Origin of the sequence: Pseudomonas fragi (assembly GCF_002269505.1) — a bacterium.
Taxonomy (GTDB): Bacteria; Pseudomonadota; Gammaproteobacteria; order Pseudomonadales; family Pseudomonadaceae; genus Aquipseudomonas; species Aquipseudomonas fragi_D.
Window position 1 is genome coordinate 1 of sequence record NZ_NQKQ01000034.1, and the last position, 50,109, is coordinate 50,109.

Sequence of the window (50,109 nt, forward strand, 5' to 3'; positions counted from 1 at the left end):
ATCAGCTGTCACCGGTAGAGTTTGAAAAGCGTTACGCAGCGAGCCTGGAGAGTGTCTAGGAAACCCGGGGCGATTCAATGACCTGAGTCGTCTCGGTAAGTATCTAGGTCAAGCAGCGCGCCTGATGGTTGGTATGCCAGACTACGGTACCTACGTTGAGCATATGCAGACCAAACACCCTGATAAGCCGATGATGTCATATGAGGAATTTTTTCGAGAACGACAAGAGGCTCGATACGGGGGTGGCAACGGTCAACCTCGGTGCTGTTAGTTATGTTATGAGTTTTGCTAAGGAATCTCCGAACAAGCCTTCAGTTATGCGAGAATCCCCGTAACACCTGATCCGAGCCGCCCATGAGCCAGATGAGCTTTTCCGACTTTGAGTACGCCGGCAAGCGCAAGCAAACCCGCCGAGAGCGCTTCCTCGCCGAAATGGATCAGGTGGTGCCCTGGGCAGGCCTGCTGGAGCTGATCGAACCGTTCTACCCCAAGGCCGGCGGCGGTAGAAAACCCTATCCTCTGGAAACCATGCTGCGCATCCATCTGTTGCAGAACTGGTTCTCCCTGAGCGACCCGGCCATGGAAGAAGCGCTCTACGAAATCACGCCCATGCGCCAGTTCGCACGCCTGACGCTGAGCGCGCCAATCCCCGAAGACGCCACGATCATGAACTTCCGGCACTTGCTGGAGAAGCATCAGCTCGCACCGGCAATCCTTGCGGTCATCAATGGTTATCTGCAGGAAAAAGGCCTGTCGCTGCGCCAAGGCACCATCGTCGATGCCACCATTATTCATGCCCCCAGCTCGACCAAGAATAAAGAAGGCAAGCGTGATCCCGAGATGCACCAGACCAAGAAAGGCGGTCAGTATTTCTTCGGGATGAAGGCGCACATCGGTGCCGATGTCGAGTCCGGCCTGGTGCATCACGTCCATGGCACCGCTGCCAATGTGGCCGATGTCACGCAGGTGGCTGAACTGCTGCATGGCGAAGAAAACGCCGTGTATGCAGATGCCGGTTACACCGGTGTCGAAAGGCGCGAAGAGCATGAAAATCGGGGGGTGATCTGGCAGATTGCAGCGCGTCGCAGCACCTATTCCAAGCTGAACCAGCGCAGCGTACTGTACAAAGCCAAGCGCAAGATCGAGTTCTGCAAGGCTCAGACACGGGCCAAGGTCGAGCATCCGTTTCGCGTGATCAAGCGGCAGTTTGGTTACGTGAAAGTACGTTTTCGTGGGCTGATGAAAAACACGGCTCAGTTGACCACGCTGTTCGCCCTGGCAAACCTGTGGAGGGTTCGAAAACAGCTCATGGGTATGGGTGAGGTTCGCGTTTAACACGGAGAACCGGTCGAAAAAGCTCTCCGTACATGATTTTTCGGTCACTTTTCGTCCAATGACGCTGTAGGTGCCTGGAAAATTGCAACTTGCCGCGGCTGCACGACAAGTTGATCGGAGCATCCTTAGCAGTTTTGTCATTGTGATCGAACAGCCGGCGCTCCTACAGATCCTAATACCGTGAGTTAGCACCAAAGGCTTTCTAGATTTTTGAATCCCCACTTTGCTGGGTCTTCCCGGCTGACAATACGATCTGTTGTCGAAGGTTGTGATAGATCTATCACTTGCGGAAAAATACTAGTGTTTGACTGAAGTGAAAAGAAAACGTGCACAATAGGCTTGCTGAGGCGATCCGGGTTTTTCCCGATCACCACACCCAAATTACCGGAATTTAATCTGACCAAACTACCAAGCGGATAAATTCCGACAGTTTTGACGAAGGCATTAAAAATTTCTTTGTCGAAATGTCCCGTCCACTTCGCCATGCGCGCAAGAGAGCTAGCGGCATCCCACGCTTCCTTGTACGGACGATTTGAGGTAATAGCATCGTAAACATCACAGATTGCCGCCATGCGCGCGAATACACTAATTTGCTGGCCTTGGAGGCGGTGCGGGTAGCCGGTACCATCGACTTTCTCATGGTGGTGGAGGCAGACATCTAGCGCGCACTGGGGAATCATTTCGCTCTTTAGAAGCATGGCATGGCCAAGTTCTGGATGGGCGCGCATTGTCGAAAATTCATCATCAGTTAGCTTACCGGGTTTGTTCAGCACTACTCGCGGAATTACTATCTTACCAATATCGTGCAACAATCCAGCAATACCCGCTTCGCGAGTCTGCTCCTCATCCAAACCTAATTGCTTGGACAAGGCGACCATCAGCGCGCATACTGAAACGGAATGCATATAGGTGTATTCATCCTTGGTTTTCAGTCTCGCCAAGCCAATTAGAGCGGATGAGTTTCTCGCCACCGATGTGGTGATTGCTTCTACGGTAGGTAGACATTGTCCTATATCGATCGCTTTTCCGAGCCTGGCATCATTGAATAATTGCATCACAGCATGTTTGGAATGGTTGAGAATCTGCGATGCACGATGTAGTTCTTCAGCAACTGTTGTAGAAGCGTGCGTTGGCTTTTGCAATAGTTTTTCCGTATAAGAAAGCGCTTGTTTTCGTTCCTGACCCAGATTTTCAACTATTTCCGTGACATCAATTCCTTTTGAGCAATCGATCCACACGGCCGAAACTTTGCTGCTTTGCAAAGCCTCAAGGTCAGCCTGATCGTACAAGACAAATTTTGCTTTCCAAAACGGATGCGAGAACCAATTACCTTCAAGGGATTGGATATACATCCCAAGTCTTACTTGCGATGTGGATATTTTTTTCAGCATCAGATCTGCTCGAAATAATTGGTTAACGATCAGACTTTTTCGGGTCAGCATCAACCGGATTGAAAGGCAGTGGTAGACGCCTAAGTGAGCGTAGCTGTCCTGCTTCAGCAGGATTTTGGTTAATTACGTCGCGCGCCCACGTATCAGCAAAGTTTTCTAAGAAACTAGCTAGGGTTGACGGTTCAGGCAGGTTCGCGCCCCCAAGCAAGAGCCATCCCTCCAGAGTGTAGAACGTTGCTGGGCGAAGCTTGACAGCTACCGTGACTTTTTTCTTTTGGGTTTCTGGCTTGGCATTTAACATATGATTCCTAGGACGCCGATATCAGCTCGTTAGCTGCGCATCAGTTTGATCGATAATGCCTCAATTTTGACCAAAGTATGGAGGCCCGTGATGCAGAGTATGACGAAGTCAGGAGCGAAAATATTGATGTTGAGCAGTAAATTGGCAGAAAAGCACTGTCGCCAAGTTTATTTCAGTGATGACCAAGTTAGTGATGATAAGTTTTATCATCAAAACAAGAGCGAAGAGGCTCGTACTTACTGCACTTCAACACTCCGGATGTCAACTTATCTATAAACGCTCTGTATCTTAATTGGCTTATTGACTTCAGCCTTTTAAATCTATTCGGAACTCATGGATAGATGAATTGGTACAAACTGTTCAGCCCAGCCGATAACATCTTCCACCGGCATAGGTTTCGCAAAACTATAGCCCTGTGCGGAGTCGCAACCTAGCCGCATCAAAAGTTTAGCTTGCTCCACCGACTCCACGCCTTCGGCAATAACTTCTCTATTAAATGACTTAGCTAAGCCAATAATAGCTATCGTCAATAATAGACTGTTTTTGTCGACAAGTATTCCACGAATAAATGATTGATCAATCTTGATTGATTGCGTCTCGAGCTTTTTGAGATAACTCAGCGAGGAGTACCCAGTCCCAAAATCATCCAGTGAAAATGTAACGCCAAGTTTTTTGCAGTCGTTAATATTTTTAACAACAAGCGGAATATTTTCCAACATTACTGATTCGACAATCTCTATATCTAACAACTGCGGTGCGGAATTTGGAAAACGGGATAATAAATCTTTCAAGTTCTCGACAAAATCTTCTCGTTGAAAATGTAAGGCTGCAATATTCACGGCCACACCCCAAGTCTGACCAACCTCCGCCCAGCGACTGATTTGAGTTAATGCCTGCTCAATAACCCAGTTGCCAATATCTACAATCAGATTAGTTTGTTCAACAAACGGGATGAAGTTTTGCGGATAGATTATACCCTCTTGCGGATGCTGCCAGCGCAGCAAGGCTTCATAACCAGTAACTGTCCCGCTGCTCAGATTTATTTTTGGCTGGTAATGCAAGCATAACTCTTCATTACGTAAAGCTTTGCTAACAAGTACCACGGTCTCGAAAGCTGTTCTGGCTTCATTATCCAGCAGCATATTGAACAAATGAAAGCAGTTACGACCTCTCAGTTTAGCTCTATACATAGCCTGATCTGCATGACGTAGGAGCGAGTCTATATCGGCGTCATCTTTTGGGTAGAGGGTGACGCCGATACTTGCAGAAATATTAAGCTCTATACCGTCGATTGTATATGCAAGGGAAATAGACGTTAAAATCCTCTCCATCGCCATTTCTAATTCATTCGTATTCAATAAGCCCAAAAGAATTACGAACTCATCTCCACCTAACCGTGCGACAGTATCTTCACCCCGAATGTTTTTTTTCAGACGTTCGCTCACCTCTACCAACAAACGATCACCTATCGCGTGGCCGTATCGATCATTGATCAATTTAAAGCCATCGAGGTCGAGGATACACACAGCAAGCGAACTGTGATTCCTATGTGTTGCGGCGACAGACTGTTTAAACCGGTCGTTTAGCAAAGAACGATTAGGCAAACCGGTTAATACATCATGATCTGCGCGCCACTGCAATACTTCCATCAGCTTTCGCTTTTCTGTTACGTCGAAGCGGATAGAAACGTATTTACGTACGTTGGCTTTGCCATCGTAGGTGGCCACGATGGTGCTTTCTACCCAATACAGAGTACCGTCCTTACGAATATTACAAATTTCACCTTTCCAAACTTTTCCGCACGATATTGTTTTCCACAATTCCGCAAAGAACTCAGGTGGATGCAGAGATGAATTCAGGATACGATGATTTTGCCCGATCAACTCGTGCGCGCTATATCCAGAAATAGCACAGAATTGTTCGTTGACATAAGTAATGTTTCCCGCCATGTCTGTTTCTGAAAAAATAGCAGCCGCATCTACTGCCGCACGGTATCCTTGACTCATTTCTGAACCTCACTCACACCACAAGACACTATCTGTTGAAGCGCTCGACCAATGCGTGCAGCCCACGGGATGTGTTTTCAAGTTCACCGCCTCGAATCACTGCGGAGTGGGCATTGTTCGCTGTTTTCTCAACCGTCCCGGCGACATTGTTTATCTGGCGAGCAATATCCTCAGCGACATGGGCTTGTTCTTCTGCGGCCGCTGCCATTTGCTGGCTCATTCCAGTGATCCGTTCAACAGCCTCACGAATCCCTTGAAGAGCACTTTGGGCTTCAATAACTTGTCGTACGCCGTGGTCTGCCTCGCGAATACCCAATTTTGCAATATCAACAGCTTCATCTGCACCTTTTTTGAGGCTTTCGATGACGCTTTGGATTTGCTGAGTTGACACGCGGGTTTTACTGGCCAAGGCTCGAACTTCGTCGGCAACCACCGCGAAACCGCGCCCCTGCTCACCAGCTCTAGCAGCTTCAATGGCTGCGTTGAGTGCAAGTAAGTTCGTTTGATCTGCGATCGATTGAATCACCTCTGCGGCAGACATAATTTGCTGCGTTTCGCTGGCAAGGTTATCTACGGCAGTACTGATATTCGTTACTGTAGTCGCAAGAAGCTGTATCGCCTCACGGGAAGTCCCCGCGACTCTATCCCCTTGTTCAGCCAGTTCATTTGCGGTTTGCGCTTCATTGGCCGTTTGTTGCACATGTCCGGCTACTTCGTTGATTGATGCTGACATCTCTGTCATGGCAGCTGCCGTCATGTCCGTTTCAGCTCGCTGTTCCAGTAAGGCATGTTCAGTTTGGTTAGAGAGCAAGGACGAGTCAGCAGCGGCTTCGGCCACCTGGCTAGCTAGATCACCTAATCGAGTGAGGGCAGTTTTAAGGCGCGCATCCTCGCTTAGCAATATCATTTCTAATCTTGCTGAAGCGCCGTATCTGTCACTATATGTAAGAGCGCTTACCGGATCTGAAAATGCATTAGGGACACTTTGAATAATCTGGTTAATTAAGTTTCCCTCTCTCTTATACAACCACCATCCCATACCAAGAAAAAGCCCGGCTGTTACTGCTTGATCTAGCGCGCCTGGGAGTAGTGTTGATGCGCAAACCGAAAGTGTTGCCGCAATAATCGGTAAAGCCAGTTTTGCGAGGAACACTGCGCAGTGATGGTTCAGTGGGACGGCGTCTTTACCTGTTCGCAAGCGAGCATAAATCGTTTGTGCGCGCTCTATTTGTTCTCGACTTGGCTTGACTCGAACAGACTCATAACCCGTTAATGAGCCGTTTTCGATGATTGGCGTGACATAAGCGCTGACCCAATAATAGTCACCATTTTTGCAGCGATTTTTTACAATACCCATCCAGCTTTTGCCAGCCTTCAGATAACTCCACATAAGCCCAAAAACAGCGGGAGGCATATCGGGATGTCGAACCAAATTATGCGGGCTGCCCACCAACTCTTCACGGGTGTAGCCACTTATGCTTGCAAATTCATCATTGCAGTAAATGATTTTCCCACTCGGATCAGTCGCTGAAATCAAACGTTCTGAAGCGGGGAATACCTGTTCAACAGATGTGACCGACCGACTGACTGACCGACCGACTGACCGACTGACTGACCGACTGACTGACCGACTGACCGACTTCATTAATTAAATTCTCTAGGCGCGCATGATGGCATAATAACATCATGCAGCAGGTTGCAGTCTACGCCAAAATCCCTATTGACAATTATGTTTATATATGGTTAATGCTTTTCATTCGAGGCGCTCATACCCCCCCCCAGGACTAGCGTTGTTACCAAGCTGATCCATGACTTCCTGATCCATGGCTTCATAAATCTGTTCAATCACGAGCATAAGCTTGTCAAATTCCAACAAAATCGAATTGGCCAGATCGTTGTATCCGCAGTTTTCGAGTAGAGTGGCTTGCTCCCTCATTTGATTAGCTACGCCTAGAAGCCTAGAAGCCTCGCGATTGAGAACCGCCTGACTGAAGCTATAGATCAACGTCATCACCCTCTGCAATTCCCGCATTTTTAGCTCATCCTGGATGACGGCATCGCCGTACCAAGATGCGGACGGTTCATCACTGATGACTCGAAGCTACCAGTGATATTAAGTATATCGTCCTTCAATTGTTATTCTTGAGACAGGAAATGCTGGGGATACGGTATCCGCGCCATAGGATCACCCTTCATTCATCGGCAGCCGGGTGCGGGAGTTCGCGCCCGGCCACAGTGCTTCCCAGCAGCCTGAACCACTGTGACCGATGCACTATGGCAGTGGTCGAGAGTGATTGATCTAGCCACGCTCACTCCCTATAAAGTGGAGTCGGTACTGGCCGACGATACCTACGACGACTGCCCGGCTGGTGCGCTCGACTTTGGGTTGGGATGAAGGCGAACGCGTGCCCGTGCTTAACTCGGAGGGTCGTCGTGATTCCAAGAGGTTCGGCTAAACCACTGCGCAGTGCGATCTGGCCACAGGCTAGAGGACAGGCGTTTCGACTACTATGGTTGTCCACAATATCTTAGCGTACGATTTTTTCCGAATCCTGTGGGCTCCCCTAAGCAGTCATGCCCCCAACGCTTGTTGATCTTATCCATAACGTTCATCAGGGCATCAGTGCGAGCCGGTTGGCTGGTCGTGAACAGATCCTGCGTGTACTCCCCCCGTTTCCTCAAATCCATCAGCATTACCTCTGCCTTGCTGTAGGCAAAGCCCGGTCTGTAGATGCCTTCCAACGCACGCAGCGCGTGCCTTGTCAGCACCCGCACATCATCGGTTGGATAGTCTGGAATGATTGTGGCCGCATTGGCGTACTTTGGGCCGTCCCCATGAAACGATGTCTGAATGCCAATGCGCAGCCCACCGCATAGCGAGCGCTGCTTGCGAAGCTTCTCAGCGGCCTTGTGAATGTAGGTAGCCAGCGCTTAGCCAAGTCCCTCGATGGTGTGGACACGCTGACCAAACATCTTGCTTGAGCAAATGGTTTGCTTGTCCGGTGGACATTGTTCCAGCTCGATGCAGGCGTGCGCCACGCAACTCCCTGATCGTCCGTTCCAGGACGACTGAATATTTGCGGCCCATCGTCCGAGGCTCCGCATGGGAAAGCTGCCAAGCGGTTGTGATTCCCTCGCTGGCCAGGTTATCGCGCATACGTCTGCCAATACCCCAAACTTCCTCGACCGGCATACGGCGCAATAACCACTCGACAGCCTCTGGCCGTCGCAGATCGACTACGCCTCCGGTCTTGTCTCGCCATATCTTTGATGCGTGTTGCGCAGCTTTGGCCAGCGTTTTTGTGTGACCGATCCCCACACCAACCGGCAGCGCTACCCACTGCAGCACACGGGCCTGAATTGCTCGGCCCACGTCGACCAATGGCTCGCGTTGGTCTTCTAGTCGTATGAAGGATTCGTCAATCGAATACTGCTCCACTGAACTGACCAAAGACGCTGTAGCCATGGCCATTCTGTGCGACAACTCGCCATAAAGCGTGTAGTTGCTGCTGAACACGGCAACACCGTTCTGCTCCAAGAATTTGCGAATCTTGAAATAGGGTTCGCCCATTTTTATACCCAAAGCCTTGGCCTCGTTTGTGCGCGCAACAATCGCACCGTCGCTGTTCGAAAGGACGACGACAGGCCGCTGCCTCAGCTCAGGCCGAAAAATTCGTTCGCAACTGCAGTAGAACGAGTTTGCGTCGACCAGGCCGAAGTGTAGTGGTCAACTCATCCCGGACACGGTTTTGAGTTTTTCTTCCGTTTTCGCTGGGGCCAATCCATCGTTAAATTGATGAGGTCGGATCCAGTTGTAGTGATGCATCAGGTACTGGCTAATATCTCTCTGAGCCTGGTGGCCGGTCATGTAGCCAGTGGTTGGTATCCACTCTGTTTTCAAGCTGCGAAAAACCCGCTCCATCGGCGCATTATCCCAGCAGTTTCCTCGGCGGCTCATACTCTGACGCATGCGATAACGCCACAGCCGCTGGCGAAAGTTGCGGCTGCCATATTGGGATCCCTGGTCTGAGTGAAATAGCAGGCCTTGCGGCTTGCCACGCTGCTCGTAAGCCACATCCAACGCCTTGATCACCAAGTCTGCATCCGGCTTTTCTGATAACGCCCAGCCCACCACTCGGCGAGCGTAAAGATCCATGACAACCGCAAGGTAGTGCCATTTCCCCTGTGCCCAGATGTAGGTGATGTCGCCGCACCAGACCTGGTTGGGCGCTTCGACATCAAATTCTCGGTTCAATATATTTGGGATATCCGGCCGCTCGACTGTGGCCTTTTTATAGGCGTGTGATCCTGGCTGCTTGCTGACCAACTCCAGCTCACGCATCAGCCTGCGTACCTTAAACCGTCCAATTTGCTCACCTTCTTCTTGCATCATCAACGTGATGCTTCGACTGCCGGGAGCACTTCGGCCCTGGGTGAACAACTCGCTCACTCGGCTACGCAGCCTGAGCCGCTCAACATCTGGTGTTCGCCGCCTTAGACGATGCGCGTAGTACCCCGAACGAGCGACCTCAAACGCCTCGCACAAGCAGTCAACAGGCTCATGGACGCTTAGCTGATTGATCAGCGCGTACGCTCGAGATCTTCCGACATCAAGAGCGCGGTAGCCTTTTTTAATATTGATTTCTCGCGCTCGAGGCGAGCAATCCGAGCTTCCAACTCCTGGATTTTTTGCTGCTCTGGTGTCAGGGCCTTGCTCTGGGGCGTGACGCCGGTGCGCTCTTGCTGAAGCTGGTCGACCCAGCGGCGCAGCGCCGACTCACCAACACTCAGTGAACGACTGGCTTCGATGAAGCTGTAGTTTTGCTTGAGCACGAGGTCGGCAGCCTCGCGTTTGAATTCAGCGGAAAAGGTACGGCGTTGTTTGGTCATCTGACACCTCGATCTGGCGAGCATTCTCGCCTAAAAGGGTGTCCGGTTTCATTAGACCACTACATTTCTAAAAGATTGCACATCCTTCCCAAGGGGCAACGACTTAAGGCAGCCGAACGTTTGCTGGCATGGTGGGATCAGCAAGTCATCTATACCCTTTGCGGTAAGCGTGAGCGGGTCATCCAGCGCAGTGAGATGGAACATTGTATTTCCTCAATCATTGCGCAGTTGGAGGAGGAGAAACTTGTAGCCGAGTTCGATCTGGTCAGCCACTCCGAGGACTATGAAGCTGACGGAATGCTGTACCGCCAGATTGCCTTGGTCGATGGAAAGGGATCCGACGTGTCCAGGGCTGTTCGCGAGCAATGGCGAGCGAAGGAGCAGCGATCAAAATGGATCGTCGATAATCCGCAGATGCGCTCGAAGATCGCAGGCTACGACGCCAAGCTCGCCGAGCACTGGTCAGATCGGCATGTTCAGATGGCCGAGGACTGCGAGGATCTCAGCGCCTCCCAAGTGCGAGCCAAGGGTTTGGAACTTCTGCGCTGGACTCACGAATTTGCCCCAAATCAAGTTGAGCCCATCGCCCCCAGTTGGCAGGGACACTACTACGTTCGAGGAACCTTTCAGGTACTGGCCATCGACCTTCAGGTTGGATGGCACGCGGACTATCGCAAGCTTCTCAAGGACTAGAGCATGCTCATCGCCCATGACATTTTTGCTGAAACCAATCCGGCTTATTGCGCCGCGCTACTGACCACGTTTGTGGGCGCCTATCGTTCCCAATGCGACACCGATCCGGACATCGTTTTGTGTTACGCAGCCCTGCCTCTGGCGTTGTCTGGTGATCTCGCAGCCACGTTCGACCGTACCAACAGCCGTACAGGCCTGCTGGAGTGGCTTCATCGTAGCCCGGTCATTCAGATCCGGCTCGCTGGTCGGGTGAATGGCTCACTGGATATCGTGACGGAAGCAATCCGATTTGCCTGCTTCAGCAACCTCCTCGTGGTCAACGCCGAAGGCCGATTAGTCCCTGGTACCTCTAGCGTGCCGAAAGGCCTTACGAAACAGCTTGGCGAAAACACCCAGCAAACTTTCAAACACATTGAACGCCTGGGCTGCTGGCTGGCCTTGGCAGGCTCGACAAGGACGGTATTCGACATGATGGGGCTTGAGTTATGAGCCGTTGGAACATTTCAGACATCTTTTTTATTGGCGAAGGCGGGCGTGTTCGCATCCTCGACCTGAAGCCTGGAGAGGTCAATATTTTCACCGGGGCATCCGGCACAGGTAAGTCGACGTTGATCAAGGCGATCGACTATTGCCTTGGTTCCAGCAAGTGTGAGCTCGCAGCTCATGTGAAGCGTCACAGCCTTGCGGTGGGTGTGAAGTGGGTACTGGGTGAGGCTCAGATGATTACCGGTCGGCTCATTCCGCCCGTGGGAAAAGGAACCAGTACGCGGATGTTCGTCAGTAACGGGCGTAATCTCCCCATTCCGAACGCTGTAGACCAGTTCGAAGGCGCCACAACGTTAGACGCAGGTAAGTCTTATATCGAGCGCGCATTTGGCATTGGCGGTGTACCTGATGTCTCCGATGACAAGACTTCCCGAAAATGGCGTCCAACGGTGCGCCATGCGACGGCCTACATGTTCGTCCCGAAAGATGTGATCTATAACGAAACGGCACTCCTTCACGGGCTTGATCAGGCCGATGAGGCACTGGCCATCATCGAAACGATGCCTTATTTCTTGGGCGTTGTGACGGAAGACAATGTGCTCCAGGAGCGGCGACTGCGCGACCTGCGCAGGAAGCTTGAGCGCGAGGAGCGGCAATTGCGTACTCGCCTGGCTGCGGGCAGCGATTACAAGAAGCACGCGGTGCGATTGCTTCTGGACGCGCACCGCAGCGGTCTGTGCGACCTCCCTCCAGACGAGGCCTCCGAAAGTGAGTTGCAGGGCGCTCTGGTTCGAGTCAAGCGGCTCAAGCCGAGCGCTGCTACGAATCCTAATGAGAGTGAGCTTGCCAATCTCTATGCGCAGCGGCGTAGCCTGCTCAGCGACATCGAAAAAGCTCGACGTAAGTCCCGCGCAACTCGATCTGCCCTGCAGGAAATGATTGGTTTTGAAGGTGCAGTCCGGCGCCAGTACGACAAGCTTAAAATCGCTGAGCACCTTCAGGTAGTGGGCCAGGCATGCCCTATATGCGAGACCCCAAGTGAGCGCGGCATCGCGATATCTGAGGCTATCCGACACTCTATGGATATCGTTAGATCTGAGAGCGTAGCAGTCGAAAATGTCCGACCTCGCCTGGTGGAGCATGAGGACTCTTTACAGCTGGAGCTCGCTAGGCTCAATCTCACACTTAAAGACGTCGATGAGCGCCTCAAAACTTGGATTCGGCAGAGCGACGAAGTAAAACGGCTGGATAGCCTCGCCCAATACCAAGCCCATTTGCTTGGCAAGGTGTCTCAATTTTTGGAAATGAATCCGACAACGCCACCGCCTGGCCCTGACCTAAATGTGTTGCGAGAACAAATCCAAGGATTGGAGGGTCTTGTTGATAGCGGTGCCAAACAGGTACTGCTCTCCCGTGCTGAGCGCAAAGTATCCCGGTTCCTTTCAGAGGCATTCGCCCAGTTACCAACGGGCGGTGTTTGCGTTGGCGCAGAGTTAGAGTTCTCATCCAAGCCCCCGGATGTCGCGATTATCGAAGCACACTCCCAAGCTGTATTGCGGTTGCCAGATGCGGGGTCAGATGAGAACTACCTGGCCATCCATATCGCACTGTCCTTTGCGCTCCAGAAGTACCTCGGAGAGATCGATGCGCCGGTTCCTGCGTTCCTGGCATTTGACCAAATCAGTCGTCCCTACTATCCCCAGCGCGGCGAAGATGAGTCGACAATTGGTGAGAACGAGGAAGTCCTAGCCATGCGCCGGCACCTGGACTTCCTGTTCAATGAGACCGCTGCACAGAAGAGCTTACAGGTGCTGCTGATCGAGCACGCATTCTTCGGGGATGATCAGCGCTATGTCGCCGCCACGCGTAAGCGTTGGCACAAGCTTTCAGAGGATGCACTCATCCCGTTTGATTGGCCAAGGAGAAGTGACTCGCAGTAGATCGGAGTGTTGGGGCTTCTTTCAGGGTCGTGGAAACGGCAAGCCCTTTTTGTCGAAGGGACATGGCCTTGCAATTACAGTGATTTGTTGAGTTATCTTCCGCTGCAGCTACCCTTGATTGCATTAGGCCATTTCTTTCGGGTGATTGATGCGCGTTGAACAGTTGAAGGTCAAGAATTTCAGGGGCATTAAACATCTCGAATGGAACCTCATGGCGCAGTCGATCTGTTGCCTGATCGGCGTTGGAGATAGCGCTAAGACCACGGTTTTGGATGCCGTAGAGGCAGCATTGTCCCCACGTTGGATGACCTTCAACGAAGCCGACTTCCACCATGCCAACACAGCGGAGGACATCGAGGTTGAGGTCACGATCGGAGAGTTGTCGCGTGCACTGCTTTCCGACGGGCGCTTCGGCCTTTACCTTCGTGGCCTTTCTTCCGAAGGACAGCTCAACGATGAGCCTGAGGACACAGACGACCCTGTTCTGACGGTCAGGTTGTCGGTCGATGCGACCATGGAGCCAGTGTGGTCATTGGTCTGCGATCGCTATCCCGTTCCCAGGATTCTATCGAGCAGAGACAAAGCAATGTTCTGTCTCGTTCGTCTTGCTGGTGACGAAGCACGGCATTTGACCTGGGCGCAAGGATCAGTGCTGTCGAAGATGACAGAAGCGAACGATGAGACTGCTAAAATGCTGGCTAATGCCTATCGCTCAGCTCGTCAAAGCGCAGATCTTGGCTCTATCCCAGAGCTGGCTCGGGCAGCGATATCCGCCGAGACTGCGGCTCGATCACTCGGGGCCTATATTAATGAGAGTTATAACCCTGATCTTGAACTGGGTCGCGGCGGGTTCAGCTCGGGCTCGATTGCACTACACGACGGCTCCGTACCGCTGCGGTTAGCGGGGCTTGGCACCAGGCGCTTAGCCACTCTGGCAGTGCAGCGTTCAGCAATCAGCGAAGGGGCAATTGTGCTGGTTGATGAGATAGAGCAAGGGCTTGAGCCTCATCGTGTTCTTGGGGCGATGGCCCAGTTGAAAAAATGGCAGAAGGAAGCAGAAAGCGCACATCTCGCTAAAGGTCAGATCCTAATGACGACACACTCGGATGTCGTCTTGGCAGAGTTACCCGCCCCCTCACTTTTTATCGTTTCCCGCTCTTCAGGCTCGGTTTCCGAAATCAAGCATGCTTTATCCAGTGGCGATATCTCCCGAGTTTTGAAAGGCGCGCCAAGGGCATTGTTTGCTAGGCGAATCTTACTCTGTGAGGGTGCAACGGAGTTGGGGTTAATGCTCGGAGTTAGGGAGCACTACCCAGATCGGCATGGTGGCGTTCCTATAGAGCAGCTGGGCTCTGCCATCATCGATGGCGGTGGATCAGCGGGCCCACCATTGGCACTCGCTCTGCGGGCTCTCGGATACCACGTCGGTCTGTTCAGAGATTCGGATCGAAAGCTGGATGCTCATTTTGCTACCAAACTCCAAGCGCAAGGCGTGCGGGTCATCGAATACGGTGGGGAGCTCAATACCGAGCGAGCGGTCTTCCAATCAGCCAATAACACTCAAATCGAGAGCCTCCTTGAACTGGTGACTGGCTTCATAAGCGAGCCTACGCTGATGGATCATCTTGAAAAAGGATTTCCAGCCATAGATGTGACAGATAGCTTCGACGAGTGGGATCTGGTAGGCGATGACGCTAACCTTCGGTTTCGCATGAGCGATTTAGCTGCCGAGAAAAGCTGGTTCAAGACTGCTGAGCGCGGTCGGGCCATATCTCCTATTGTGTTGGAGATCATGAATGGCTCGCCTGCATCGGCGATAGGCGCATGTTTCAACACCGTCGAGAACTGGCTATATGGTAACGCCTGAGTCCATCCTCTCCCTTAGCCGCAGGGCCATAGTGGCCCCGGCTGGCCATGGGAAAACAGAGCTGATCGCCAAGGTCGCAGCGCTAGGCCGAAGAACTCTAGTACTTACCCACACCCACGCAGGTGTTCATGCCATCAGGGCGCGACTAAAGCGAATGTACGTGCCCGCAGATACCGTGGTGGTCGATACGATCGCATCCTGGGCCCGACGATATGCTCAAGCATTCCCAAGTCGCTCGGGAAGGCCGGCGCTGAGCCATAACAATCCTGACTGGGACGATGTGTACCTTGGCGCGGCATCCATCCTGATGAGCCCGGTCGTCCAAGAGGTTATCAAGGCTTCCTATGACCGAGTGCTGATAGACGAGTATCAGGATTGTGAACAGCATCAGCACTCCATTGCGGCTTGGCTATCAAGCATTGTCCCAACTGTGATTTTTGGCGATCCGATGCAGGGCATTTTTGAGTTCGTCGAAACTAAGATCGGCTGGAGCAAATCTGTCGCAAGCTATTTTACTCCGGCCTACGAGCTCGAAACCCCCCACCGTTGGGCTACGGCGAATGTGGAGTTAGGCAAATGGATTGCAGCTACCCGGCAGAAGCTTATGACCGGGCAACCGATAGATCTTAGGGATGGGCCGGTCACCTATATCCAGAGCAATGATGCGTTTGACATGTCGTTGTTCTTTGATGGATTTGATTCAAGAAAGGGCTCAACTGCGGCGATCAACTGCTGGAGGAACACCTGCAATCAACTCGCGAAAAGTACCAAAGGCGCTTTCCAGTCAATCGAGGAGATCGGCGCAAAGCGTCTGATGGATTTTGCCGAAGTGTGGGACATGCCGGAATCTACTCCCCAGGCTCGATCCGACGCTTTGAGGTCTCTAATGGATGATGCTGTGACTCGCGTTTCGGCTGATTCAGGGGTCGCCACTGATGTCGTCCTTGACCTGGAAATCTACGCCGCATGGGCAAAACTTTCGATTGGCGGATCCCCCGATAACGCTTTGGATGTGCTGAAGCTGGAAAGAAACCACCCTCACACAAGGACGTACCGAGGTGAGCTCATTGGCGACACCAGGCGCGCTTTGACGGAGCTTGCGGATGGCCGATATCAGAGTCTGGTCGCTGCGTCGGAAGCTGTTAGGCAGCGACTAAGTATGACCGGTCGAGCCACTGTAGCGAGGACGATTTCGACTCCGTTGCTCCTCAAAGGCTTGGAGTTCGATCATGTCTTGATCCCGGACGCAATGCATTACGTGAAGCAGAAGACTGCTGCTGCGAAGTCTTTCTACGTGGCTATTTCCAGGGCTAGACACACTCTGACAATCTCATGCAAAACGCCGATTTTGGAGTTTCCCCTGCCCAACCTCTAGACAGCTTTCGATGTCACTGAATGTCCCGAGCGGGTGTCGCTGAAGACTAAGAGTCAAGCCACGGTATTTTCAAACCTGCATCGTCGTAATAGCCCGACAGCAGGAGATCAATCAGCGGAAAAACAAGAGACAAAGGCTGCGATATTCAAGACATCGACCGCATCCACAGCCCAAAAACTATCGGCCCTCCGGGCCTCTAGCCCGTCTTGACTTCGCTTTTCGCTAAAGAGAAGTAAGCGTCGGGCCAAGACGCCCCCTCGAAATCACAATCAGTCGGGACTTTCGAAACCCGTCTACCAACACAGCTGTCGCAGAGAAATTTAAAAATTTTTGAACCGAGGTTAATCTTCTACCCCTTCGACTATGACGCAAGGACAGCTGATGGCCCTCACCAGCGAAATCTCTCCATACAACCCTCAGTGGCCGCTACTTTTTACCGCCGAAAACCGCCGAATAGCGGAGGGCTTCGGTGCTGAGCTTATCGGAACTCATCATATTGGTAGCACCGCCGTTCCGGGGCTTTCTGCCAAACCGGAAATCGACATCTTGGTTGTGGTGTCGGAGCATATAAATGAGGTGGCTCGTAGCGAGTTCATGCGTACATTGGGCTATGTGCGGGGAACAGATCTTTCCGCCGGACACCACTTTTATCGTCGCGATGTTGATGGGGTGAGAACTCATAAAATACACGTGTGCGTTGTTGGTCATGGACAGATTGCACGAATGTTACGTTTCCGCGACCTGTTGAGAGAAGACAGCACTATCCGCAAGCAATACCAGGATTTGAAGCTGCGGCTCGAAGCTAACAACCGGGGAGGCATTGCTGAATATCTCGCGCATAAGGCGCCCTACATTGACGCCTTGATGAAAATGCACCTAGGGGATTAAGTCCGTGTTCATATCAGTTCTCCAGAGCTAAACGGGTATCCACTGATGCGGCAGCAGCTCAGCAGCCTCACTCGCCCGCTGCGTTGGCAGACGCGTGAGAACATCCTTCAAGTAAGCATACGGATCATGCCCATTGAGCCGCGCAGACTGGATCAAACTCATGATTGCAGCCGCGCGTTTGCCACTGCGTAACGAGCCTGCAAACAACCAGTTCGAGCGTCCAATTGCCCGCGGCCGAATCTGGTTCTCACACCAATTATTATCGATGGGTACGGCACCGTCATTGATATAGCGCGTCAGCGCTATCCAGCGTTTGAGGCTGTAATCCAACGCTTTGGCGATGGCCGATCCCTCAGGCACAAGCTGCCTCTGAGCGATCAGGCACTCAATAGGTCGACGGGAGTAGCTCCGTCGCGCGGCCAGAGTTCGAATTGGAGAGTTTATGTTGACGACATAAACTCCCTAACTTCGTTACACATTGCACTGAACGCACGCATTCTCACCTTTGGTTTCAAGGCGCCAACGATATCTCTTAGGTCTACCTGAAGGATGGGCTGAGACGGCTACCGACGCAGCCAGCCGTAGCATTGGGTGACTGCCTGAGCCACGCAAAGTGACTTGGCGGACGCTCACAACGTTTTTATGGATGTCACAATCTGATCATAGATCGGGAGTAGGGCGTATTCAGGCTCAGCACGCGCTCCATGCAAAGTCGTGATTCGGGCCTAGAGGCCCGGCTCGCTTTACGTGCCGCCAGATATATCAGGACATGGATGCGCTGTTCAACTCTTTAGGTGCCCCATGGCTACCGCAACTATCACCGCGTCGTGATGGTCGCAATAGCCTAACGCCTTGTAAAATATCCCGCGTGCAACGGCAAGTTCGACTGGCTGTTGGCCTGGCTAATCTCACTGCATTTTCTTGGCTGACCTTTTGAAGCTCGCTGGATTCAGGTCGTCTGGGTAGATTGGAGTGGGCATAGCAATTCTCGAGTAGCATCAGGGAATCGACTGCCCACTGACTACGTCGAAATGCGTTCGAGGAGGTGTGACGCAACCTCAGACATTCGCCAGTGCGAAGCGGCCGCTCGAGCTGGGTAATCCGAAGAGAACAAAGGCATCATGCCGTCTGTCATCTTTTCAGAGATCCTCGAGCAGTCGACACTTTTAATAACGGACTGGAGCCAGCATAAAGATTCCGTCACCTATTAAGCTTCATCATCTACTCCATCAGGAGGCTGAATAGACATCTTACCGAACTCTTCGATCTGTCGATGGATATTGAATTCCTCAGTGATGATGTCGTTCAGTCGACCTTGCTGGGTTATCACCAGCACCCGAGCAAAATCTAGGTAGTGCTTGTAGGTCGTCCTAATATCACCATGCCCCATCTGATTGACCAGCACCTGCGCGAATGCCGCATCTAAAACATCGGAAATTGGATTGAGCAAATCCTTTCCTCGGTGTTGGATCATCATCATAGTCGGCCACCAATGACGCGCCTGATAAAAATTGTTCGTCGTACGGAACGACTGATCCTGCTTGTGTGCAAGCTCCACCGCATATGTTGTTGCATCCGAGATCATCTTCTCGGTCACAGGCACCCCTGCTTTTGTAAGAAACAGAACATCCGGAGAGCAAGGACGACCATATTTTTCCTTAAATTTTCTCTTGCGGGCTGGATATTCCTTCTCGGTGTAGTTCTTATAAATGTCGGACAGTGCATACGCCGGGATGTGGATAGTACGGGGCTTACTTCCCTTCCCCACCAGTGTGTATTCAAACTTTTTTTGCTCCTTGGCCATCGAGTCATACGGCATGATGTGCCGATTAGGGCCCTTACCCACATAGGGGAATTCGCAAAGCTCCATAGGCCTGAGAGCAGTGGCTAGCTCAAAGCAAAAAAGGGTCGCATAGACGGTATCCGGATAGGAGGTAATTAGCAGTTTAATCTCATCATCTGTGATCAAACTTTTGTGTCGTTTTTGCCTGGATTGTCTGTCTAAAACACGGATCGGATCGACGTCAAGAACGACTTTTGCACGTTTCTTTACATAGTTCAAAAGGGATTCGCTCTTGAAGTTTGCGATCCAGTTTTTGTACGAAACATTGACTAGCGTAGAAAAGTCATGTTTTATCAGCCACGCAAAATAAGTGTATACAATAGTGGCATCTTCAAGAATAGTGGCTGAATGAGGCTTCAAACTGTTAGTACTTACTCTCTTGATTTTCCTAGCAATCTGCCATTTCTTAATATCAATATTGGAAACAGTGGTGTGATAGTTGCCTGGGTCGGTGCTTCTAAATTTATTCTGAGTAGAAAGGAAACGATAAAACGCAGCGATTACGGTGGCGTATCGTTTGGAAGTTTGCTCTGAGGAGCGGGTCACCGAGTGCAGGTAGTAATTGACCATACTAACCAAAATAATCTTAGACTTTACGTGAGCGACGAGAACGTAATGCGTAACCTCTGTACTGAGTATTGAGCTTACGTACGTCATGCGTCGTATCTTAATGTTTAGCATATCACTCGGCCCTGAATACTTGAATACCGTCAAAACCCCAGTCAATTTGAGGGACGCGAGCTTTTGACGCTTCTTCAAATTCTTGAAGTGGAACCTCTCTAAAATTGAATTTCTGGAACGCAGCCGCAGATGCCAGGGATTTTGAGAACGGAATGTGCAACGTCACGGAGGCAAATCCTATTAATTTACGGAGCAGTTCTTTAAGTTCGGCTTGGGCAAAAACCGGTGCCTGAATCGCTACTATAAGAATGCCTTCTTTTTCTGGAAGCCCGCTGCAGAAGTTTTTGAAAGCGGAAATATAACGCTCCTGAAAAATATGGATCTCTATTTTTTCAGGGGATGGAAACTTTTTAAGGGTTTTTATATGAGCATCTAACTGCCTGTCCTTAGCATGTTCAAAGGCATCATAATCATTGCCTTTCAAGTTTATATCAGCAAAGCTTATAGTCAGCGCCAAGAAATTTTTGGCATTCTTGACTGGGCGCGTTGCAGTGCTGCTGCATAATATTTGATGGGCAGCGAGATCAATCGTTAGTCTAGTATTTTTTACCTGCGCTCCCAACAATTGACGCTTGAGCATTTCATTATGCTTACTCTGGTTCTCAAGAGTGGCAGTCATCTCTTTGGCTTCGAACATCATCAGGTCACTGTTCATTAGCGTAGTCAGATGCCTACTTATGGCAGACTCGATGTCTTTCGGATGCTGAATTTTCATCGCTTTAATTTCAGCTCGCAATTGGTCTAGATCATGTTCCCGCCTTGCAAGAAGGTCTTGAGTAGCTCCTGTGTCATCGACTAGCAGAGGAGCAATCGATTGACCTTGGCTGAAGGGTTTGAGATCGTTATAAAAGCGGTTGAAAGCTTGACGCGTGATGCCGGCGCGCTCCGAAAGAACTCCAATCTGGATTTTCGTCAGCCCATGTTCCAGTTGATGCTCCTTGATGAGGGAGATCAGCCGATTCCGGGTATCTTGACTACTCATACATGAACCTCTAAGGCTGGAATTAATTCAGCTTGCTGGCTGAGTTTGTTGAGATGGTTAGTGTTGGAGGAAATCTTCTCAAGTATCGCCTTTCTGGATTTGTCACTAAGGGAATTACCGCCTTTCTCAAGGATATTCGTATAAAATTTAATGTTGTCTTCCATCGCACGCTGGGCCTTTTGGACGATCACCGCGTGCTCGCAGCTTGGATCGCAGCTCGATGGATTTGGTGGAAGCCCTTGTACATTGCCTTTTCGATGTACAAGACAAGGGGGGAGGTTAGGCGAAGAATAGGTTTGTGTACTTACACAAAAGCTACCAACAGCCGTTCGATGGATAAACAACGGCTGTCCGGATGACAGCAGATGCGACACATAAGTAAGAATGGTGAGCCTTAGATGCCTTCCTTCAAATGCCCCTTTGTTAGCGTTGATGCGTTCAAGCAGGCGTTCAGCGCCAGGGCCGGAGGAGGTGCCTGTCTGAATCGCAGTAATCAAGTCGGCAAATTCGGCGGCATAATTCTGCTCGATTGCTGTTGCCACCGTACGGACAAGATACGGGTTTCTGCCAATGTACTTAAGGGTCATGGTGTAGCTTTTATGACCAAAAAGTAGGCGGATGATGTCGATGTTGCGTTCATTGCGATTGATAAGGATCTCTGCAATCGTCTTCCGGAAGCGATGGACATGAATCCGATCGACACCCGTATGCAGTTCGATCTGGCTGATGATTTTGCCTATCGACTTTGTAGTGGTTGACTGTTTCGGGTGGGAGCGGCCGAATGATTTTCCTGACCGGAAGACGTAAGGGTTATCTTGAGAAATCGTAATAACTCGAAGATTTTTAAGTTCTAGAATTCTCTGGGCAAGGAAATGGGGCAGGGGTAGTTCATCTACCTCACCGAAGTTTGGATCTTTGGCCGTCTTATAACGAGTCACTCGCAAAACATAATCTTTAGGGGCGTCGCGATCCGCATAAACATCGTCAAATTTGATCATGCGAATTTCACTGGCGCGTAGGCCTGTGAGAATACCTATCAGAATAAAAACGGCATTCCTTACGTGATCTAATCCGTCGGCATAGGACTTCGCCCACCAATATGAGACGCTCCGCTCTGGACGGCCATTCCGTAGTACGGTTTCATCTTTGCACGTCGTTTTCATGACGGTGCGGCCTTCGATCTCGATATTTAATTCTTGCTCGATTAATGGATCAGGCTTCCCTCTGGAAACGCATTTCTTACGATAAGTATCCAACCTGTTGTCGATAATGAATGCATTAGCTCGCAAAAGACACGGCAGCGCTTTCTCTGTCCAAAAGCACGCATAATCAAGGAGCTTGCCTAGCTCTGACTCGGTAAAGGGTATCCAGCTTGAAAGCCTACCGGTAAACGCATGCGCGACTTGCTTTCGACGCTCAGTTGTATTGATGCACTCTAAGCCTACGCCGAGGTGCAGATTCTTAGGGAGGAGGTTCTGAGAGCTCAGTGTGCTCCATGTCTTTAAAATTCTGAAAAGTTCGGAGAACTTTTGGTAGCCTTCATCCTTCAGCTTGTCAAGTGACACATCCAGCATTCTGCTATTTATAATTTGAAGCGATTCTGGATCCCCGCTAAGGAAGTTCGGCTCTAGCACATAGCGTGAAAGTAACGAAAAAGCTTTAATGTTGAATATGGAGGTGCTGTAACTTCTGGTGTTATGAAAAGGCGAGTTCTCGGGAAGAAAATGCCATGCTAGTGCCTTTTTAAGTGCTGCTCGGTGCTCGTTCGGCTGGTTGAACAAAATTTTAGTTGCAATACCCCATCCATCTTTGAAAAGCACCCAAGTGTTTTCGCAGTAGAGTGAGTAAGCGGAGACGGGAAAATTGCCGTCTGGGTCGAGTCGAAGGCGCTCAGCAAGAGTATCCTGGATAGGAGCATTGAATTCCTCGCTATCTCTCAGCAGCTCTTCAAGTGCAAGCTGGGCCTCAAGTTCATCATCTTCGATGAAATCAATTTCTTTGTCGTTTTCATGTATTTCATCATCGAAGTCCTCTTCATCGTCCCTCGCAGTCACGAACTGATCCTCTGATGCATTCAGTGAAAATTCAGATGCTGCTCTGTAACCTGATATGCTGTGCTCCGTCGAGCCAGCGGATTCATCTAATGTGTGGTGATCTGTACTGGGACTCATTGCAGGAATCGACTTTTCGCCATTTCCAGCTTTTATGGATGCTAAGTATTGGGCGTCGAAGTCCTTAGGAGGATAATTCATTGCATGTCCTCCTCTTCAAAAATAACTTGCAGGATTTCAAGGTCGCGGGGCAGCAGGGGGGAGTTACGCCGTTGGTACCTAGACGCCTCTCTGATTAGCTCTGGATCGTCCCAATTGTCCAAGATAGAGCTGATGATTTTGAGCTCCGTGCTGAAGGTGTTGCTATAGTCCGATTCACCTTCTTGCGGGTCGTCCAAAATTTCCTCCAAGTGGATCTGACGCTGAATGAGGAATGGAGCGGAGTCATCGAAGATGTTGCACTGCTTGCAATGCAGGCAGTTCCTGATGCTGTAACAGCGCTCGCCAGGTTTCACATAATTTCGTGCTCCAGGCCACGTTGGGTTACGTTGATTCATGCAAGCCCAAAGTGCCTTCTCCATGCCTGGAATATGAAAAACCTTCATAGGTAGGTCTACTGCCTTAACTTCAGCGTAACCGAGCAATCCCTGATATTGACCTTGACGGAAGAGATCCAACAGCGTTTCAAGCTCGGAGCGTAGTCGTTGATTAGCAGCTCTCAAGGCTTCTGGAGAGCTGGTGTAGTGCTCATCTGTTACTAGTAGATCCGCATGCCCCATTTGCAGCGCAAGCAGGCCCAGGCTCGTCCCGTGCTCCTGCTGTTGCTGATACGCCCAAGTAGCTCTCAATCGTTTAGTTAGTTGAGAGGTCTTGGTTAAACGTTCGCCCTTCTCATAAATAGGATACTCACGCAAAAATTCGGTCACGCCTTGGTTAAACGCTTTGCTGTAAGCAATTGATGTATGTCTTCCACCTCTCATTCCCCAGTTTTTCTTTTCCTTAATGCACAGAAACAACTGATTGAGGTCGTCCTCGGTCATAATGAAGGGTATGGCATCAAATGCCAATCCAGCTAATGGCTTTGATAACTCGTTCGCAAGCTTCACAAGATTGTAGCTGGAGTATGCATCGACTTTACTGCTGACTGCTATTATCTCCTTCGGGGCATAAAATGGCTTGCCGATCCCTTGCGAACGGTTTTTTTCTGACTGAATGACAGCTACCGCTTCTTTCACTGCACCTGTTAATGGGTGTTCAAGATTTGAAAAGTCAATGGCAAGAACGGTTTCCTTGTTCCAGTTAGATTGCAGCATGATAAACATTACTATACAGGCCATATCAACGATAGACGGATAGTACATTCTAAGAAATTCGTCGGTATTGCTGACTTGGATGGGGTACTTTTTGTGGCGAAAATGCGTAAGGCGCAGCAGTATAACGTCAACAATGTTTTTGCATGTTTTTAAGGACATATTGGCTTCAAAGGTATATCTCGAGGCTAACTCTTCCTTCGAAATATACATTGGGAAGCCATTTTCAAGGAATGTCTTTACCAATCTTGCTGGATCTGGGTTCCAATGGTGGAATAATCTAGCTTGGAAATGATCCTTTGGATTTTCAACAATATATTGCGAGCCTTCGGCTTCGTAGATCTTCATAATCTTCGAGCGGATCTGTTTTCCTTGAAGTAGGCCCTGGAGCTCTTCATCATTACTAGCTTTGATGCGCCATCTAATTGGCAAATTTAGAAGCGGCAGTTCGTTGTCGAGGCACATTTGTACCCATTCGAAAAATTCAGCTCGCGAGTATTTTCTGTTAACAGGAGCGAGAACCTCTTCCATTGTGTAGGGATGAGCAGATTCGACACGTTTTCGAAACTCAATTTTTTCGTAAAGTTTATTCACATGCGTTGTAAGCGCGTATTTAACCGCATCATACGTGCCGTCTATCAGGGGGCTGGTTACCTTCGGATTTCGCGCCTCGGTTCGACCCACACCCAAATTCAATTGAGGCAAATCAAGTCCCAAGTTTGCAGCAGCATGAAGCATTGATCCAAGATTGCTGGCTATCGAGTCTGGATGCCCATTTTCAATTGCCCAACTACGGAATCGAGAAAACAAGCTGTGCGTGATCTGCCCATAATGCCAAAGCTTAAAAGGTTCTGAACAAGTCTTGTTGTACTCTATAGCGAAATCAAAAAAAATACTGATGCCACCACGAGGTGATGACACTACCCCGCGCCTATGAGTCCTTGCGAAAACCGTCATGACAAGGTGCAGCGCTATGCAAATATGCTTGTTTACATCCCAAAAATGGTGTCCTTGATAACTGCACTCAATATTAAAGCCGTCAATGGTAGTAACCAATTCGTACGGGCTTTCAGTAATTGGCTTGAATAGACCATGCACGCTTCGTGGCGTTAATGGTTTTATTGTTTCACTCATTAGGCTTGGCCGCGTCAAAGAGTGGACTTGATGGTTGTCCATGCAGCGTTAACTGCCCGTTCGTATTCATCGAGCGTGCCTGTGTTGTAAATGGTCAGATCGCCCTCTTTGATGGCAATCCCGCTTTCTGAGGGGTGTGGGTTAACTGCTTTTGCGCTTGGGCGAATTATGTGCCAAATCTCACCGCCGAGTTTACGAATATAATCGGCTTCGTTCTCGAATCGAATGTCTTTGATGATAATTAAAGATTTGCCACTAAGGTTGATCTTGCTTTTGTAGATTTTTTTTTCTGCGGTGAGTTTAAGGTTCTCAGTCAGTTGTTTTTCGTTTTTAAATTTGTGTTTGGTATTTTGAATATTCATGTGAGCATTCACATGTGATTGGTATTGTGTGTCAAAATTAGGAAAGTCCCGATGAACCAGTGCCTTGATGTGTTCTACCAGCTCTGCAGGAGTAGCCTCCCACAGCTCGTCCTCAATGTGTTTGGCTTCGTTCAACTGTGAATCAGAAAGGCCAAAAATCGCTTGAGTAGCGAGAGTGAAGGGGCTGTTGGGATTATTCAAGGTAGCTGTTATGTTCGAGGAAGCCGGGGTCTCCCTGCAGGCTGGGGCTGTGGCGGATGAGATAACAGGTTGATGGTTGATCTCGCGGTCAGCACGCTTCAACCAGTGCAACGGATCACGCTCCCGCATCCACTCAGTACCTACATGTTGAAACAGTTGCCGAGGTGAACGGCCCCAAGAGCTAAGAACTACCTCTTTTGCGTTATCATCCCAAGTCTCTGTTTCCGTTAGGCCGAATAGCGCCTTGCAGCCTTCCTTCAAAGGATCTGCCAACGCATAGGTCGCTACCTCTGGATGGGCCATAAGAAGGGCAGCTGCAGTGTCCTTCCCTGAGCGGGCTTTGGCGGCAAGGCCGAGGATCTTTCTCATCGGTGAATCTCCTGAATGGCCCGGATCTATTGGGTTCTGGCGGTTAGCAAGTTGGTTTACATATAAAGGTATTACGAAGTATATCATGGTGTTTACATTGGGCTCTATTCCGAAACAAGATGCCACTTATGCCTATCAGGGCGGTGGCCGGGGCTTGCCCCATGAGCGCATCGCGACCCTGGAGACCTTTGTGCAAGGCACACTGCGCCCTGATCTGACCCTGGTGTTCGACCTGCCGATTGAAGTCGGCATGGCCCGTGCCAGCGCTCGCGGCCGACTGGACCGCTTTGAGCAGGAAGGTCGCAGGTTTTTCGATGCGGTGCGCAGTACCTATCTTGAGCGCGCCAGGCTTGAGCCTGGGCGCTACCGTCTGATCGACGCCGCGCAAACCCTGGAACAGGTACAGGGCCAGCTCGACGTTCTGGTGCCGGAGTTGCTGGTGCTGCACCGTGGCTGAGGCCTATCCGTGGCAAGACAGCCTGTGGCAGCAGATGGCCGGGCGCGCGCAGCATGCTCATGCCTATCTGTTGCACGGGCCGGCAGGCATCGGCAAGCGGGCGCTGGCCGAGCGGTTGATGGCCAGCCTGCTGTGCAAGCAGCCGGAGGGGCTTGAGGCTTGCGGGGTTTGCAAGTCCTGCTCGCTGCTGGCGGCGGGTAGCCACCCGGACAACTACATTCTTGAGCCTGAAGAGGCGGACAAGGCGATCAAGGTCGACCAGGTGCGTGATCTGGTCAGCTTTGTGGTGCAGACCGCCCAGTTGGGCGGGCGCAAGGTGGTGCTGGTCGAGCCGGTGGAGGCAATGAACATCAACGCCGCCAACGCTCTGCTCAAAAGCCTTGAAGAGCCTTCGGGCAACACCATCTTGCTGTTGGTCAGTCATCAGTCCAGCCGGTTGCTGCCGACCATTCGCAGCCGTTGTGTGCAGCAGGCCTGTCCGCTGCCCGGCGAAGCGTTGAGCCTGCAATGGCTGGCCACGGCACTGCCGCAAACCGCAGAGGCCGAGCGGGTCGAGCTGTTGACCCTGGCTGCCGGTTCGCCACTGACGGCTGTCAAGTTGCAGGCGCAGGGTGTTCGCGAGCAGCGCGCCGCGGTGGTGGAGGGCGTCAAGAAGTTGCTCAAGCGTGAGCTGTCGGCCAGTCAGCTGGCTGAAAGCTGGAAAGCCATTCCGCTGCTGTTGCTGTTTGACTGGTTCTGCGACTGGTCGAACCTGATCCTGCGCTATCAACTGACTCAGGACGAGGCCGGGCTGGGGCTGGAAGACATGCGCAAAGTGCTGCAATACCTGGCGCAGAAGACTGCGCAGGACAAGGTTTTGAACATTCAGGACTGGATTCTTGCCCAGCGCCAGAAGGTCTTGAGCAAGGCCAATCTTAACCGTGATCTGTTGATCGAAGCGTTACTGGTGCAGTGGGCTGGCCTGCCCGGCCAGCGCTGATTTGACTGAATTGATAAACAGGTAATTTTTGTATGTTGGTTGACTCCCATTGCCATCTCGATCGTCTTGATCTGAGCGCCCATGACGGCTCGCTGGATGCCGCCCTTGAGGCCGCACGCCAGCGCGGCGTCGGGCATTTTCTGTGTATCGGTGTCAGCGCCGACAATGCAGCTGATGTCAAAGCCCTGACCGATCGCTATGCCGATGTGGACTGTTCGGTGGGCGTTCACCCGCTGGACGTGCAGCCCGGTGCAGCGCCAGCGCTGGACTGGCTGTTGGGCGAGTTGAATCACCCGCGGGTGGTGGCCATTGGCGAAACTGGCCTGGACTACCACTACGAGCCTGAAGCAGCCGATTTGCAGCAACTTTCGTTCAGGGTTCACCTGGAGGCGGCACAGCAGACCGGCAAGCCGGTGGTGATCCACACCCGTGGTGCCCGCGCCGATACCCTGGCCATGCTGCGCGAGGCAGCATTGCCGCAGGCCGGTGTGCTGCATTGCTTTACCGAAGACTGGGACATGGCCAGGGCGGCGCTGGACATGGGCTATTACATCTCGCTGTCGGGGATTGTGACCTTTCGCAATGCTGATGCCCTGCGCGATGTGGCCCGCCAGGTGCCTGCCGACCGGTTGCTGGTCGAGACCGACTCGCCTTACCTTGCCCCTATTCCCCATCGCGGCAAGCCTAACCTGCCGCAATACGTACGCGAAGTGGCGGAGTTTCTGGCGATGTTGCGTGGTGAGTCCTACGAGCGTTTTGCCGAGCAAACCAGCGAAAACTTCAAGCGCCTGTTCCCGCTGGCACGGGTCAGATGATTGCGTGACTGTGTGGCAGCGAGCTTGCTCGCGATGGGGTCGCTGCGGTGTGACTGGTCAACCGGGTTGTCTGTATCGCGAGCAAGCCCGCTCCCACAGTTCCACGTTTAACTGAACAGCAGGCAAAAAAAACCCGGGCTCTGGGGAATCCGGGTTAAGACCATTAGGAGTAAAACAAAGGCGCACATTCCATTGCGGCCAATATCGGCGCAACACTTTGGGGGGGATGCCGTGCCGACATGTTAAGTATTGGTCAGCTTTGTCGAACGTCCAGTCGTGGCTGGTCGTTTTTTAAACAGATTTGGAATACCTCAGCTTCGCTTGAGTACTCATCAATTTGCGGGTAAATCGTTTGAACCCATCGATATGCAGGATGATCCGTGCAATTTAGCGTGACTAATGCATAATACTCCGCTTCGATTTTGACCCGAACAGACCTTTTCTTATGCACAAAGAACCCCGTAAGGTCCGTGAGTTTCGTCGCCGCGAGCAAGAAATTCTCGATACCGCGCTCAAGCTGTTCCTCGATCTTGGTGAAGACAGTGTCACCGTCGAGATGATTGCTGATGCCGTGGGTATCGGCAAAGGCACGATCTACAAACACTTCAAGTCCAAGGCCGAGATCTACCTGCGCCTGATGCTCGATTACGAACGCGACTTGAACGAGCTGCTGCACTCTGCCGACGTGGACAAGGACAAGGAGGCGCTGTCGCGTGCCTACTTTGAGTTCCGCATGCGCGACCCGCAGCGCTACCGATTGTTTGATCGCCTTGAAGAGAAGGTGGTCAAGGGCAATCAGGTGCCTGAACTGGTCGAAGAGCTGCACAAGATCCGCGCTTCCAACTTTGAGCGTCTGACCCTGCTGATCAAGGGTCGCATCAGTGAAGGCAAGCTTGAAGACGTGCCGCCATACTTCCATTACTGCGCGGCCTGGGCTCTGGTGCATGGCGCGGTTGCGCTGTATCACTCGCCGTTCTGGAGCAATGTGCTGGAAGATCAGGAAGGCTTCTTCCAGTTCCTGATGGACATCGGCGTGCGCATGGGCAACAAGCGCAAGCGTGACAGCGACACCCCGGCTGTAGAGTAATCACGGCCCGTATTTGCCTTCATGGCTTATGGCCTTGAGGCTTATACTCAGGCTTGGGTCTTGCCAAAACCTGATTTATGAGTCAGGTTTTGCAGCGGCCCATTTCCCCCGCGCCGGAGTCATCCATGATCGTTGATCGCCAAGGCAGACGTTTTCGCAATTTGCGTATCAGTCTGACCTCTGCCTGCAACTACGCCTGCACTTACTGTGTGCCCAACGGCAAACGGCTGGTGGCGGCGCAGGATGAGCTGTCGGCTGAAGCGATGGTGCGCGGAGTTGCTTACCTCATCGAAGCGGCAGGCATCGAGCGCCTGCGCATCACCGGCGGCGAGCCGCTGATCAGCCCCAAGCTCGAGACCTTCATGCGTGAGGTCGGTCAGCTTGGTCTGAGTGATATCAGCCTGACTACAAACGGCCAGTTGCTTGCGCGCAAGCTGCCGCTGCTGCTGGACGCGGGCATCGCTCGCATCAACGTCTCCCTCGATACCCTCGACCCTGAAGCATTCCGGCGCATTGCCCGTGGCGGCGACCTGGCGACCGTGCTCAACGGCATGCAGCAGGCACGCGAGGCTGGGATCAAGATCAAGGTCAATATGGTGCCGCTGCGCGGGCAGAACCTGGACCAGGTCATGCCGTTGCTGGAGTACTGCCTTGAGCGTGGCTATGAGCTGCGTTTTATCGAGCTTATGCGCATGGGGCATCTGGCCAGTGATGGCAATGCCTTCCTGCAGCAGTTTGTCAGCCTGCAGCAGTTGTTGGCGTTGATTGGTGAGCGTCATGAGTATCTGCAGGCCGATGCGCCCATCGACGCCACGGCGGTGCGTTACCAGATTCCCGGACATGGCTATTTCGGCGTAATTGCCAATGAGAGCGTGCCGTTTTGCCGGACCTGCTCGCGGTTGCGGCTGTCTTCGACGGGGTGGCTGCATGGTTGCCTGTCGTCGAGCAATCGGCACTTTGTGGGCGACCTGTTGAACAAGCCGCGTCATCAGGCATTGCCGGCACTGCAAGGCTTGTTGATGAAAGCTTTGGGTGACAAGCAGGACGTGGCCTTTTCGGGTGGCGCCACGGTGATGAAAATCATCGGCGGCTAAAAGCCCCTCACCCTAGCCCTCTCCCGGAGGGAGAGGGAACTGACCGCACGCGGCATCAATATCTCCACTGGTTCGCAAGCTGGCGCGCAATCTGCATTACCCTGGAATTCGCCGGTTTTTTGTCATCGGCTTCGGGAGAACGGGATGCGCAGTCTGTGGGTATTGCTGGCTTTTTTGACACTGGGCGGCTGCATGACCGTCAGCGATCTGGGTGAGGGTGCGCGCTATCAAATGAGCGACGCTGGCCTGCTCGATCACAGCAATACGCGCCGCAGCAATTCGCTGCGCATTCAGCCTGATTCCTTTATCTACATCGCCCAAGGGCCTTTTGCGCCGATCGGCGATCCCTATGTGCGGCCCAATATCGTTGCCGAAGAAGCCTTCAACGGTTTCGTCGAGTACTTCCCCATGGTGCGCCGGGCCAAGGAACCTGTGGGGCTCGATCAGGCCATGACCGAGGCTCGCGGTTTCGGCGCGCACTACCTGCTCTACACCCGCTTCGCCCGTGCCGATGACCGTATCGGCAACAGCGATGAATGGCTCGATCAGGAAGAGATCAGTCGCCTGGGCATCGACAGTGGGGTGATTCAGGTGATGTTGATCGAAACCAGCACCCAATACTTGATCGACACTGCCACCATCCGCAGCCGCGGCGGTTTGCTGACGTTCCATGACAACAAGCCCGCCGACCTGATTGGCCCGCCGCTCGCCAAATACGCCCGCAGCTTGATAGGCTTGAGCGATCAATAAGTCTAGGAGAGCACCATGAGCGAGCCGGTAGATGTCAGCAATTTGCTGGCGCAAATCCCCAGGGCCGACAAGGGGCTGCCGCCCGTTCATTTGTGGGATACCGCCTTTTGCGGTGACATCGATATGCGCATCGCCCGTGATGGCACCTGGTATTACATGGGCACGCCGATCGGCCGCAAGCCGATGGTCAAATTGTTCTCGACCATCATCCGCCGCGATGGCGATGATTATTTTCTGATCACGCCTGTGGAAAAGGTCGGCATCAAAGTGGATGACGCACCGTTCGTCGCGGTCACGCTGGACGTGGAGGGTGAGGGTGAGCAGCAAGTTCTGCGCTTTACTACCAATGTCGATGAGTCGATCAGTGCCGGTAGTGAGCATCCGCTGCGTTTCGTCATTGACCCCCAGACCGGGGAGCCGGCGCCTTATCTACACGTGCGGCGCAATCTTGAAGCGCTGATCCATCGCAATGTGTTCTATCAGTTGATAGAGCTGGCGGTGGTTCGTGAAGTCGATGGGCAAAACTGGCTGGGTGTGTGGAGCGCGGGAGTGTTCTTTGCGATAGGGCTTGAGCCCTGAGAGGGGGCTGTGGGAGCGGGCAACCCGCTCCCACAAAGACGCTTTTAGGCCTTCAGGGTTTTCATGTCGATCACAAAGCGGTACTTCACATCGCCTTTCACCACGCGCTCAAAGGCTTCGTTGATGTTTTTGATGTCGAGCATTTCGATGTCGCAAGTAATCCCGTGCTCAGCGCTGAAATCGAGCATTTCCTGAGTTTCGGCAATGCCACCAATCAATGAGCCAGCCAGTACGCGGCGCTTGAACACCAGGTTGAAGGCGTTGAGTGCCGGCTCGACCGGCTCGATCAGGCCGACCAGGATGTGTACGCCGTCAAAGGTCAGGGTTTCGAGGTACGGGTTCAGGTCGTGTGGCACCGGAATGGTGTCCAGCAGGAAGTCGAAATGCCCGGCAGCGGCTTTCATCTGCTCGGCATCGGTGGACACGATCACATGGTCGGCGCCCTGGCGGCGTGCTTCTTCAGCCTTGGCTTCGGAGCGGGTGAACAGGGTCACTTCTGCGCCCAGAGCCTTGGCGAACTTGATGCCCATATGGCCCAGACCACCCATACCCAGAATACCGACCTTGTCGCCCGCTTCCACGCCGTAGTGAACCAGTGGCGAGTAGGTGGTGATGCCGGCACACAACAGAGGTGCGGCGCTCGCCGGGTCGAGATTTTTCGGGATGCTCAGCACGAAGTGTTCGCTGACAACCATCTTGTCCGAGTAACCGCCCATGGTCAGCGTGCCGTCAATACGGTCAGGGCTGGCGTAGGTCTGGGTCATGCCTTCCAGGCAGTATTGCTCCAGGTCTTCCTTACAGGCCGAGCAGGTGCGGCATGAATCGACCATGCAGCCCACGCCGACCAGATCGCCGACCTTGTGCTTGGTGACTTTGTCGCCAACGGCGGTAACCTTGCCGATGATTTCATGACCAGGCATCAACGGATAAGTCGCAAAACCCCAGTCGTTGCGTGCCTGGTGGATGTCGGAGTGACAAACGCCGCAGTACAGCACTTCGATGGCAACGTCGTCCGGGCGCGGGGCGCGGCGGTTGAACTGCATTGGCGCCAAAGGGGCCTTGGCATTTTGTGCGGCATAACCGATGGCGTTGTAAGTGACATTGGACATGGAAAACCTCGCGTAGCGTTAGCTGTGAACAGGGCGCAATTTTGCGCTTACACATCTTTCAGGACTATGACGATTCCTCCGCTTGTCATGCCTATTCCTCCGGTGTCATGGCCCGGGTGTCGCTTTATTGACCAATTCTGCGAAGATGCAGCTGTCTATTCCTCTTGTGAAACGCTCTATATGTTTTTGACTCGTCATCGTGATGAGAACGCCACGCTCGTGTCCCTGATCGAGCCACTCGCGACGCAAACCGGTTTTGTGTCGACCTTGTTGCCTGAAGTTCGTGTGGTATCGGCGTGCCGGGTAGTGGCCCGGATGCCGCAGATCTATGAGCCTAGCCTAATGGTGATCGCCCAAGGCAGTAAATTGGCCTATCTGGGCCAGCGCACAATGGAGTACGGCGCCGGGCATTATCTGGTGCAGGCGCTGTCGGTGCCTTTCGAGTGTGAAACCTTCGCCTCCGAGGACGCCCCGCTGCTGGGGGTGGCGATCAGTATTGACCGCGCGGTATTGGGTGAGCTGGTACTGGCTATGGGCCTGGCGCCTGATCGCAGTGCTGTGGCGCAGACGCCCGAGTCGATGACTTCGGCCGTACTGGATGACGATATGCGCCAGGCCGTCGAACGTTTGCTGCGCTGCCTGCATGACCCGCTGGAGTGCCGCATCATGGGTCAGGCGCGACTGCGTGAAGTGCTGTTCGCAGCCTTGCGCGGCCCGCAGGCGGGGGTGTTGCGGGCGCTGGTCGAGCAGCAGGGGCAGTTTGCGCGGGTCGCGGCGTCGTTGAGCTACTTGCACGAGCACTTTGCGCAGCCGCTGAATGTAGAGACCCTGGCCCGTTGCGCCAATATGAGCGCCTCTACCTTCCATGAGCATTTCAAGCGCAGCACCTTGTTGTCGCCGGTGCAGTACCTCAAGCGTTTGCGGCTGTTGCGGGCGCAGCAGTTGCTATTGAGTGAGGGGCTGGGTGTAGCGCAGGTGGCCGAGAAGGTGGGCTATCAGAGTACTTCGCAGTTCAGTCGCGAGTACAAGCGCTACTTTGAGCGCAGCCCCGGTCATGAAGGGGTGGGGTGCTAGCCAGCCGGTGTGACGGGCGTGTTGTGGGAGCGGGCTTGCTCGCGATGCGCACAGCGCAGTCTGTCAGGCAAGCCTGGGCGGATCACATCGCGAGCAAGCCCGCTCCCACAAATCCGGGGGCAATAAAAAAGGCCCCCGAAGGAGCCTTTTTTTGACTTACATGTTCGGGTAAGTCGGCCCGCCGCCACCTTCCGGGGTTACCCAGGTGATGTTCTGCGAAGGGTCCTTGATGTCACAGGTTTTGCAGTGCACGCAGTTTTGCGAGTTGATCTGGAAGCGCTTTTCGCCGCTTTCCTGGGTGATCACTTCGTACACACCCGCCGGGCAATAACGCTGCGCAGGCTCGTCGTAGAGCGGCAGGTTCACGCTGATCGGGATGCTCGGGTCGCGCAGCTTGAGGTGGCAAGGCTGCTCTTCTTCGTGGTTGGTGCTGGAGATAAATACCGAGCTGAGCTTGTCGAAGCTGAGCTTGCCGTCCGGTTTCGGGTAGTCGATCTTCTTGCAGTCCTTGGCCTGTTTCAGACACGCATAGTCTGGCTTGGTGTCGTGCAGGGTAAACGGCAGTTTGCCGCCGAAGATGTTCTGGTCCATCCAGTTGAAACCGGCGCCCATGATCGGGCCGAACTTGTGCATTGCCGGGCCGAAGTTACGGCTGGCGAACAGCTCGTCGAACAACCAGCTGGCCTTGAAGGCTTCAACGTAAGTGTCGAGTGCATCACCGCCTTCGGAGCCAGTCAGCAGCGAGTCAGCCACGGCTTCTGCTGCGAGCATGCCGGACTTCATGGCGGTGTGGCTGCCCTTGATCTTCGCTACGTTCATGGTGCCCAGGTCGCAACCGATCAGTGCGCCACCGTTGAAGACCATTTTTGGCAGCGAGTTCAGGCCGCCCTTGGCCAGGGCGCGTGCGCCGTAGCTGATGCGCTTGCCGCCGTCCAGGTACTGTTTGAGTACCGGGTGGTGCTTGAGGCGCTGGAACTCGTCGAATGGCGACAGGAAAGTGTTGCTGTAGGACAGGTCAACGATCAGGCCGACAACGACCTGGTTGTTTTCCAGGTGATACAGGAAAGAACCACCGGTGTTTTCGCTGCTGATAATGTCCAGCGGCCAGCCAGCAGTGTGCACCACCAGACCTGGCTGGTGCTTGGCCGGGTCGATTTCCCAGATTTCTTTCAGGCCGATACCGTAATGCTGGGCATCTGCGTCGCTGTCGAGCTTGAAGCGCTCGATCAGTTGCTTGCCCAGGTGGCCGCGGCAGCCTTCGGCGAACAAGGTGTACTTGCCACGCAGTTCCATGCCCGGGGTGTACAGGCCTTCCTTGGGGTTGCCTTCGCGGTCAACGCCCAGGTCGCCGGTGATGATCCCGCGAACCACATTGTTTTCGTCGAACAGCACTTCTTGAGCAGCGAACCCCGGGTAGATTTCTACGCCCAGGTTTTCGGCCTGCTGTGCCAGCCAGCGGCACAGGTTGCCCAGGGAGATGATGTAGTTGCCTTCGTTGTGCATGGTTTTTGGCACAAACAGGTCTGGCACCTTGGTCGCGGTGCTGTCGCTGCGCAGTACATAAATATCGTCGCGGGTAACGGGAGTGTTGAGCGGAGCGCCGAGCTCTTTCCAGTCCGGGAACAACTCGTTCAGGGCGCGAGGTTCAAAGACCGCACCGGACAGGATGTGAGCGCCGACTTCGGAGCCTTTTTCAACCACGCAGACGCTGATTTCTTTACCGGCTTCGGCGGCCTTCTGCTTCAGGCGGCAGGCGGCGGACAAACCGGCAGGGCCGGCGCCGACGATGACCACGTCGAATTCCATGTATTCGCGTTCCACAGGTTCTCTCCTACTCAAGGCTCAACGGTATTTTTCTAATTGGAGGTTTGGCGTTTCATCCATTATTCCCTCGGCGTGGGGCCAAGGACGCAATGGATGAGGCGCCGCTCTCTCTATGAGGTCGGGCATTATATCTACACCACTGGCAGGGTCCAATACAAACGTTTGTTTGAATTCACTGCAACCCAGACAAATCAAAGACGCGCGGCTTAAAACTGGCCCATTTGCTGTATTGACCGCAAATGGTGTTCCGGTCAAGATACGGTCGGTTTTGCGCTCGCCGTAGGCTGATTGTCGGTTTCAAGAGCACCTCTAAAGACAGGGCACAGGCACGAGCCAGTGGGAGCCTGCCATTTTTGCAGCGGAGTTTACACGTCCTTTTGGTGGATGACTTGTTAGTCACATCGGACAGACGGTCGCAGGGGCAGTCGCTGGTACCCGTCTATTAATAAGGCAACGATCTTTGGAGGTGCCCTTGTGCCACTGTGCATCAACCGCCAGGTTCGCCTAGGCGACTTTCTTTTCACCGGAGAGTAACGAGGAATCCATGAAGGTTCTTGTAGCTGTCAAACGAGTGGTCGATTACAACGTTAAAGTACGCGTCAAAGCGGACAACTCCGGCGTTGACCTCGCCAACGTCAAGATGTCGATGAACCCCTTCTGCGAAATCGCCGTGGAAGAAGCCGTACGCCTGAAAGAGAAAGGCGTTGCGACTGAAATCGTCGTCGTCTCCATCGGCCCGACCACCGCTCAGGAACAGCTGCGTACCGCGCTGGCGCTGGGTGCAGATCGCGCCATTCTCGTCGAGTCCGCCGAAGACCTGACCTCGCTGGCCGTGGCCAAGCTGCTCAAGGCCGTTGTCGACAAGGAACAGCCACAGCTGGTGATCCTGGGCAAACAGGCCATCGACAGCGACAACAACCAGACGGGCCAGATGCTGGCTGCGCTGACCGGTTTCGGTCAGGGTACGTTCGCGTCCAAGGTTGAAGTGGCAGGCGACAAGGTTGCCGTGACCCGTGAAGTAGACGGCGGCGCGCAAACTGTTTCGCTGAGCTTGCCGGCGATCATCACCACCGACCTGCGTTTGAACGAGCCGCGTTATGCGTCCCTGCCAAACATCATGAAAGCCAAGAAAAAGCCGCTTGAAGTACTGACGCCAGACGCGTTGGGTGTTTCGACTGCTTCGACCAACAAGACCCTGAAAGTTGAAGCCCCGGCTGCACGCAGCGCGGGTATCAAGGTCAAGTCGGTGGCTGAACTGGTCGAGAAACTGAAAAACGAAGCGAAGGTAATCTAATCATGACTATCTTGGTAATCGCAGAACACGACGGCAAGGCACTGGCTCCGGCCACGCTGAACACCGTAGCCGCTGCCGCTAAAATCGGTGGCGACATCCACGTTCTGGTTGCAGGCCAGGGCATTGGCGCTGTAGCCGAAGCGGCTGCACAAATCGCTGGCGTGGCCAAAGTACTGGTTGCTGATAACGCGGCTTACGCCCATCAGTTGCCGGAAAACGTTGCACCACTGGTAGCAGAGCTGGGTGCCGGCTACAGCCACATCCTGGCCGCCGCGACCTCCAACGGCAAAAACATCCTGCCGCGCGTTGCTGCACAGCTGGACGTGGATCAGATCTCCGAGATCGTTTCGGTCGTCAGCGCTGATACTTTCACCCGTCCGATCTACGCCGGTAACGCCATTGCCACCGTGCAGTCCACTGCGCCAGTGAAAGTGATCACCGTACGTGCCACCGGTTTCGACCCGGTTGCCGCGCAAGGTGGTTCGGCAGCGGTTGAAGCGGTTGCAGCGGTTCACGATGCAGGCACTTCCTCGTTCGTGGGCGAAGAACTGGCCAAGTCGGACCGCCCTGAACTGACCGCTGCCAAAATCGTGGTTTCCGGCGGTCGCGGCATGCAGAACGGTGACAACTTCAAACTGCTCTACACCCTGGCTGACAAGCTGGGTGCTGCGGTTGGCGCATCTCGCGCAGCAGTGGACGCAGGTTTTGTGCCTAACGACATGCAGGTCGGTCAGACCGGTAAAATCGTTGCGCCACAGCTGTACATCGCGGTGGGCATTTCCGGCGCGATCCAGCATCTGGCCGGTATGAAAGATTCCAAGGTGATCGTTGCGATCAACAAGGACGAAGAGGCTCCGATCTTCCAGGTGGCCGATTACGGCCTGGTTGCGGACTTGTTCGAAGCGGTACCTGAGTTGGAGAAGCTGGTTTAATCCAGTTGCTTCACTTATAAAGAGCCCGGTTACCGGGGCGTTGGGAAGGGCGGGGCACTCAGTGTTCTGCCTGTCTTCACCGCCCGGGTTGCCGGGCTTTTTTATGCCTGTCAATTGTACGGAGGGAGCGTTTGGATATGGATAAGCGTCAGATCAGCAGGCTGCTGTTGGGGCTGGCATTTTTGCCACTGCTGTCCGAGGCGGCGGGCAAGTGCGAGCGCCTGATTGTCACCGGCAGCCCCGATGCGCCGCCTTATCTGTGGCGTGATCCGGCCGACCCGGCCCACTTGATCGGCGCCAGTGCCGACCTGATCCAGCAGGCAGGGCAAGAGCTGGGGATCAAGGTCGAAGTGCTGTATGGCGGCAAGCGCGCCCAGGCCCAGGACGAAGTACGTACCGGGCGCATGGACATGCTGCTCGATGCGCCGCTGACCGTGGCCGGGCTTTCGTCTTTTGATTACATCCACCCGCCGCTGGTACGAAACGATTACCTGGTGTGGACGCGCAAGGACTCGCCGCTGATCTACGAAACCCCCGCAGACCTGCATGGGCACAAGGGGGCGGTCTCGCAAAAGGCCCGTTTAAGCGAGACCTTCAACGAGTTTGCCCAACATCAACTGACCCTCGAGCCCCAACCCGGATTGACCCAGGCGTTTCAGCAACTGCTGCTGGGGCAGGCAGAGTATGTATTGGCCGGTCGCTACGCTGGTATGGCCACGGCACAGACCCTGGGTATTGCCGACGACTTGCTGGCGCATCCGCAACCTGTGGATCAACCGGGGCTGTTTTTGGCGGTTTCCCACGACTCGTCCTGCAATGAGCCGTGGTTGCGCGGACAGCTCGCCAAAAAGATGACAGAATTGCCCGCCTCCGGCCTGACCGAGGCGGTAGTGCAACGCAATCTGGAGCGGTGGAAAACCCAGCTGCAACAACCGCTCAGCGCCCCAAAACAGTAGGAATCCCTAGTGACAATTCGACCTCTTTTCGCTGCCCTGGCCGTTGTGGCTCTGGCGGGTTGTGCAGCCGATCCTGCGCCGAATGAACAATTGCGTTTGACCGAACAGGCTCTTGAGCAGGCCAAGGCCGTAGGCGCAAATGCTGATGATCTGGCAGAGCTTAAACTTGCCGAAGACAAGCTGGCCCAAGCGCTGGCAGATATGGCAGACGAATCCTACAAAGACGCGCGCATGCACGCTGAACAGGCCGAGCTTGACGCCCGTTTGGCTGAAGCTCGGGTACTGACGCAAAAAAGCCAGGAACAACTGAACGTGCTCAATACCCGTATCACGCGCCTGCGCAAACAACTGGTGGAGGCGCAATGAGCCTTTCGTCCAGAGTTTTAATGGGGGCGCTGGTTGCCGGTTGCGTGAGCCTGGCCGGATGCGCCGGGCATCACAACAGCGAACAGGCCTTACAGCAGGCCAGTACGGATTTCCAGGCGGTCAAGGAGGACACCAGCGTGTTGCGCATCGCGCCCAAAGACGTGATCCGTGCCGGTGAATCCCTGGCCCGTGCCGATCGTTTGTCCAGTTACTGGGGCAGCGGCGCAGACGTGGCTCATTACGCCTATTTGAGCCAGCGCTACAGCGAAATAGCCCGTGAGCACACCCAGCAAGTGCTCAACGAAGAGCGCGCGGCCAAGCTCGAACTGGAACGTCAGCGCCTGCAACTGGCCTTGCGAGAGGCCAAATTGTTGAGTGTCCAGCAGCAAGGTCAGTGGCTGGAAGAGCAGATTGTCAGCCTGGCCACTACTCAGACTGATCGTGGTCTGGTCATGACCTTGGGCGATGTGCTGTTCGACACCGGTGATGACGAATTGAAAAACTCCGCCAATCGCACTGTGCTCAAGCTGGTGCAGTTCCTGCAGTTGAACCCCAAGCGCGTTGTGCGCATCGAGGGTTACACCGACAGCACTGGCGGCAAGGAAGACAACCTGGTGCTTTCCCGTGAGCGAGCGCAGGCCGTGGCAGATGTACTGATTGACCTGGGGGTCGATGAAAAGCGTATCCAGGTGGCAGGTTATGGCGATCAATACCCGGTGGACGTGAACGCTACCGAGCGAGGTCGGGCCCAGAATCGACGTGTTGAAATTGTCTTTTCTGACGAAAAAGGCCAGTTGGGCGCTGCGCGGTAAGCGTTTTACCCGAAACTCTGTAGATACTCTGTTGCAGGTCAAGCCTTATTGTGGGAGCGAGCCTGCTCGCGAACGACCTTCGCGAGCAGGCTCGCTCCCACAGTTGCAGTGTCTCTGCAGCTGCTACAGGGAAAGTTCCGATCTGCACCCATACAGTTACCCCCGCACTCGCGCTGTACGGCTTAGATAAGTGACAACTGTGCCCGTACACTTCTAAACTGTTCCGGTATTGTTCCCACAAAAATAAAGCCTGAACATCGAGTGCGGCGCCATGACCAACCTTTTGCTCTATCAACGTATCGCTCAGCAGTTGGCTGAAGATATCCGGCGTGGCGTGTATCAGCCGGGCGAGCGTGTGCCCTCGGTGCGCAAGATGAGCTCGCAGCTCAACGTCAGCCATGCCACGGTGTTGCAGGCCTACGCCAATCTTGAAGACCAGGGTTTGATCCGGGCGCGGCCGCAGTCCGGCTACTATGTGCACCAGACCCCGGCACTCACTGCACCCACTCCGGATATCGCCCGTGTCGAGCGCCCGGGGCTAGTCACGCGCAGCAGCATTATCCAGCAAGTACTGGTCGAGTCCCGCCGCGAAGGCGTGTTCCCGTTGGGCGCGGCGGTGCCCAGTGTCGATTACTTGCCGGTGCGGGCGCTGCATCAGCAATTGGCCAAGGTCACGCGCTTTCACAGCCCGCGGGCGTTCAGCTATATGTTCAGCCCCGGTTTTGAACCGCTGCGCCGGCAGGTCGCCATTCGTATGCGTGATGCAGGTGTGGTGGTTGACCCGTCTGAGGTCATTATCACCCACGGCTGTGTCGATGCCCTGCAAATGTCATTACGGGTGCTGACCCGCCCCGGTGACCTGATCGCGGCAGAGTCACCGACTTACTACGGCTTGTTGCAACTGGCCGATCTGCTGGGCTTGAAAGTCATCGAAATCCCCAGCGACCCGGCCACCGGCATGAGCCTTGAGGCCCTGCAACTGGCGGCCAACCAATGGTCGATCAAGGCCTTGGTGCTGACCACACGCCTGAGCAATCCCCTGGGCGGGACCATGCCTGAAGAGCGGCAAAAGCAGCTGCTGCGCCTGGCTTCGGACTTTGATATCCAGATTGTCGAAGATGATATCTATGGCGAACTGATGTTTGAGGTCGGCCGGACCAAGGCTTTGAAGGCCTATGACCGTCTGGATCGGGTTATCTACTGTTCGAGCTTTTCCAAAACCCTGTCTCCCGGCGTGCGAATCGGCTGGATGATTGCGGGCAAGTTTCAGCAGGAAATCCAGCGCCTGCAAACCTTCACCACCCATTCGGCGTGCAGCGTGACCCAAATGGGTGTGGCCGCTTACCTTGAAAATGGCGGCTACGACCGCCATTTACGCTATATCCGCCAGGAATACAGAAAAAACCTCAGTGCTTTTCAACTGGCAGTGCAGCAGCACTTCCCGGAAGGTACGCAGATGTCCCGCCCCAGCGGCGGTTTTATTCTGTGGGTCAGTTTACCGGGCCGGGTCAACACCCAGGAGCTGCATGTGCGGGCGCTGCAACAAGGCATCAGTATCGCGCCGGGACTGATTTTCAGTAATACCGAGCAGTTCAATCATTGCATCCGGCTAAACTGCGGCACACCCTGGAACCGGGAAGCCGAGCGGGCCCTGATGACACTTGGCATGCTTGCCAGCCAGCTCTGTCAGGAAACTGCAGGCCTGTATGGTGGCTCGGCAATAGCCGGGATGGCATTTTGACTACAATTAACTTGTTCCCCTGTGCGTAAAGCGCGAGCATACGCACCTGAACCGTTAAAGCTGTGGGAGTTATGAAAGCGACATATTGTGCGAGTCTTGTATTGATGGGTGTTTTGGGTGCGCTCAATGCCATGGTTGCGACAGCAGCCCCGGTGCAACCTGCATCCACTTCTGCGCAGACGCAATCTGTCCATTCACAGGCCAAACCTTCCGCCAGCGAGAAAAGCACGCCGGTCAAAAAGCGTGAGCCAATCGCCTCCAAATCGAAACCGGCCCATGAAATCGCCAAAAAGCGTTTGCCTGCTGCCAAGCTCGACTTGCGCCTGCCGCCCGAGATGGTCAAGCAACTGCGCCCCTTGGGTACGGTTCCCATGCCTGCGCACAAACCCTTGCTGCCCAACATGTTTGGTGAAAAGTCTGTCGAAGAAAGTCCTTTTCAGCTCAACGGGCGTTTGCTCAGCAATGAAATGGACCTGCAATTGCGCAATGAATATCGACACAATGAAATCGAAGGTGCGGCGCTGGATTTCGAGTTCAAACAATAAGTGCCGAGCGCTGAAAAACGGGCTTCTAAACTGACTGATCAGTCACCGTGATTTATCGGCACATTCTGCTGAACGGTCAATTTCAAACACCTGTTCCAACGAGTACTATCCCTTGTCATCAACACGCTTTGCCCCGAATGAGGAGCTAACGTCATGAATTGCCGTGAAGGCTGTGGCGCTTGCTGCATAGCCCCTTCCATCAGTACACCGCTGCCCGGCATGCCCAATGGCAAGCCTGCCGGGGAACGCTGCCTGCATCTTTCTGTCGACTACTTGTGCGGTTTGTTCGGTCAGCCGCAACGCCCTGCGGTGTGTGGCGATTTCAAGGCAGATATCGAGGTGTGCGGCAGCAATCGGGAAGAGGCCATCAACCTGATCGGTTGGTGGGAGCAGGTGACTGCGGCCTAGCGTGTTGGTGTCCAGTGAACAAACCTTCAACAATAAGGAATAAGACAATGGGTTCGTTGCATAGAGTGGCATTGGTATGTGGTTTGAGCGCTCTGCTGGTGGGTGTGGCTCAGGCTGAAGACTGGAAAGTCGCCAAGGATCAGGACGGCATCAAGGTGTCGCTGAGTGAGGTTGCCGGTTCCCAGTACAAGGCTTACCAGGGCGTGACCACCATTAAGGCGCCACTGGCCAAAATCAGCAAGTTGCAGGAAGACGTGGCTAGCGCTTGTACCTGGATCCATGAGTGCCAGTCGCAAAAACTGCTCAAGCATGAAGGCGATCAGAGCTGGACTTACACCCAGTTCAAGACACCGTGGCCGGTCACCCCGCGTGATTCGGTGCTGTTGGTAACCTCTGCCCAGGGCGCAGATGGCAGCCTGACCCGCACGCTCAAGGGCCTGCCGACCTATGTTCCGGAAGAAAAGGGCTTTGTGCGGGTTGCCCAGGTAAACGGCTTCTGGAAGCTGGTACCCAAAGGCGACAACCTGACCGAAGTGACCTATCAGGTACACACCGAGCCGGGCGGCAGCGTGCCTTCCTGGTTGGCCAACAAGTTTGTAGTTGATGCGCCTTTCAATACCCTCAAAGGGCTGAAAGAGCGCGCTGAAAAGCCGTAACTTACAGCAGCGCAAGCCGGGTCCTGGACAGCGCATCTGTCCGGGTACCGGGCGCGGTTTTTTCCGACAAACGAAAAAACCTGTTGAAATTCATTGTTGGCCCCCTTGGCAGATGCCGCGCCCTGGAGCTACTCTGCATCCAGACCAGCGAAGTAATCGACTGGCTCTGATCTTGTTCGCTACATGCTTATTTCTTCCCTTGTTACGGCCTGAATGCTGCCGAAGGGGAGCGCTGAATGTCTATCCATTGCGAGGAGGACGTTTCATGAGCACAGCCCATCAAGAAGACCTCAGCAGCTATGTGCTGCGCCGCATGAAAGAAGGCGGTTTTGATTTTTCACGTATCCATCCCATCGAGTTTTACGCGATCTTTCCGGACGAGGAGCGGGCGCGCAGAGCTGCACAAAAATTTTGTGGTGAGTCCCTGAATGCGCAGATCAATGTGCGAGATGACGGTGCCTGGCATCTGGAGTTGAGCAAGGTGATGTATGCCACCTATGGGGGAATCGGCGATTTTGAGCAGGACTTTGAAGCAGTAGTGGTGCCGCTGGGCGGGATTATCGAAGGCTGGGGCGTCAAGCAGGAGGTGCGTGGCCTGCTCAATTGAAAGGCGTTTGATTGTTTCTCGGCTGGCCCAAGGGCTGGCCGTTTTGCTTTTTTCGCCATGGCCTCAAGCCCGCGAAGACGCGCAGGAGGTGCACGTCTTCGGCATATGGGCGTGTCTTTAACCGATAACCTTGGTCAGGTTTGGCAAGATCAGCAGCAAGGTGGTAGCGAAGAGGATAAGACCGGCTTGGCGTACTTTCGTATGTTTGAACATGGCTATCTGCCTTTTTTTGTTTTTCCTGAACGACAATGCCTGCGCCAAGAGATCAATGCCTCGAAAAGAAAGCGGCCCTGGCAACAGGGTTAACATTAGAGCCCTCATAAGACATGGCTTAGAACCCTTTAACATCATCCAAGTGCAGTAAGTTTCTAAAACGCTATTAGGTTTTCTACGCCTGACCTGTCGACCCGTATCTAGACGCAACGGGCCCATCAGGCGCCCATAATCTTAGCCCCCTACCGTTCGTCAGGGAGTGCAGAGCAATCCTGTTTTGTCCTACAAAAGCCCCCGTTTTAAAGGGCTGAAGGGCGATTGCCACGTTCAGTACTTGCCATCAAATAGCCTTTCAGGGCAGGCTCAGGTCTGTTGTCATCATTACTTTCGCCTTTATCGTGCCAGGTACTTTTATGTCGCTACGCATCTGCATTCTGGAAACCGACATTCTGCGTCCAGAGTTTGTTGATCAATATCAGGGCTACGGGCAAATGTTCGTGCGCCTGTTCTCCACGCAGCCAATCGCGGCAAAGTTCACTGTTTTCAATGTCATGCATGGCGAATATCCGTCTGATGACCAGACGTTCGATGCTTACCTGGTTACCGGCAGCAAGGCGGATTCATTTGGCACCGATCCGTGGATTCAAACGCTCAAGACTTACTTGCTGAGCCGTTACGAGCGCGGCGACAAATTGCTGGGCGTGTGTTTTGGCCATCAATTGCTGGCGCTGCTGCTGGGCGGCAAGAGCGAGCGTGCCACCCAGGGTTGGGGCGTAGGTACCCATCAGTACAAGCTGGCGGCCAGGGCGCCGTGGATGAGCCCTGTGGTTGAAGACCTGACGCTGCTGATCAGTCATCAGGATCAGGTCACAGCGCTGCCGGAGAACGCCACGGTCATTGCATCCAGCGATTTCTGCCCCTATGCCGCCTACCATATCAATAATCAGGTGCTGTGCTTCCAGGGCCACCCCGAGTTTATCCACGATTATTCGCGGGCCCTTCTGGATCTGCGTCAGGAGCATTTGGGCGAGCAGGTTTACAGCAGCGGCATTGCCAGCCTGGGCCAGGACCATCATGGGCGTACCGTTGCCGAGTGGATGATGCGTTTTGTTTCACACAAGCCGCAGACCGCCTGATATCCGGCTCGATACATGTGGGGGGGTTAGAGCCAGCCAGATCGCTTGAAGCTGGCCCACAGGCCGGTGACCCCCACCGCAATAAACCCCAGTACACCAAAATAGCCGTAATGCCAGCTCAGCTCCGGCATGTTCTGGAAGTTCATCCCGTAAATCCCCGCCACTGCCGTGGGGAAGGCCAGGATGGCAGCCCAGGCGGCGAATTTGCGCTGCACGATGCTCTGGCGTGAAGACTCCAGCAACACCACGACTTCAATCGTCTGGGTAGCGATATCCCGCAGGTTGGTGAGGTCTTCCATCTGGCGGGTAACGTGAATCTGCACGTCGCGAAAGTACGGTCGCATGTTCTTGTCGATAAAGGGGAAGGTCAGGCGCTGCAATTCTTCGCTGATCTCGACCATGGGTGCCACATAGCGGCGCAGACGTAGCACATCCCGGCGCAGACCATGCAAGTGGACGATATCGGCCTCGTTCAGGGCATTGCCCATGATGCTCTGCTCAAGCTGATCGATTTCGGCGTGGATGGCTTCGTTGACCGGCTGATAGCTCTCTGTGACGAAGTCGAGCAGCGCATACAGCACAAAGTCTTCACCATGTTCCAGCAGCAGCGGGCGAGCCTCACAACGCTGGCGCACAGCCTTGTACGAGGCCGAATGGCCGTTGCGGCTGGTGATGATGTAGCCGTTGCCGGCAAAGATATGGGTTTCGACAAACTCCAATTTGCCTTCATGGCGAATCGGCGAATAGATCACGATAAACAGCGCATCGCCAAAGGTCTCAAGCTTGGGCCGGCTGTGCTGCTCAAGGGCATCTTCTATGGCCAGTTCATGCAGGTTGAACTGGCGTTGCAAGTTACTCAGCTCTTGCGCGTCGGGTTGCTCCAGACCAATCCAGACGAAGTGGCCGGGCTTTTTCGCCCACTCACTGCCTTCGTCCAGAGTGATATTGGTGACTTTCTTGCCTGCGCTGTAAACCGCAGCAGCAACAACTCTCCCCATAGTTCTAATCGCTTCTTCTTCAGTGGGTTATGGCGCAAATATGCAGCTTAGCGCGCAATGAACCACTTTGAGTCGACAAAGGTTCAGAGGTTCGGATTGGATGCTGTCGCGTTGCCTCCTGCCACGGGTGGCAAGTGACGGTTTTGCTGGCTTAGCAGTTCGCGGTCCATGGCTTCGATGCACTCGCGCATCTGCTCGTGGCACTGCTGCATCAGGCGCGGAATATCATCCAGGGTCAGGCCGGCCGTCGGGATTGCCGGCAATGAACGAATCTGGATATCGGCGCTGTGCCAGCGGTTGAGCCGCAAGTGCTGGCTATAAGTGCTGACACACACCGGCACGATCGGCACCCCGGCAGTGATTGCCATCTGGAATGCGCCTTTCTTGAAAGGCAGCAGGGTTTTGCCCAGATTGCGCGTGCCCTCCGGGAAGACCCAGATCGAAGTGTCCTTCTCTTGCAGGGTGCGCGTTGTCGTGAGCATCGACTTGCGCGCTTTCTGGGCATTGCCGCGATCAATCAGCACGTTGCCCGCCAACCAGAACAGCTGGCCGAAAAGGGGCACCCACTTGAGGCTTTTTTTGCCGATGCACACCGTGCGGCGCGGCACTACGTTGCCGAACACAAACAGGTCGTAGTTGGACTGATGATTGGCGATCACAACACAGCTTTGCGGTTTGTCCATCAACGGCCCGACTTCAGTCTTGAGCTTGTAGCCCAGGATCCATCGGGATGGCCATGCATACAGGCGCGCGCACAGGCGGCTGTTGTCAGGGTTGAAGGGGCGGCACATGCCCAGCAAGACACCCAGTACGCCTGCGAGCATAAAATGCAGACACATCAACAACATACGTATCGAAAGTAGCATTTACAGGCTCGCGAAAACAAAAGACGGCGCAGTGTACGGATGTGCACTGTATTCAGCAATTACCCCGATACAAGTAGGAGATAGCTGAAGTTTTAGCATTTGTTTCAGCGCGGGCGCGCAGGCCCGGGCCAGAGATGTTCCGGGCAGATTTGCGCGCAGGGGTGAGGGCAGGGGCGTCCCCGATTGCAGGGCGCAATCGGGGGCGTTTTTTCAGGGGCAGGCTTAGAGCGGATGCAGCTGATCTTCTTCGATTGCTTTGTCCAGAGTCTCCAGCAGTGCTTTGCGCACTTTAAGCTTGGTGTTCCTGTGAGCCTTCATATTGATCTTTTTCAACTGACGGGCAGCTTCCAGGGCAGCAGCCTGCAATTCTTCAGGCTTGACCACCTTGTCGAGGAAGCCGGCATCGACTGCGGTGAGCGGGTTAAACATCTCTCCGTTGATGACCGAGCGATGGAATGCGGATTTACGCAGGCGATCGCGGGCCAGCTCGATACCGGCGTGGTGCATGGTCATGCCGATCTGCACTTCGTTCAGGCCGATGCTGAACGGGCCTTCCACGCCGATGCGGTAATCCACCGACAACAACAGGAATGCGCCTTTGGCTACCGCATGGCCTGTGCAGGCAATGACCACCGGGAACGGATGCGCGAGCATGCGGCGAGCGAGGGTCGAGCCCTGCCTTACCAGCTCGATGGCTTGCTCGGGGCTGGCCGTCATCACCTTCAAGTCGTAGCCGCCAGAGAGAATGCCTGGTTGCCCGGTAATAATGACGACAGCGCGATCCTGCTCAGCCTGGTCCAGCGCGGCATTAAACGCAGTGATCACATCCGGGGAGATGGCATTGACCTTGCCATTGCTCAAGGTCAGCGTAGCGATACCGTCTTCCAGGTGATAGGCAATCAAGTCACTCATGGCGCAAATCCTTGTTATGAAGTGGAGCAGACGTTACCCAGCCCTTTGGCGCAGGTAAAGGGCCATGACTGACTGATGAGTCATGCAATTGGCCTGCGCCTTCTATATAGAGGGCAGCGCAGCAGGGATTTGGCTTGAGCGGGCGAAGCTGCGGTGCCGGAATTTGGCAGAAACACCCCTCAGGCGCATACCGCCAAAAGGACTATTTTCGTAAGCACATGAAAATTCTGAAAAAAACATTTGTCATATCGAAAGCTTTCGACTACATTAGCGCGCCTCGACAGACAGAACTTGTTTGAAGAGATACGGTGAAGTGTCCGAGTGGCTTAAGGAGCACGCCTGGAAAGTGTGTATACAAGAAATTGTATCGAGAGTTCGAATCTCTCCTTCACCGCCACATTAAGTAAACACAAACCCCTGATTTTCCTAGAGAAAGTCGGGGGTTTGTGGTTTCTGGCGTCTGAAAAAGGGCGATATGGGAACAATATGGGAGCACGACCGCTGAACTGCCCGTGTTCTGCTTGAATGCTCTTCTTCGAACCTAAATGGATTTAGACGATCATGAAAGCGCTCCCCCCCTTGGTGTGCTGTTGTTGCTGACTGCAGGTTGCGTCCAGGTCCAGCAGTACACGCCCCCTCCCGGTGTACCCCAGGCGCAGATTCGCAGCGAAATGGGCGCATTGAGCAATTATTTTTCAACGAGGACACCGGAGCGCCTCTGCTGATGCTCGAGCCGTCAACGCTCAAGAACGACTGTGCTTTGGACACGTTGCCGTTTATGGCGCGTTGATTGTTGCAGGCAAGGACCTGTGTCGCTGGCAAGCAGCGTGAGGCTGCATCCGCCGATGCAGTCGTCGCACAATTCGCTGCTGCAAGGCGCCCGTTAAACCCGAATGGCTGAATATGTGATCGCCGCGCCAGTGGGTCACGGTAATGATGCAAACAGTCTTATATTTAATAGTGAGCGTTATCGGTAACTTAGAAGAGTATGAGTGGTGTCATATTTAACGGGGCGGGTTTATTTGCGCTAAGGCGCCTTGCATGTTTTTAGTTCTGATCTAATATCTGTTCGCACTAAGCAGTGCGACACGATTCCAGGACCGGTTTTCTGTGGCGCTTGCTTTCCAATTGTTTGACGTAGAAGGAACTACGATGAATGTTGACTGGCAAGGTGCGGGTGATATTCAAGCTATTTTTGGCACGCTGATCGATAAGGAGCTTAATTGCACCGTCGAAGAACGTGATCGTCTCTCTATTCCTATTTCCAATGCGCTGATAGAAAAGTTCGCACGATTGGGGTTGTATAAATACAACTTGCCCGCCGTGTGGGGCGGCCAGGAAGTTGGTTATGCCCAGTGGGGCCGTGTGCTGGAAAAACTCGGGTATTTATCCGCGGACTTATCGTTTCCCTTTTTGATATCCGTGAGGATGTCATTTATTTCGTTTTTGATTGCAGTGGGGCGCGAAGATATAAATAACGAATACCTGGTTCACCTGATTGAGGGTAAAACAGGCGGCGCGTTTGCTTATACAGAAGATGCCGATGCTTTTTCTTTTGTCTCCCGTGCAGTGCCCGCTGCAGACGGTAAAACTTATACGGTGAATGCCGTGAAAAAGATCGTCACCGGCGGTGAGACGGCGAATTATTTTTTGCTGTTTGTCCATGGTGATACCGCGGACATGCAAGTGTTTCTTGTACACGCTGACGATCCGGGTGGGCGGTCTCAAGGAACAAGTGCAACACCTGATGTAAGGTGTTGCCATGTCTACCCAATACAAACACTTGAGTACCGA

Annotated in this window: 46 protein-coding genes, 1 tRNA gene and 3 pseudogenes; 29 read left to right on the plus strand and 21 right to left on the minus strand. The window is 53.6% G+C overall.

The window, feature by feature from the left end; genetic code table 11:
* Positions 1–82: 82 nt before the first annotated feature.
* Together CJU81_RS21695 and CJU81_RS21700 are read left to right on the plus strand one after the other, a co-directional pair.
* On the plus strand, positions 83–271 hold the full coding sequence (locus CJU81_RS21695) for a YbdD/YjiX family protein (RefSeq protein ID WP_095038200.1): 189 nt from the start codon (positions 83–85) through the stop codon (positions 269–271).
* Positions 272–354: 83 nt separating this feature from the next.
* Entirely contained in the window at positions 355–1,335 is a 981-nt protein-coding gene (locus CJU81_RS21700) for an IS5-like element ISPa41 family transposase (protein WP_095038201.1), read from the plus strand.
* A 185-nt stretch (positions 1,336–1,520) separates the two neighbouring features.
* Here CJU81_RS21700 and CJU81_RS21705 read toward each other — a convergent pair whose 3' ends face one another.
* From CJU81_RS21705 to CJU81_RS21735, 9 genes and pseudogenes are all read right to left on the minus strand, one after another.
* The gene (locus CJU81_RS21705) at positions 1,521–2,726 is read right to left on the minus strand and encodes an HD-GYP domain-containing protein (RefSeq protein ID WP_095038235.1); all 1,206 of its coding nucleotides are present in this window, start codon (positions 2,724–2,726) and stop codon (positions 1,521–1,523) included.
* Positions 2,727–2,748: 22 nt separating this feature from the next.
* Positions 2,749–3,027: a hypothetical protein gene (locus CJU81_RS23910; protein ID WP_141232622.1), complete on the minus strand. Its 279-nt coding sequence runs from the start codon at positions 3,025–3,027 to the stop codon at positions 2,749–2,751.
* Between the two features lie 320 nt (positions 3,028–3,347).
* Positions 3,348–5,033, minus strand: coding sequence for a putative bifunctional diguanylate cyclase/phosphodiesterase (locus CJU81_RS21715; protein WP_095038203.1), 1,686 nt, complete (start codon positions 5,031–5,033; stop codon positions 3,348–3,350).
* 28 nt (positions 5,034–5,061) lie between these two features.
* A pseudogene (locus CJU81_RS24465) lies at positions 5,062–6,003 on the minus strand (methyl-accepting chemotaxis protein); the annotation flags it as partial.
* Between the two features lie 348 nt (positions 6,004–6,351).
* A pseudogene (locus tag CJU81_RS24470) lies at positions 6,352–6,678 on the minus strand (PAS domain-containing protein); the annotation flags it as partial.
* A gap of 108 nt (positions 6,679–6,786) precedes the next feature.
* On the minus strand, positions 6,787–7,065 hold the full coding sequence (locus CJU81_RS21725; protein ID WP_095038205.1) for a hypothetical protein: 279 nt from the start codon (positions 7,063–7,065) through the stop codon (positions 6,787–6,789).
* Between the two features lie 476 nt (positions 7,066–7,541).
* Positions 7,542–7,961: a DinB/UmuC family translesion DNA polymerase gene (locus tag CJU81_RS24300; protein ID WP_317757934.1), complete on the minus strand. Its 420-nt coding sequence runs from the start codon at positions 7,959–7,961 to the stop codon at positions 7,542–7,544.
* A complete protein-coding gene (locus tag CJU81_RS24305) occupies positions 7,933–8,745 on the minus strand; it encodes a Y-family DNA polymerase (RefSeq protein WP_317757935.1) in 813 nt (270 codons plus the stop codon). The genes CJU81_RS24300 and CJU81_RS24305 overlap by 29 nt, the downstream gene beginning before the upstream one ends.
* A 15-nt stretch (positions 8,746–8,760) precedes the next feature.
* Positions 8,761–9,923, minus strand: a protein-coding gene (locus CJU81_RS21735; RefSeq protein WP_095019831.1) for an IS3 family transposase whose coding sequence is annotated in 2 segments (ribosomal slippage) — positions 8,761–9,668 and positions 9,668–9,923 — 1,164 coding nt in all. Because the reading frame shifts where the segments join, the coding sequence is not laid out codon by codon here.
* Between CJU81_RS21735 and CJU81_RS21740 the strand changes: the two genes are divergently transcribed.
* The 6 genes from CJU81_RS21740 to CJU81_RS21765 all read left to right on the plus strand — a co-directional run bounded on the left by CJU81_RS21740 (position 9,912) and on the right by CJU81_RS21765 (position 17,172).
* Positions 9,912–10,616, plus strand: coding sequence for an ABC-three component system protein (locus CJU81_RS21740; RefSeq protein ID WP_254924908.1), 705 nt, complete (start codon positions 9,912–9,914; stop codon positions 10,614–10,616). The genes CJU81_RS21735 and CJU81_RS21740 overlap by 12 nt on opposite strands.
* Positions 10,617–10,619: 3 nt before the next feature.
* Positions 10,620–11,105, plus strand: a complete 486-nt coding sequence (locus CJU81_RS21745; protein WP_095038206.1) for a three component ABC system middle component — start codon at positions 10,620–10,622, stop codon at positions 11,103–11,105.
* Complete coding sequence (locus CJU81_RS21750; RefSeq protein ID WP_095038207.1) at positions 11,102–13,042, plus strand: DUF3732 domain-containing protein; 1,941 nt, start codon at positions 11,102–11,104, stop codon at positions 13,040–13,042. The genes CJU81_RS21745 and CJU81_RS21750 overlap by 4 nt, the downstream gene beginning before the upstream one ends.
* A 148-nt stretch (positions 13,043–13,190) precedes the next feature.
* Entirely contained in the window at positions 13,191–14,909 is a 1,719-nt protein-coding gene (locus tag CJU81_RS21755) for an ATP-dependent nuclease (RefSeq protein ID WP_095038208.1), read from the plus strand.
* 154 nt (positions 14,910–15,063) lie between these two features.
* Positions 15,064–16,284 (plus strand): UvrD-helicase domain-containing protein, encoded by a 1,221-nt coding sequence (locus CJU81_RS21760; protein WP_369679449.1) that lies wholly within the window; start codon positions 15,064–15,066, stop codon positions 16,282–16,284.
* Positions 16,285–16,665: 381 nt separating this feature from the next.
* Positions 16,666–17,172 carry a GrpB family protein gene (locus tag CJU81_RS21765; protein ID WP_095038210.1) on the plus strand — a complete coding sequence of 169 codons (507 nt, stop codon included), beginning with the start codon at positions 16,666–16,668 and terminating at the stop codon, positions 17,170–17,172.
* A gap of 27 nt (positions 17,173–17,199) precedes the next feature.
* Here CJU81_RS21765 and CJU81_RS21770 read toward each other — a convergent pair whose 3' ends face one another.
* The 6 genes from CJU81_RS21770 to CJU81_RS21795 form a co-directional block, all read right to left on the minus strand.
* Positions 17,200–17,616, minus strand: a complete 417-nt coding sequence (locus CJU81_RS21770; RefSeq protein WP_422631666.1) for an IS66 family transposase — start codon at positions 17,614–17,616, stop codon at positions 17,200–17,202.
* Positions 17,617–18,379: 763 nt separating this feature from the next.
* The gene (locus CJU81_RS21775) at positions 18,380–19,585 is read right to left on the minus strand and encodes a phage integrase family protein (RefSeq protein ID WP_141232623.1); all 1,206 of its coding nucleotides are present in this window, start codon (positions 19,583–19,585) and stop codon (positions 18,380–18,382) included.
* Positions 19,586–19,697: 112 nt separating this feature from the next.
* A complete protein-coding gene (locus CJU81_RS21780; RefSeq protein ID WP_095038212.1) occupies positions 19,698–20,678 on the minus strand; it encodes a hypothetical protein in 981 nt (326 codons plus the stop codon).
* Positions 20,675–22,930, minus strand: coding sequence for a tyrosine-type recombinase/integrase (locus CJU81_RS21785; protein WP_095038213.1), 2,256 nt, complete (start codon positions 22,928–22,930; stop codon positions 20,675–20,677). The genes CJU81_RS21780 and CJU81_RS21785 overlap by 4 nt, the downstream gene beginning before the upstream one ends.
* Positions 22,927–25,173 carry a hypothetical protein gene (locus tag CJU81_RS21790; protein ID WP_141232624.1) on the minus strand — a complete coding sequence of 749 codons (2,247 nt, stop codon included), beginning with the start codon at positions 25,171–25,173 and terminating at the stop codon, positions 22,927–22,929. The genes CJU81_RS21785 and CJU81_RS21790 overlap by 4 nt, the downstream gene beginning before the upstream one ends.
* Positions 25,174–25,187: 14 nt before the next feature.
* Positions 25,188–26,105, minus strand: a complete 918-nt coding sequence (locus CJU81_RS21795; protein ID WP_046808540.1) for a hypothetical protein — start codon at positions 26,103–26,105, stop codon at positions 25,188–25,190.
* Between the two features lie 118 nt (positions 26,106–26,223).
* Here CJU81_RS21795 and CJU81_RS21800 point away from each other — a divergent pair.
* From CJU81_RS21800 to CJU81_RS21830, 7 genes and pseudogenes are all read left to right on the plus strand, one after another.
* A pseudogene (locus CJU81_RS21800) lies at positions 26,224–26,562 on the plus strand (dTMP kinase); the annotation flags it as partial.
* Positions 26,555–27,541: a DNA polymerase III subunit delta' gene (locus CJU81_RS21805; RefSeq protein ID WP_095038216.1), complete on the plus strand. Its 987-nt coding sequence runs from the start codon at positions 26,555–26,557 to the stop codon at positions 27,539–27,541. The pseudogene CJU81_RS21800 and the gene CJU81_RS21805, both read left to right, overlap by 8 nt.
* Before the next feature lie 32 nt (positions 27,542–27,573).
* Positions 27,574–28,356, plus strand: a complete 783-nt coding sequence (locus CJU81_RS21810; protein ID WP_095038217.1) for a TatD family hydrolase — start codon at positions 27,574–27,576, stop codon at positions 28,354–28,356.
* 445 nt (positions 28,357–28,801) lie between these two features.
* The gene (locus CJU81_RS21815) at positions 28,802–29,443 is read left to right on the plus strand and encodes a TetR/AcrR family transcriptional regulator (protein ID WP_016779958.1); all 642 of its coding nucleotides are present in this window, start codon (positions 28,802–28,804) and stop codon (positions 29,441–29,443) included.
* Between the two features lie 125 nt (positions 29,444–29,568).
* On the plus strand, positions 29,569–30,537 hold the full coding sequence (locus CJU81_RS21820; protein ID WP_095038218.1) for a GTP 3',8-cyclase MoaA: 969 nt from the start codon (positions 29,569–29,571) through the stop codon (positions 30,535–30,537).
* Between the two features lie 144 nt (positions 30,538–30,681).
* Positions 30,682–31,287: a DUF4823 domain-containing protein gene (locus tag CJU81_RS21825; protein ID WP_095030693.1), complete on the plus strand. Its 606-nt coding sequence runs from the start codon at positions 30,682–30,684 to the stop codon at positions 31,285–31,287.
* A 15-nt stretch (positions 31,288–31,302) separates the two neighbouring features.
* Entirely contained in the window at positions 31,303–31,866 is a 564-nt protein-coding gene (locus tag CJU81_RS21830; protein ID WP_095038219.1) for a DUF1285 domain-containing protein, read from the plus strand.
* Positions 31,867–31,910: 44 nt separating this feature from the next.
* Here the strand turns inward: CJU81_RS21830 and CJU81_RS21835 are convergent, their stop codons facing one another.
* Positions 31,911–32,975 carry an NAD(P)-dependent alcohol dehydrogenase gene (locus CJU81_RS21835; RefSeq protein ID WP_095038220.1) on the minus strand — a complete coding sequence of 355 codons (1,065 nt, stop codon included), beginning with the start codon at positions 32,973–32,975 and terminating at the stop codon, positions 31,911–31,913.
* Positions 32,976–33,155: 180 nt separating this feature from the next.
* Here CJU81_RS21835 and CJU81_RS21840 point away from each other — a divergent pair, with 180 nt between their 5' ends.
* On the plus strand, positions 33,156–34,049 hold the full coding sequence (locus CJU81_RS21840) for an AraC family transcriptional regulator (RefSeq protein ID WP_095038221.1): 894 nt from the start codon (positions 33,156–33,158) through the stop codon (positions 34,047–34,049).
* Between the two features lie 156 nt (positions 34,050–34,205).
* Here the strand turns inward: CJU81_RS21840 and CJU81_RS21845 are convergent, their stop codons facing one another.
* Positions 34,206–35,870, minus strand: coding sequence for an electron transfer flavoprotein-ubiquinone oxidoreductase (locus CJU81_RS21845; protein ID WP_095038222.1), 1,665 nt, complete (start codon positions 35,868–35,870; stop codon positions 34,206–34,208).
* Positions 35,871–36,417: 547 nt separating this feature from the next.
* Here CJU81_RS21845 and CJU81_RS21850 point away from each other — a divergent pair.
* From CJU81_RS21850 to CJU81_RS21895, 10 genes are all read left to right on the plus strand, one after another.
* On the plus strand, positions 36,418–37,167 hold the full coding sequence (locus CJU81_RS21850; RefSeq protein ID WP_046809636.1) for an electron transfer flavoprotein subunit beta/FixA family protein: 750 nt from the start codon (positions 36,418–36,420) through the stop codon (positions 37,165–37,167).
* Positions 37,168–37,169: 2 nt separating this feature from the next.
* Complete coding sequence (locus CJU81_RS21855; RefSeq protein WP_095038223.1) at positions 37,170–38,099, plus strand: electron transfer flavoprotein subunit alpha/FixB family protein; 930 nt, start codon at positions 37,170–37,172, stop codon at positions 38,097–38,099.
* Positions 38,100–38,236: 137 nt separating this feature from the next.
* A complete protein-coding gene (locus tag CJU81_RS21860; protein WP_095038224.1) occupies positions 38,237–39,055 on the plus strand; it encodes a substrate-binding periplasmic protein in 819 nt (272 codons plus the stop codon).
* Between the two features lie 9 nt (positions 39,056–39,064).
* Entirely contained in the window at positions 39,065–39,421 is a 357-nt protein-coding gene (locus CJU81_RS21865; protein WP_095038225.1) for a DUF4398 domain-containing protein, read from the plus strand.
* Positions 39,418–40,233, plus strand: a complete 816-nt coding sequence (locus CJU81_RS21870; protein ID WP_095038226.1) for an OmpA family protein — start codon at positions 39,418–39,420, stop codon at positions 40,231–40,233. The genes CJU81_RS21865 and CJU81_RS21870 overlap by 4 nt, the downstream gene beginning before the upstream one ends.
* A gap of 271 nt (positions 40,234–40,504) precedes the next feature.
* A complete protein-coding gene (locus tag CJU81_RS21875; RefSeq protein ID WP_095038227.1) occupies positions 40,505–41,974 on the plus strand; it encodes an aminotransferase-like domain-containing protein in 1,470 nt (489 codons plus the stop codon).
* Between the two features lie 71 nt (positions 41,975–42,045).
* Positions 42,046–42,519 (plus strand): translation initiation factor 2, encoded by a 474-nt coding sequence (locus CJU81_RS21880; RefSeq protein ID WP_176464895.1) that lies wholly within the window; start codon positions 42,046–42,048, stop codon positions 42,517–42,519.
* Positions 42,520–42,672: 153 nt separating this feature from the next.
* Complete coding sequence (locus tag CJU81_RS21885) at positions 42,673–42,927, plus strand: YkgJ family cysteine cluster protein (RefSeq protein ID WP_016779971.1); 255 nt, start codon at positions 42,673–42,675, stop codon at positions 42,925–42,927.
* Between the two features lie 47 nt (positions 42,928–42,974).
* Positions 42,975–43,583: an START domain-containing protein gene (locus CJU81_RS21890; protein ID WP_095038229.1), complete on the plus strand. Its 609-nt coding sequence runs from the start codon at positions 42,975–42,977 to the stop codon at positions 43,581–43,583.
* 265 nt (positions 43,584–43,848) lie between these two features.
* The gene (locus CJU81_RS21895; RefSeq protein WP_016779973.1) at positions 43,849–44,190 is read left to right on the plus strand and encodes a ribonuclease E inhibitor RraB; all 342 of its coding nucleotides are present in this window, start codon (positions 43,849–43,851) and stop codon (positions 44,188–44,190) included.
* Between the two features lie 117 nt (positions 44,191–44,307).
* Here CJU81_RS21895 and CJU81_RS21900 read toward each other — a convergent pair whose 3' ends face one another.
* Positions 44,308–44,499, minus strand: a complete 192-nt coding sequence (locus CJU81_RS21900) for a hypothetical protein (protein ID WP_095038230.1) — start codon at positions 44,497–44,499, stop codon at positions 44,308–44,310.
* A 317-nt stretch (positions 44,500–44,816) separates the two neighbouring features.
* Between CJU81_RS21900 and CJU81_RS21905 the strand changes: the two genes are divergently transcribed.
* The gene (locus CJU81_RS21905) at positions 44,817–45,539 is read left to right on the plus strand and encodes an amidotransferase (RefSeq protein WP_095038231.1); all 723 of its coding nucleotides are present in this window, start codon (positions 44,817–44,819) and stop codon (positions 45,537–45,539) included.
* A gap of 26 nt (positions 45,540–45,565) precedes the next feature.
* Here the strand turns inward: CJU81_RS21905 and CJU81_RS21910 are convergent, their stop codons facing one another.
* The 3 genes from CJU81_RS21910 to CJU81_RS21920 form a co-directional block, all read right to left on the minus strand.
* Positions 45,566–46,537 (minus strand): magnesium and cobalt transport protein CorA, encoded by a 972-nt coding sequence (locus tag CJU81_RS21910; protein WP_095038232.1) that lies wholly within the window; start codon positions 46,535–46,537, stop codon positions 45,566–45,568.
* An 83-nt stretch (positions 46,538–46,620) separates the two neighbouring features.
* Positions 46,621–47,403, minus strand: coding sequence for a lysophospholipid acyltransferase family protein (locus tag CJU81_RS21915; protein WP_095038233.1), 783 nt, complete (start codon positions 47,401–47,403; stop codon positions 46,621–46,623).
* A 222-nt stretch (positions 47,404–47,625) separates the two neighbouring features.
* Positions 47,626–48,315 carry a crotonase/enoyl-CoA hydratase family protein gene (locus tag CJU81_RS21920; protein ID WP_095038234.1) on the minus strand — a complete coding sequence of 230 codons (690 nt, stop codon included), beginning with the start codon at positions 48,313–48,315 and terminating at the stop codon, positions 47,626–47,628.
* Positions 48,316–48,622: 307 nt separating this feature from the next.
* Between CJU81_RS21920 and CJU81_RS21925 the strand changes: the two genes are divergently transcribed.
* Together CJU81_RS21925 and CJU81_RS21935 are read left to right on the plus strand one after the other, a co-directional pair.
* Positions 48,623–48,712, plus strand: a tRNA-Ser gene (locus CJU81_RS21925).
* Between the two features lie 755 nt (positions 48,713–49,467).
* Positions 49,468–50,109: acyl-CoA dehydrogenase family protein (locus tag CJU81_RS21935; protein WP_254924909.1), on the plus strand; the 642-nt coding region annotated here is incomplete at its 3' end.

Excerpts from the sequence above, each read along its gene's own strand:
- CJU81_RS21700 (WP_095038201.1), top strand. The coding sequence starts at position 355 with ATGAGCCAGATGAGCTTTTCCGACTTTGAGTACGCCGGCAAGCGCAAG.
- CJU81_RS21705 (WP_095038235.1), bottom strand. The coding sequence starts at position 2,726 with ATGCTGAAAAAAATATCCACATCGCAAGTAAGACTTGGGATGTATATC.
- CJU81_RS23910 (WP_141232622.1), bottom strand. The coding sequence starts at position 3,027 with ATGTTAAATGCCAAGCCAGAAACCCAAAAGAAAAAAGTCACGGTAGCT.
- CJU81_RS21715 (WP_095038203.1), bottom strand. The coding sequence starts at position 5,033 with ATGAGTCAAGGATACCGTGCGGCAGTAGATGCGGCTGCTATTTTTTCA.
- CJU81_RS21725 (WP_095038205.1), bottom strand. The coding sequence starts at position 7,065 with ATGCGGGAATTGCAGAGGGTGATGACGTTGATCTATAGCTTCAGTCAG.
- CJU81_RS21745 (WP_095038206.1), top strand. The coding sequence starts at position 10,620 with ATGCTCATCGCCCATGACATTTTTGCTGAAACCAATCCGGCTTATTGC.
- CJU81_RS21750 (WP_095038207.1), top strand. The coding sequence starts at position 11,102 with ATGAGCCGTTGGAACATTTCAGACATCTTTTTTATTGGCGAAGGCGGG.
- CJU81_RS21755 (WP_095038208.1), top strand. The coding sequence starts at position 13,191 with ATGCGCGTTGAACAGTTGAAGGTCAAGAATTTCAGGGGCATTAAACAT.
- CJU81_RS21760 (WP_369679449.1), top strand. The coding sequence starts at position 15,064 with ATGTACGTGCCCGCAGATACCGTGGTGGTCGATACGATCGCATCCTGG.
- CJU81_RS21765 (WP_095038210.1), top strand. The coding sequence starts at position 16,666 with ATGGCCCTCACCAGCGAAATCTCTCCATACAACCCTCAGTGGCCGCTA.
- CJU81_RS21775 (WP_141232623.1), bottom strand. The coding sequence starts at position 19,585 with ATGGTCAATTACTACCTGCACTCGGTGACCCGCTCCTCAGAGCAAACT.
- CJU81_RS21780 (WP_095038212.1), bottom strand. The coding sequence starts at position 20,678 with ATGAGTAGTCAAGATACCCGGAATCGGCTGATCTCCCTCATCAAGGAG.
- CJU81_RS21785 (WP_095038213.1), bottom strand. The coding sequence starts at position 22,930 with ATGAATTATCCTCCTAAGGACTTCGACGCCCAATACTTAGCATCCATA.
- CJU81_RS21790 (WP_141232624.1), bottom strand. The coding sequence starts at position 25,173 with ATGAGTGAAACAATAAAACCATTAACGCCACGAAGCGTGCATGGTCTA.
- CJU81_RS21795 (WP_046808540.1), bottom strand. The coding sequence starts at position 26,105 with ATGAGAAAGATCCTCGGCCTTGCCGCCAAAGCCCGCTCAGGGAAGGAC.
- CJU81_RS21810 (WP_095038217.1), top strand. The coding sequence starts at position 27,574 with ATGTTGGTTGACTCCCATTGCCATCTCGATCGTCTTGATCTGAGCGCC.
- CJU81_RS21815 (WP_016779958.1), top strand. The coding sequence starts at position 28,802 with ATGCACAAAGAACCCCGTAAGGTCCGTGAGTTTCGTCGCCGCGAGCAA.
- CJU81_RS21820 (WP_095038218.1), top strand. The coding sequence starts at position 29,569 with ATGATCGTTGATCGCCAAGGCAGACGTTTTCGCAATTTGCGTATCAGT.
- CJU81_RS21825 (WP_095030693.1), top strand. The coding sequence starts at position 30,682 with ATGCGCAGTCTGTGGGTATTGCTGGCTTTTTTGACACTGGGCGGCTGC.
- CJU81_RS21830 (WP_095038219.1), top strand. The coding sequence starts at position 31,303 with ATGAGCGAGCCGGTAGATGTCAGCAATTTGCTGGCGCAAATCCCCAGG.
- CJU81_RS21835 (WP_095038220.1), bottom strand. The coding sequence starts at position 32,975 with ATGTCCAATGTCACTTACAACGCCATCGGTTATGCCGCACAAAATGCC.
- CJU81_RS21840 (WP_095038221.1), top strand. The coding sequence starts at position 33,156 with ATGTTTTTGACTCGTCATCGTGATGAGAACGCCACGCTCGTGTCCCTG.
- CJU81_RS21850 (WP_046809636.1), top strand. The coding sequence starts at position 36,418 with ATGAAGGTTCTTGTAGCTGTCAAACGAGTGGTCGATTACAACGTTAAA.
- CJU81_RS21855 (WP_095038223.1), top strand. The coding sequence starts at position 37,170 with ATGACTATCTTGGTAATCGCAGAACACGACGGCAAGGCACTGGCTCCG.
- CJU81_RS21860 (WP_095038224.1), top strand. The coding sequence starts at position 38,237 with ATGGATAAGCGTCAGATCAGCAGGCTGCTGTTGGGGCTGGCATTTTTG.
- CJU81_RS21870 (WP_095038226.1), top strand. The coding sequence starts at position 39,418 with ATGAGCCTTTCGTCCAGAGTTTTAATGGGGGCGCTGGTTGCCGGTTGC.
- CJU81_RS21875 (WP_095038227.1), top strand. The coding sequence starts at position 40,505 with ATGACCAACCTTTTGCTCTATCAACGTATCGCTCAGCAGTTGGCTGAA.
- CJU81_RS21880 (WP_176464895.1), top strand. The coding sequence starts at position 42,046 with ATGAAAGCGACATATTGTGCGAGTCTTGTATTGATGGGTGTTTTGGGT.
- CJU81_RS21885 (WP_016779971.1), top strand. The coding sequence starts at position 42,673 with ATGAATTGCCGTGAAGGCTGTGGCGCTTGCTGCATAGCCCCTTCCATC.
- CJU81_RS21890 (WP_095038229.1), top strand. The coding sequence starts at position 42,975 with ATGGGTTCGTTGCATAGAGTGGCATTGGTATGTGGTTTGAGCGCTCTG.
- CJU81_RS21895 (WP_016779973.1), top strand. The coding sequence starts at position 43,849 with ATGAGCACAGCCCATCAAGAAGACCTCAGCAGCTATGTGCTGCGCCGC.
- CJU81_RS21900 (WP_095038230.1), bottom strand. The coding sequence starts at position 44,499 with ATGTTAACCCTGTTGCCAGGGCCGCTTTCTTTTCGAGGCATTGATCTC.
- CJU81_RS21905 (WP_095038231.1), top strand. The coding sequence starts at position 44,817 with ATGTCGCTACGCATCTGCATTCTGGAAACCGACATTCTGCGTCCAGAG.
- CJU81_RS21910 (WP_095038232.1), bottom strand. The coding sequence starts at position 46,537 with ATGGGGAGAGTTGTTGCTGCTGCGGTTTACAGCGCAGGCAAGAAAGTC.
- CJU81_RS21915 (WP_095038233.1), bottom strand. The coding sequence starts at position 47,403 with ATGCTACTTTCGATACGTATGTTGTTGATGTGTCTGCATTTTATGCTC.
- CJU81_RS21920 (WP_095038234.1), bottom strand. The coding sequence starts at position 48,315 with ATGAGTGACTTGATTGCCTATCACCTGGAAGACGGTATCGCTACGCTG.